The following is a 54753-nucleotide window of genomic DNA, read 5'->3' as shown; positions in this document are numbered from 1 at the left end:
CACGGCCATGGCCTCGATGTGCAGCCTGTCCGCCCACGCCACCGCCGGCTGGTCGACGGTCTTCGAGGGCTCGGTCATCGGCCGCGACCAGCTCGAACTGTGGGCACGCGGGCTGGAGGACTTCCGCGCCGAGCGGGCCGGGCACAGCCCGTCGCAGTTCTTCGACGTCGAGTACGCCGACTTCGTCCGCGACCCGCTGGGGACCGTCGAGGCCGCCTACGGGCACTTCGGCCTGACGCTCACCGACGACGCCCGCACCGCCATGGCCGGGCTGCACGAGGAGAGCAGATCCGGCGCCGGGCAGCCCGCCCACCGCTACGACCTGGCGGACTTCGGGCTGACCGCCGAGGAGCTCGACGAGCGGTTCCCCTCCGTCTGAGTCCGCCCGCAACCGAGGTGCTGTCGCCGGGACGTCAGCGTCTGGCCGGGCTTCTCGCGGACACGGAGGCGAACCAGCATGCGTGAGATCGACACCCTGTTCGGGGAGCTGCGCCGGGAGGTCGTCCCGAACGTCACCGGGCCCGCACCCGGAGAGATCATCGGGCGGGCCAGGGCCCGCCGCGCCCGGCGCCGGATCGCGGCGGGGACGGCGGCCGTGGTCGTCGCCGCGGGGCTGTTCGCCGTCCAGGCCGACCGCCGCGGCCACGACCCGGTCCTGACGCCCACCCCGGCGCCGACCCCGGCCCCGCACCTGCTGAAGGTCGCCGACCTGCTCTTCGCCGGGGCCGCGGCCGACGGCGACGAGCAGCGCTGGACCGCCCAGGACGACTCGCTCGACCCGCCGGCCATCGCGACCTGCCTGAACGGCCCGGTCGCCGGGGAGGACCCGTTCGGTGACGTGATCGAGGGTGCGGAGCAGCGGCTGTCGACCTCCTACAACGGCAACAAGGAGATCGGCAACGAGCTGACCCACACCTCGTTCAGCGAGCAGCTCATCGTCTTCACCGACCCGGCCGCCGCCCAGCGGATCATGCGACGGCTGGAGCAGGTCGTCGACGACTGCGAGGGCGCCGACGTCAAACGGTGGCCGATCGGCGACGAGGCGATCTCGTCCGTCTACGCCTTCCCCGGCACCCCGCCCCAGCGCACCCAGGGCGTCGCCTTCCGCCAGGGCCGCGTCATCGCGATCTACGGCGACCACCGCAACGACGGCCGCCGCCTCAAGACCCTCGGCGACCACCTCGACAACGCCCAGACCATGGCGGCCAGGCTCAGGGCCTGGGGTTTCTAGCTTCCGGCCGTGGCGGCGACGCTGGTGCTCGCCATCACGGCGATCATCACGGCGTTGACCTCCTGGACGGCCTTGCGGACGGCGGGGGCGGCCCAGTCCCCCTCGCCGATCTGCCTGCCGCGCCGCTTGACCGCGCCCTTGTCGGCGTCGGGGAAGAGCTTCGGCAGGGCGTCCACGGCGTTCAGCAGGGAGATGACGGCGGCGGTGCGGTCGCCGGGGTTCGCTCCTCCGACGACGGCCGCGGCGACCCGCTGGAGCAGTTCGGCCTCGACTCCCGGATCAGCGGGCTTCCAGGACGTCGTCGGGAACAACCCGAGGATCCTGCTCCGCTCCCGGGTGAGGAGCCCGGCCTCGGCCAGGTCCTCCAGCAGGGCCTCCTTCAGGTTCCCCGCCCGGTTCCGCCAGTCGCTCGCCCCGCCGATCCTGGAGACGGCGTCCTTGGGCCTGCGGCCCTCGGCGACGGCCAGCAGGTGGGACAGCCGCGGGTCGGAGGCGGGCGTCCCCGTCGCGACGAGGCGGCCGCGGGGGTGGGACGGGTCGTCCTCGCCGGTCAGCCGGAGCGCGCCGTCGAGGGTGAGCTCGACGATCGCCGCCCCGGCCAGGGCGGCGTTCAGGCGCGTCCCGTCGACCATCGGCTTACCGGTGTCGTCCCTGAGGATGAGCAGCAGGAGCTCTTCGGCGAGTGTCAGCTTCATGGTCCGACGCTACCCGCTCAAAGCGGACAGGAACCTGGCCGCGACCGGTGCGGCGGCCTCCGCGCCGGTGCCGCCGTCCTCGACGATCACCGAGAACGCCAGGTCACCGCGGTAGCCGATGAACCAGGCGTGGGTGGGCGGCTCCTCCCCCGAGCCGAACTCGGCGGTCCCGGTCTTGCCCGCCGTCCCGGCCGGGAAGGTGACCGCGTGGGCGGTGCCCTCGGTGACGACCGCGGGCATCAGGACGTGCAGCGCCCTGCGGACGGCGGGGTCGAGGGCGTGCGGCGGTTCGGGCTTCCTGCCGCCCGCGTCGAGCGCGAGAGCGGCGTCGGCGGCCGAGACCAGGCGTGGCGAGCGCCAGGTGCCGTCGGCGGCCGCCGCGGCGACGCTCGCCATGTTCAGCGGGCTGGTCAGCACCTCCCCCTGGCCGAAGGACGCCGCGGCGAGCGCGGTGTCGTCCTTGGTGTCGGGGAAGGCCGCCCGGACGGCCGGGAGCCCGGCGATGATCGGCGCGTTGAAGCCGAACTGGGTGGCGACCTGGCCGAGCCGCTTCTGCCCGAGGTCCCTCACGGCGAGATCGGCGAAGGTCGTGTTGCAGGAGTGGGCGAAGGCGTCGCGGAGCGGCACGGTGCCGAACGCCTCATGGCCGGCGTTCTTGAACGTCCGGCCGCCGATGGTCGTGGTGGCGGGGCAGCCGACCGGGCTCCTGGCGTCCCGGCCGCCCGCGACCAGCGCGGCCGCCGTGACGACCTTGAAGGTCGAGCCGGGCGGGTACCGGCCCATCAGCGCCCGGTTGTAGCCGCCCGGCTTGTTGACGACCGCGAGGATCTCGCCGGTCGACGGGCGCACCACGACCATCGAGGCGTTCTTGGTCACCGGGGTGACGGCCTCGCCCGCCGCCTTCTGGATCTTCGGATCGATCGTGGTCTTCAGCGGCCGGCCCGCGCCGCCGCCGAAGGTCTTGAGGGTCTTGACCCGGTTCCCCTCGGCGTCGACGATCCCGACGGCCACCGCGGGGGTGCCGGCCAGGCGCTTCTGGTACTGCCGCTGGAGACCGTCCAGGCCGACCGGGTCGCCCTTGCGGTAGGGGGCGCCGAGCTCGGCGGCGGCCTTGTCGGTGGCGGCGCCGACCGGGCCGACGAGCTGCTGCACCGAGCCGGACGGGCTGCCCGTGAGGCTGGAGCCGTCCGCGCCGGTGATCTTCGCGCGGTCCGGGAACGCACGCGAAGCGACGATCTTCTGCCCCTCGGCCAGGCCGGGGAACAGGACGGCGGGCGTCCAGCGGACGAGCCACTTCCCGTCGCGGCGCACGAAGCCGAACGTGCCGTCGTAGGACCAGGTCCTGTTCTCGCCGAGGGTGAGATCGGCGCGGTAGGCGGCGACCGCGTCCTCGTTCTTCCCGACGCCCTGGAGCCGGAAGCTCTGCGCCGTGACGCCCAGGCCGTCCCAGCCCGCCCTGATCTCCAGGTCGGCCGGGGCCCCGTCGGTCAGGGCCCGCATGGACGCGTAGTCCTTGCGCTGCCAGGCGTCCAGGAACCTCTCGGCGGCGGGCTTCGGGCCGTCGTCCCCGCTGGTCACCCAGAAGAGGCCGGCCCCCACGGCCGGGACGATCGTCAAGATGATTATCGAACGGCGCATCTGCGCCCCCTTCCCCGTATAGCGGCACATCACAGCAGATCAGCGGCATTATGTCCAAGATTCATATGGTTCTCGGAGTGATATGCGAACCGATATGATCGCTGGTCATGAACCTGGTGGGGCATCTGGAGTGCTTCGTCGCGGTGGCCGAGGAACTGCACTTCGGGCGGGCGGCGGAGCGGCTCGGCATGGCCCAGCCCCCGCTCAGCCAGCGCATCCAGCGGCTGGAACGTGAGCTCGGCACCCGGCTGTTCGACCGGTCGAGCCGCCGCGTGACCCTGACGGCGCCGGGGCTCCTGCTGCTCGACGAGGCCAGAGACCTGCTGGTGCGGGCGGAGCGGATCCAGACCGTCGCCGAGCGGGCCGGCGGGCTCGACGTCCTGCGGGCCGGGATCCCCGAGGACCTGGGCGGTCCCGTGGTCGCCGCGCTGATCGCGGCCGTCCGGGAGGCCAGGCCCGAGCTCACGCTGGAACTGCATCCCGCCTCGACCACCGACCAGCTGCGCGGGCTCGCCGACGGCACGCTCGCGGTCGGGGTGCTGCGGCATCCGTGCGAGACCCGGGGCCTGTCCCTCGGCCCGATGCTGGGGCAGCCGCTGGGGGTGCTGCTCCCCGGCGGGTCGCCGCTGGCCGACGCGCCGGAGGTCCATCTCGCCGATCTGGCCGGGCACGATCTCGTGCTGTTCCCGCGCGAGCAGTCGCCGGGAGCGCACGACGAGATCCTCGCCGCCTGCCGCCGGCACGGCTTCGACCCGCCGTCGGTCCACGAGTCGCCGCATCCGCAGTTCACGCTGGGTCTCGTTCTGGCCGGGACGGCCGTGGCGCTGCTGCCGCGGCCGGTCGAGCAGGAGGGGGCCCTCTGGCGTCCGCTGCTCGGCTCGCCGCTGACGCCCCGGACCTCGTGCGCCTGGCGCGGCGACCCCGGCCCCGCGGCCGAGGAGTTCGTGCGGATCGCGACCGGGGTCCTGCGCACCGAGGCGGCGATGGTCCCCGCCGTCCCGGCGCACCGGGTCGTCATGCGCCCGGCCTCGGGATTCCTGGCATGAGCGCGCGGCGGGAGACCTCGGCGATCGAGGCGGCGTTCCGGGCGGCCGGGGTCACCGGCCGGCTGCACGCCGTCGACCTGGACGGCGGCCGGGAGGTCGCGTTCGGGGCCGACGAGCCGGTCGTGCTGGCCTCCGTCTTCAAGGTGCCGCTGCTGGTGGCCTTCCACCGGGCGGCCGCGGCCGGGCGGATCGACCCGGCCGGGCGGGTCAGGCTGCGTCCCGGCGACCGGGTCCCGGGGCCGACGGGCACGTCCGTGCTCCTGGACGACGTCGAGATGTCACTGCGCGACCTGACCTGCCTGATGATCACCGTCAGCGACAACACGGCGGCCGACGCGGTCCTCGCCCGGGTCGGGGTCGACGCCGTGAACGCGGCCGCCGCCGAGCTCGGCCTGCCCGGGACCCGCATCGTCGGCACGGCCCGCGACCTGCACGACTCCCTGCTGGCCGACTCCGGCGCCGCCGACTACACCGAGCTCTGGACCAAGCTGGGCGAACCGGGCGTCCTGGACGGCCTGAGCGCCCTCGACCCGGCCCGGTCGGGCCGGAGCACCCCGCGCGAGATGACCCGCCTGCTCTCGATGATCTGGCGCGACGAGGCCGCCCCCGCCGCCGAGTGCGCCGCGATGCGCCGCCTGTTCTCCCTCCAGGTCTGGCCGCACCGCCTGGCCTCCGGCTTCCCCTACGACGACGTCCTCGTCAGCGGCAAGACCGGCACCCTCCCCACCCTCCGCAACGAGATCGGCGTCGTCGAGTACCCCGACGGCACCCGCTACGCCCTGGCCGTCTTCACCCGCTCCCCCCACCCCACCGCCGTCCACCCCAAGGCCGACGCCGCCATCGGCACCGCCGCCCGCCTCGCCGTCCACCACCTCCGCACTCAGAACCCTTCGTCGTCCGGCCCGTCCTCGTAGGGAAAGGCCAGCGTCAGACGGCCGGAGGCGTCCGAGCCGACCTCGAGCAGGCCCTTCGCGGCGGCGAAGTCCAGGGCCTCGTCGACCAGCCACGGCTCGGTCAGCAGCCGGTCCGCGAGATCCGCCGACGACGCCTCCAGGACGCCACCGGCACTCCACCGCGCGAGCGCCGTCAGGTCGGCGGCGAGCTTGGCGTACCGGGCGATGTCGGCGCGTAGGTCCATGAAGGCGAGCCGCTCCGGAAGGAGCCGGAGGACCTTCCGCGCGCTCGGCGGGACCTCCACGACCCGGAACCCCGCGGCGAGATCGCCCGCCAGCAGCCCGGCCGCCCGGTGGAAGGGCAGGAAACCGCGCAGAGTGGCCGGGTCCTGCACACCGAGCTGCGCGGCGAGGTCGGTGATCTCGGACCGCTGGGCGGCGGAGTACGGGTCGGGCTCGCCGGAGGCGGGCTCGGGCCAGAGCGGCCGGTCGAGCCAGTCCGCCCCGCGGCCGTGCTCCCTCCCCCACGCCTCCAGCAGCGCGACGGTCACCGCGCCGTGCTCGCGCTGGACGGCGTCCATGAACCACAGCAGGGCACGCGGCTCGTGGGGCAGCAGATCGTCCCAGTCCGACGGCGGCGCGGCGACGGCCGGAACCTTCCGGCGCAGGAAGCGCGGCGGCTCCGTGCCTCCGGGATCGGCCCAGAAACAGAGCGCCCATTCCGCGACGCCCTCAGCCCACCGCCGCGCGACCCTGACGCGGTACCGCCCTGCCCCCGGGAGCTCCAGCTCCGGCCCGAGACCTCCCCCGGTGAGCGCCTCCAGCGCGACCACCCCGCCCCGCACGAGGAGGGGTGTCTCCATGACGTCCTCCCAGGTGTCGAGCTCGAGCGGCGGCTCGGCGTCATGCAGCTCCAACCGGACGGCCGTGCCGTCGGACGTGGCATTGGCGTACAGCCAGCCCTCGCCCGCGACCGCGACGGTCCCGCCGGGATGGGCCTCGCTGTCGTACTCCTCCAGGATCCCCTCGCCGTCGTCGTCACCGTCGTAGCCGTCGTCGCGGAGCACGATCAGCCCGTATTCCGGAAAGTGGTCATCGTCCCGAACCGCACGCACCAGGGTCATGGCGCGATGGTAGTGACCGTGACCGTCAGTTTCGGGGTGGTGAGGGAGTGGGCGGCGGTCAGGGTGTGGGGGCCGGGGTGAGGGGTCCAGCCGGTGGGGGTCCAGGTCGCGAAGGAACGGCGGGGGATCTCGATGGTGACGGTGGTCGTGGTGCCGGGGGCGGCTTCGGCGACGGCGAAGCCGGCCAGCCAGCGGGCGGGGCGGGCGGGGTCGGGGGCGGTGGGTGAGAGGTAGGCCTGGACGACCTCGCGGCCGGGGCGGTCGCCGGTGTTGCGGAGTTCGACCGTGAGGGTGCCGTCGGCGTAGGCGGCGTGCTCGTAGGACCAGGTGGTGTAGCCGAGGCCCGAGCCGAAGGCGAAGGCGGGCTCGGCGGGGGCGCGGTCCCAGGCGCGGTAGCCGATGAGGACGCCCTCGTCGTAGCGCAGCTCGCCGTTCTCCGGGGTGCAGTTCACGACCGGGCAGTCCTCGAGCGTGGCGGGCCAGGTGGTGGGCAGGCGGCCGCCGGGCTCCTCGGCGCCGAGCAGGACGTCGGCGAGGGCGTGGCCGCCCTCCTGGCCGGGGAACCAGGTCAGCAGGATGCTCGCGACCCGGTCCCGCCACGGCATCTCGACCGGCGAACCGGCGTTGACCACGGCGATCGTGCGCGGATTGGCGGCGGCGACCCGTGCCATCAGCTCGTCCTGGCGGCCGGGGAGCCTCAGGGACGTCCGGTCGAAGCCCTCCGACTCGACCTCCTTGGACGTCCCGACCACGACCACCGCGACATCGGCGGCCGCGGCCACCGCGACGGCCTCGGCCATCAAAGCGTCGTCGTCCAGAACGGGCTCGCGGTGGGCGAGGGCGAAGGCGACGGCGGGCAGCGGCGTCCGCCTGCTCCTGAGGACGCGGTGGGTCAGGCTCACCTCGACCGGGCGTCCCGCGGCCAGCTCGATCGGGACGACCGTCTGCGGCGGGGTGAAGAACAGGCCGAACGGGTCGTCGCCGTCGGGCTCGACCGTGCCGTCGTAGAGGACCTCACCGCCGACCGTCAGCCGGTAGGCGCCGATCCCCTCCACCGCGAACCGGTGCGGCCCGCCGGTCTCGGGGACGTAGGTGCCCGCGACGGTGACGGCCGCCAGCCGCTCCCCGTCGATGCCGGCGGGCGGCCGCCCGATCCACAGGACCGCGCCGTCGGGCTGCTCGACCTCGCCGAGCACGGCGCCGTCGGCGTCGAAGGCGGTGGCGCGCAGGGCGAACCGGGCCGGAGGCAGCTTGGCACTGGGATCGGCGCCGCGCGCGTAGGTGACGTCGAGCCCGGCGGCGGTGAGGCCGTCGAGCGGGGAGACCACGTGCCCGGGGAAGACCTGGGCGCTGCCGCCGCCCATGACCCTGGCCTCCTTGGCGAGGCCGCCGATCAGGGCGATCCTCCTGTCCCGGCCGAGCGGGAGCAGGCCGCCGGAATTGGTGAGCAGCGTGAACGAGCGGGCGGCGACCTCGCGGGCCAGCGCCTCCCCGTCGATCTCCGCGACGGCGGGCGGCTCCGCCCCCTCGATCGCGCCGGTGCGCCGGGCCAGTTCCAGGACGCGCCCGACGTGCTCGTCCACGACGGCCTCCGGCAGCCGCCCGTCCTCGACGGCCCGGACGAGCGCCGGTCCGTAGACCGTCCGCGGCCCCGGCATCGCCACGTCGAGCCCGCCGAGGGCCGCCCGGACGGTGTCGCGCGCCCCGAACCAGTCGGAGACGGTGACGCCGTCGAAGCCCCACTCCCCGCGCAGGACGCCGTCGACGAGCTCCCCGTGCTCGCTCATGGTCGTCCCGTTGACGCCGTTGTAGGCCGTCATGATCCCGAATGGCCGCGCCTTCTCGACCACGATCTCGAACGGCCTCAGGTACAGCTCCCGCAGCGCCCGCTCGGCCACGACGACGTTCGCGGTCATCCGCTCGGTCTCGAAGTCGTTGGCCACGAAGTGCTTGACGGTCACGGCCACGCCGCCCGCCTGCACCCCGTTCACGTATCCGGCCGCGAGCTCGCCGGTCAGCAGCGGATCCTCGGAGAAGCACTCGAAGTGCCGTCCGCCGAGCGGCGACCGGTGCAGGTTGACGGTCGGCGCGAGCAGCACGTGGACGCCCTTGCGCCGCGCCTCCTGCGCCAGCAGCGCCCCGGCCCGGCGGGCGAGGCCGATGTCCCAGGTCGCGGCGAGCGCGGTGGGGCTCGGCAGCGCGATGGAGGGATCGGCGGCGCTCCAGGCGCCGCCCCTGACCCCGATCGGGCCGTCCGACATCACGATCGACCTGAGCCCCAGAGCCGGGACGGCCGGCAGCGTCCACATGTCCTGACCTGCGAGAAGAGCGGCCCTGGTCGCGAGATCGACGTTCGTCGGATGCACCATTCCCGAACTGTACGACGTCCGGCTCAGGACTCCGGGAGCAGGGCGTCCGCGGCGGTGAGGAAGAGGTCGAGGGCGCTCGGGTAGGCGCTGTCGTTCATGCGCGCGACCAGGTGACGGGCGGTCGCGGCGATGTGGGGATGGGTCGCGGCGGGCAGATGGGCGTAGGTGGCCCGCCACACCTCCTGGTCGGACTCGCGGGCGGCGGCGGGCAGGGCCAGCGAGGCGGCGTCGAGGACGGCGAAGGCCAGCGCCTGGTCGATGAACGTGTGGTAGAGCCGGACGGCCGCCGGGTCGGCGAAGCCCGCCCCCCGCAGGACGCCGAGCACGATCTCGTCCATCGCGACCTCGTGCGGGCGGCCCGAGACCCGGCTGGCCGTCAGGACGGCGGCCTGCGGATGGGCCACGTAGGCGGCGTGGATCCCCAGGCCCAGCTCGCGCAGGTCCTCGCGCCATCGCCCGGTGGCCTTCCAGCCCTGCAGGGCCCTGCCCCACAGCTCGTCGGCGATGGCCAGGGTGAGATCGTCCATGCCGCGGAAGTAGCGGTAGACCGCGCTCGGGTCCGCGCCGAGCGCCAGGCCGAGACGGCGCGCGGTGAGACCGGCCGCGCCGTGCTCGCGCAGCATCCGCAGGGCCGTCTCGACGATCAGTTCATGGGTGAGGACCCCGCCCTGCCGGGTCGGCCGGCGCCGTCTGCGGGCACCATCCGCGATCACTTCCTTGGCCATGCCGCACCCTCCTTATGCCAACGCGGTTGACGTTAAGGAGGGTAGCAGCGCACCATCGAGGCTACGACCTGGGCAAACCCCTCACGAGGAGACAGAGATGCGCATCCTGCTCGTCGGCGCCGGTGGCGTCGGAACGGCCATCACCAAGATCGCGGCACGCCGCGGCTTCTTCGACCATATGGTCGTGGCCGACTACGACGCGGCCAAAGCGGAGTCGGCCGTCGCGGCCGTCGCCGACCCCCGGTTCAGCGCTGTCGCCGTCGACGCCTCCGACCGGCTCGCCGTGACCGCCCTGCTGCTGGAGCAGCGCTGTGACGTGCTGATGAACGCCACCGACCCGCGGTTCGTGCTCCCCCTGTTCGACGCCGCCCTCGCCGCCGGCGCCCACTACCTCGACATGGCCATGTCGCTGTCGAAGCCGCACGCCTCGCGCCCCTATGAGGAGTGCGGCGTCAAGCTCGGCGACGACCAGTTCGCCCGGGGCGAGGCCTGGGCGGAGTCCGGCCGGATGGCCCTGGTCGGCATGGGCGTCGAGCCCGGCCTGGCCGACGTTTTCGCCCGCTACGCCGCCGACGAGCTCTTCGACGAGATCGAGGAGATCGGCATCCGCGACGGCTCCAACATCACCGTCGAGGGCTACGAGTTCGCGCCGTCCTTCTCGATCTGGACGACGATCGAGGAGTGCCTGAACCCGCCGGTCATCTATGAGAAGGACCGCGGCTGGTTCACCACGGAGCCGTTCTCCGAGCCCGAGGTCTTCGACTTCCCCGACGGCATCGGCCCGGTCGAGTGCGTCAACGTCGAGCACGAGGAGGTCCTGCTGGTGCCGCGCTGGGTCGACACCGGCCGTGTCACCTTCAAGTACGGCCTCGGCGCCGACTTCATCTCCAAGCTCAAGACCCTCCACGCCCTCGGCCTCGACCGCACCGAGCCCGTCTCGGTCGGGACGGCCACCGTGTCCCCCCGCGACGTCGTGGCGGCCTGCCTCCCCGACCCGGCCGGGCTCGGCGCCCTCATGCACGGCAAGACCTGCGCCGGGACCTGGGTGAAGGGCGTCAAGGACGGCGCCCCGCGCGAGGTGTACCTCTACCACGTGGTCGACAACCAGTGGTCGATGCGCGAGTACGGCTCGCAGGCCGTCGTGTGGCAGACGGCCGTCAACCCGGTCGTCGCGCTCGAGCTGCTGGCCGGCGGCGCCTGGACCGGCACCGGCATCCTCGGCCCCGAGGCCCTGGCGCCGAAGCCCTTCCTCGACCTCCTCGTCGAGTACGGCTCCCCGTGGGGCCTGCGCGAGGAAGAGGTCTAGGGCTTGCGCTCCATCACGTAGTGCAGGACCAGGAACGGGATGCCGAAGATCTTGAAGGCGTGCTCGGCCCTGAGCTCGCCGTCCCGCACGAAGACGTCGAGCCGCTCGGAGAAGCCCGCGACCGCGACGGTCGACAGGGCGCGGGTCTCCGCGTCGATGTAGCTCAGGTAGTGGCCGGGATGGCTCAGGTCGCTCTCGCTGCTCAGGGTGAGGCCGCCGTCGGCCCGCCCGGACGGCAGCAGCGTGGCGGTGAAGCTCGCGGACGGCAGCGGGAAGCCGACGCTCACGTAGCCGCGCCCGGAGTCCCGGTAGGTGGTGTAGATCCCGACGTAGATGGGCTCGTCGGTGTCGGTGAAGGAGCGGATCCAGCCGCGGATCAGGGCCCCCTCCTCGGTCTCGATCGTGTGGATCCTGCCCTGGACGCCCCGCTGGGCCTCGCGCTGGTTCATCGGCACGTTCGCCTGGCCGAGCGGCCTGGCCACGAACGTCCGGTAGAGCAGGTAGCCGGGGCGGACCCACAGCCGCCACTCCGGGACGATGTCGAGGGTGAAGCGGCTGGTGTGCTCGTAGAACTCGCGGACCAGCGGGTCGACGGCCGCCGGGTCGAAGCCGGGGCCGCCCAGGGCGTCGAGGTCGGCGACGATCCCGATGTCGGGGGCGTCGGGAAGGTAGGTCCCGCCGAGCCGTCCGGCCAGTTCCTCCACATAACCGGTGCCGACGTACCCGCCGGTCGCCTCGCGGGCCACCACGAACGGCAGATCCCCGGCCTCGGCCTTCTCGGCCAGCAGGGTGACCTGCGGATCGCGGAAGAGCAGCGCCGACAGGGTGCGGAAGCCGACGACGGCGGCGGTGGCCGCAGCGGCGGCGGAGAGCCCGGCCAGCCCGGCGGCGAGGCCGACGACCGGGCCGAGCACGACCTTCTGCGGCCGGAGGCCGAGCGCCCCGGCGGCGGCCCCCGCGACCGTCCCGACCAGCCAGGGGTCGGCTCCGGCCCGTCCGGCGAGCCAGCCGAGCGGTGCGGCCAGCGCCCCGCTCATCAGGATCCGCTGCGGCAGCGCCGGGATCTCGTTCGGCCGCTGCCGGGACCGGGCGATCGCCTCGCCCGCCCCCAGCACGAGGGCGCCCGCCGCGGCGGCCGGCCAGGCCCGGCCCGGCGCGAGGGCGGCTGCCGCCAGCGCCCCGGCCGCGGCCGTCACGACGACATCAGTGATCCGAACTTTCGCCACAGATCAGAATCTACAGGCCGGAACGGACGGCCCCGGATCAGCGCTCGTCGCGGACGAACAGGTTGAGTCCCCAGCTCACGATGCCGACGATCAGCGCGCCCCACACGGCCGGCCAGAAGCCGTCCACGTGGAAGGGCAGGTTCCACTGGTCGGCGACCCAGCTCGTCAGCCAGAGCAGGCAGCCGTTGACGACGAAGGCGAACAGGCCGAGCGTCACCACGTAGAACGCGCAGCCGAAGATCTTGATGATCGGTTTCAGGAACACGTTCAGGAAACCGAAGATCGCCGACACGATGAGCAGGGTCAGGACCTGGGTCGAGAACTTGTCCGACGTGATGTCGATGCCGTCGACGATCCAGGTCGCGACGGCGAGCGACGCCGCGCCCACCACAACGCGCAGCAGGAACTGCATGTCCACCCCCGAGGACTCGATTCCCGATCGGCATACCCCGCCTGGGGGATCATGGAACCCGGGCGCTCACCAGGTGTCGATGAAGCGGCGGCGCGGCTCGCGGGGCGGCGCGTCGCGGAGGGTCGTGGTGATCCAGTGCCGGGTGTCGGCCGGGTCGATGACGTCGTCGAGCTCGAACGCGGCGGCCGCGTTGACGGCCTTCCCGTGCTCGTAGGCCAGGTCGACCATCTCCCGGAACAGGGCGTCGGGGTCCTCCGCGGCCTCCAGCTCCTTGCGGAACCCCAGCCGGACGGCGCCCTCCAGGCCCATCCCGCCGATCTCCCCGGTCGGCCAGGCGACCGTCGCCAGCGGGGCCTTGAAGCTGCCGCCCGCCATCGCCTGCGCGCCCAGCCCGTAGGCCTTGCGCAGCACGATCGTGATCATCGGGACCGAGAGGTTGGCCCCGGTGACGAACAGGCGGCTGAAGTGCCGGACGGTGGCCGTCTCCTCCGCCTCGGGGCCGACCATGAAGCCCGGGGTGTCGCACAGCGAGACGATCGGCAGGCCGTGGGCGTCGCAGAGCTGGAGGAAGCGGGCGGCCTTGTCGGCTCCGTCGCGGTCGATCGCCCCGCCGAGGTGGGCCGGATCGTTGGCGATGACGCCGACCGGCAGGCCCTCGATCCGCGCCAGCGCCGTGACGATCCCCTTGCCGAATCCGGCGCGCAGCTCCAGCACGTCGCCGCCGTCGGCCAGGTTCGCGACGACCTCCCGCACGTCGTAGACGCGCATCCGGTTCTCCGGCACGAGTTGCCGCAGCACCCGCTGGTCGGCGGGGGCGACCGGCTCGGCCGGGCGGAGATGCGCGAGGTAGCGGCGGGCGGCCTCGACCGCGGCCGCCTCGTCCGGGACGGCCAGATCGATCACCCCGTTGGCCGCCTGGACCGGGACGGGGCCGATGTCCTCGGGCCGGAACGCCCCGAGCCCGCCGCCCTCGATCATGGCGGGGCCGCCCATGCCGATGTTGGCCTCGGGGGTGGCGATGACGACGTCGCAGCAGCCGAGCAGGGCGGCGTTGCCGGCGAAGCACCGGCCGGAGGCGATCCCGACCAGCGGCACCCGTCCCGACAGGCGGCCCATGGAGTGGAAGGTGGTGACGTCGAGGCCGGACACCGACGTGGTGTCGGTGTCGCCCGGACGGCCCCCGCCGCCCTCGGCGAACAGCACGACCGGCAGGCCGCGGCGCTCGGCCAGCTCCAGCATCCGGTCGGTCTTGCGGTGGTTCTGGTAGCCCTGGGTGCCCGCGAGCACGGTGTAGTCGTAGGACAGGACGACCGCCTGGGCGCCGTCGATCTCGCCGATTCCGCAGACGAGGCCGTCCGCGGGGGTCTTCTCGATCAGCTCCTCGACCGGCCTGCGCCGCCGCTGCGCCGCGATGGCCAGCGCCCCGTACTCGGTGAAGGACGCGCACAGGTCGGCGATGTTCTCGCGGGCGGTCCTGCGACCCTGGGCGTGCCGCCGGGCCACGGCCTCCCCGCGGGCGGCGTCCAGCCCGGTCTCGTGGCGGCGCCGGACGGCCGCGAGATCGTCCCGGATCAGGCCGAGGTCGAGCTCGGCGGCCTGCTCCCGGCGCTCCCCCGTGGCCTCCGCGGGCTCGACGACGATCAGCAGCGCGCCCTCGGCCACGGTCTCCCCCGGCGCGACCACGATCTTCCGGACGACGCCGTCGCATTCGGCCTCGACCAGGTGCTCCATCTTCATGGCCTCGAGCACGACGAGCGCGTCACCGGCCCGCACCTCGGCCCCCTCCTCGGCCTCGACGCTGACGACGGTCCCGGTCATGGGCGAGATCAACTGGTTCATTCCGCAAATATCCCAGCGTGTCCGGCGGAAGCGGTAGCGGTTCTGTGCGCCCGCTCAGAGCGCGGCGACGGCCTCAGCCACGGGGACGTCGCCCTCGCGCAGCTCAAGGGTCCGCCGGTGCGAGGCCGGGGCGTCGAGCAGGGCGACGAGGACGGCCGCCACGTCGTCGCGGGTGACCTCGGCGAGGCCGACCGGCGGATCGCTCAGCAGCACCCGGCCGGTCGCCGGGGCGTTGGTCAGGGCGCCCGGCCGGAGGATGGTCCAGTCCAGGTCGCGGGCGCGCAGGTCGTCCTCGGCGGCCGTCTTCGCCTCGATGTAGGCGGCCCAGACCTCGTCGGTGCCCGGACGCGGCGGCGCGCCGGCCCCCGGGCTCGACACCTGGACGAACCGCCGCACCCCGGCGGCCTCGGCCGCCTCCGCGCACAGCACGGCCGCCCCCCGGTCGACGGTGCCCTTGCGGGCCGTCCCGCTGCCCGGCCCCGCCCCCGCGGCGAAGACCAGGGCGTCCGCGCCCGCGAGGATCTTCGCGACGTCCCCGGCCGAGGCGGTCTCCAGATCTTGGACGACGCCGCCGCCCCCGGCCTCCTCGAGGTCGGCGAGGTGCCCGGGATTCCGGACGATCCCGATCCCCTCGTGCCCGGCCTCGGCCAGCCGCCGCAGCGTCAGAAGTGCGATCTGCCCGTGCCCGCCCGCAATCACGATTCGCATGGTCACGATGATGTCACGGGAGATAGGGGTCCAGAACGGTCAGGGTCAGCTCACTCGCGTGGGCGGCCAGCACACCGGGGTCTCCGGGGTCCGGCTCGGTCAGCCAGGTGATCACCAGCTCCGCGACGCCGCCCAGCGCGAACAGCGCCGCACGGGTGAAACCCGGCCCGTTGAAACCCGGCCCGTCCGCCGGGACGAGCGACGTGCGGGCCCGGGCGGCGAAGAGCCGGTAGGTCGCGCGGCGGCGCCGTTCGAGCGCGGGGCTCCCGGCCGGCTCGGCGAGGCCGATCCGGGCGCGGCGGGGATCGTCGGCCATCGCCCGGACGAACGCGGTCATGCCCGCGCGGATCTGCTCGCGGGGGTCGGCGGAGGAGGCCAGGGCGTTGTCGAGATGGGCGACGAGGGCGTCGAGGGCCTGGTCGTAGACCGCGAGCAGCAGGGACTCGACGTCGGCGAAGCTCTCGTAGAAGTACCGGTCGTTGAGCCCGGCGTGCGCGCAGACGCCGCGCATCGAGACGGCCGCCCAGCCGTGGTCGCCCCAGAGCTCCAGCCCGGCCGCGAGCAGCCGCCGGCGGCGCTCCTCGCGGCGCTCGTCGGCGGTCCTGCCCTTGTAGGGGCGGGCCGCTGAGGGTGATCCATCTTGCATCCCGCCCATCTTGACGGCTCCGGTGCCCGGATTCATAGTTGGTGGCACCTGCCACCACATAAGGAGCCATCCGTGACGCCGCTGGGACCCTCCTCCCTCACCTGGCGCTACTTCGGCGACAACCGGATGCTGCTCTCCGGCCCCCGCGCGGGCATCCTCCAGCTCATGCTGCCCGCCCTCGGCCAGGGCGTCCTCGACCACTCGGTCTTCTTCAACGAGACCTTCGCCCGGCTGAAGCGCTCGGCGGGCCCCATCCTCAACACCGTCTACGGCGGCGAGCGGGCGACCGCGACCGGCGCGAAGGTCCGCGACTACCACCGCGAGATCAAGGGCGAGCTCCCCGACGGCACCCGCTACCACGCGCTCGACCCCGACACCTACTTCTGGGCGCACGCCACCTTCCTCGACCAGATGCTGTACACGATCGAGACCTTCGTCCGGCCGCTGACCGCCGACGAGAAGGACCGCCTCTACGAGGAGTCCAAGACCTGGTACCGCAGCTACGGGGTCAGCGACCGGGCGATGCCGCAGGACTGGGCGGGTTTCCAGCTCTACTGGAAGAACAAGCTGGCCTCCGAGCTGGTCGCCCACAAGTCGGCCGCCTACAGCGTCGGTTACGTGAAGAAGGGGCTGCCCAGGCCGCCGAAGGTGCCCGCGGCCCTGTGGCGGGCGGTCTCCCCGCCGGTCAACGGCGTCGCCCGGTTCCTGACCACAGGCGGGCTGCCGCCGGAGTCCCGCGAGCTCCTGGACCTGCCCTGGTCCGCCCGCGACGAGGCCCGCTACCGGCGGTTCGCCGCGGCCGTCCGGCGGACCGCCCCGCTCATCGACGCCCTTCCGCACCTCCTGCGCTACCAGCCGCACGCCCGCGCCGCCTTCCGCAGGGCCCGGGCCAGATAGTCTCCGGCGACCTCCTGACGCGGCCCGCCAGGCGTGTTTTGATGGGCTCGAGGTGGAGCCATGGACACGACGTTGCGCAGCCGCCGGGAGCGGCTGCGGCAGGAGTGGGCCCACTGGGTCGACGGTGACGACGCCCCGCACGTCCGCGCGGAGATCCAGGACTCCTGGCGGCGGTCGGACGTCGACCCGGCGCGGGCCGTGGCCCCGCTGGACGACGAGACCGACGACCGGTGGGCGCGCTCCCCGCTGCGCCCGCCCGTCGAGGAGATCGCCGACGAGCTGAGAGCCATCGCCGACGACGCCGGCTTCATCGCGGCCGTCACCGACGAGTCCGGCACCATCCTGTGGACCTGCGGCGGACGGGTCATGAGCCGCCGCGCCGGTGCGGTCAACTTCGCCCGGGGCGGCCGCTGGGACGAGACCTCCATGGGCACCAACGCCCTCGCCCTCGCGCTGAAGACGGGCGTGCCGAGCACGGTGTTCTCGGCCGAGCACCTGGTCGAGGCGCTGCACGGCTGGGTCTGTTACTGCGCGCCCATCCACTCCGCCGACGGGTCCGTCCTCGGCGTCCTGGACATCTCCTCCACGTGGGACCGCTCGCATCCGCTGGGGCTGCCGACCGTCCGGGGGCTGGTGTCGGCGATCGAGGGCAGGCTGGCGTCCCGGCCGCTGATCGTGGGCCACGCGGGCTGGCGGCTGGACTGCCTCGGCACGCCCGGCCTCCTCCACGACGGGGCGCCGGTCCGGCTGCGCCCGCGCCAGCTCGAGATCCTCGCGCTGCTCGCACTGGAGGGGCGGGCCCTCTCCCCCGAGCAGCTCCGGGCCGCGCTCTACGGCGACCGCCCGGTCAGCGCCACCACGCTGAAGGCCGAGGTCTCGCACCTGCGGCGGGTGCTGAGCGGGGCCCTGTCGGTCCGCCGCTACGAGCTGACCGCCCCGATCGGCTGCGACGCCCTCGACGTCCTGAGCGCCCTGCGCCGGGGCCGCCTCGACGCCGCCCTGTCCGCCTACCGCGGCCCCCTCCTGCCCGACTCCGACGCCCCCGGCGTCACGGCCTGGCGCGACCACCTCGAGGTGGCCCTCCGCGACGCCGTCCTGCGCGCCCCCGCCCCCGAGCCCTCCCTGCGCTACGGCGAGTACCACCCCGACGACCTGGCCGTCCACGAACGCTCCCTCGCCCTCCTCCCGGCCTCCGACCCCCGCCGCGGCCTGGCCCTCTCCCGCACCAGATCCGCCCGCTGAACTGGCGATATGTCGCGTTTGTACGCTAAGGTCCGGGCGCGTGAAGAGCCTCCTCGCGGCGTTCCCGGCCGCCCTCCTGGCCGTCCCGGCGACGGCCGCCTCCGCCGCGGAGCCGATCTGGCAGACCTTCCCGTCCGGGAAGGTCCACTTCTCCGTCGTGGAGTCCGTGAGTCCCCGGGCCACCTGGTTCCTCGGGGCCGACGCGAAGGACCGGCCGGTGGCCCGCCGCTGGGACGGCCGCCGCTTCCACCGGGTCGCGCTGCCCAGAACGTTCGCCAAGGGGTATTTCTCCGACGCGGAGTTCAGCTCGCCGAAGAGCGGCTGGGCGGTCGCGATCGCGGACCGGAAGACGCTGGTGCTGCGGTGGAACGGGCGTTCCTGGAAGGTGTCGGCGACCCTGCCGGAGTCCTTCGGGGCGGAACTGGGCGTCGTCGGGCCGAAGAACGTCCTGGTCGCGGGGGTCACGACGTCCTCGCAGGACGACGGGAACTGGCGTTACGACGGCACGCGCTGGCGGAAGCTCACGACCGGCCCCTCCCTCCACTCCTTCTCCGGGCGGTACGCCCTGGATCTGGACCACGAGCGGACCCTGCTGCGCTGGACCGGGCGGGCCTGGAAGGGGCTGCGCGTGCCCGGCACCGCCGGGGTGTTCCTGACGACCATGGCCGCCCGTGGGAGCGAGGAGATCTGGGCCGTCGGGGAGAAGGGGGCCGAGAGCGGCACCTCGCATCTGTTCCACTGGAACGGCGGACGCTGGAGCCGGGAGCGGATTCCGCTGCCGACGCCGATCTCCGGGATCGAAAAGATCGTCCCCGACGGGCGGGGCGGGCTCTGGCTGTCCGGGACGCGCACCGTCCGCGACGAGTCGAGCGACGACTTCGGCCCGGTGTTCCTGCACCGGTCGGCCGTGGGGAAGTACGGCTCCGCCGGGGCGTCCAGGGACCTCTACGACTTCGACCGGGTGCCCGGCACCACGACCCTGTGGGGCGTCGGCTCCTACGGTTCCGAGTGGAAGAGCGCGATCTTCAGACGGCGCTGAGCGGACGCCAACCTTTCGCCAACCCGGGCCGCGCAGGGTGGGGGTGTCAGCGACGACATGGAGGACGGCATGGCATACGCGGCACCGGGCAGCGAGGGCGCGATCGTCGATTTCGCGGCCCAGTACGAGAACTTCATCGGCGGGGAGTGGGTGGCGCCCGTCGAGGGCCGCTACTTCGACAACCCGAGCCCGGTCAACGGGCAGGTCTTCACCCGGGTCGCGCGGTCGGGCGCGGCCGACGTCGAACTGGCCCTCGACGCCGCGCACCGCGCGGCGGACAAGTGGGGCGCGACCTCCGTCACCGAGCGCGCCAACATCCTCAACAAGATCGCCGACCGGCTGGAGGAGAACCTCGAGAAGCTGGCCGTCGCCGAGACCTGGGAGAACGGCAAGCCGGTCCGTGAGACCCTCGCCGCCGACCTGCCCCTCGCGATCGACCACTTCCGCTACTTCGCCGGGGTCATCCGGGCGCAGGAGGGGTCGATCAGCCAGATCGACGAGGACACCGTCGCCTACCACTTCCAGGAGCCGCTGGGCGTGGTCGGGCAGATCATCCCGTGGAACTTCCCCATCCTGATGGCGACCTGGAAGCTCGCCCCCGCCCTCGCGGCGGGCAACTGCGTCATCATCAAGCCCGCCGAGCAGACCCCCACGACGATCCTCCTGGTCATGGAGCTGATCGCCGATCTGCTCCCGCCGGGCGTCGTGAACGTCGTCAACGGGTTCGGGGTCGAGGCGGGCAAGCCACTGGCCTCCAGCTCCCGCATCGCGAAGATCGCCTTCACCGGCGAGACGACCACCGGCCGGCTGATCATGCAGTACGCGTCGAACAACATCATCCCGGTGACGCTCGAACTCGGCGGGAAGTCGCCCAACATCTTCCTGCCGGACGTCACGGCCGCCGACGACGACTTCCTCGACAAGGCCGTCGAGGGGTTCGTGATGTTCGCGCTCAACCAGGGCGAGGTCTGCACCTGCCCGTCGCGCGCGCTCATCGCCTCCTCGATCTACGACGAGTTCATGGCCAGGTGCGTGGAGCGCACCCGCGCCATCGTCACCGGCGACCCGCTCGACACCCTGACGATGATCGGCGCCCAGGCCAGCAACGACCAGTACGAGAAGATCCTCTCCTACCTCGACATCGGCCGCCAGGAGGGCGCCGAGGTCCTGACCGGCGGCGACAAGCGGACCGTCAAGGGGCTGGAGGGCGGCTTCTACATCGAGCCGACGATCTTCAAGGGCACCAACGACATGCGGATCTTCCAGGAGGAGATCTTCGGCCCCGTCGTCTCGGTGACCACGTTCGACTCCACCGACGAGGCCCTCAAGATCGCCAACGAGACCCTCTACGGCCTCGGCGCCGGCGTGTGGTCCCGCGACGGCAACACCGCCTACCGGCTCGGCCGCGCCATCAAGGCCGGACGCGTCTGGACCAACTGCTACCACGCCTACCCCGCGCACGCCGCGTTCGGCGGGTACAAGGCCTCCGGCATCGGCCGCGAGAACCACGCCCAGATGCTCGACCACTACCAGCAGACCAAGAACCTGCTGGTCAGCTACTCGCCGAAGCGCCTCGGCTTCTTCTGATGCTGGAGCGCGTCGCGCTGACCGCCGCGGCGGCCGACCTGCTGGTGAAGCTCGAGGCGATCCACGGACCGCTGATGTTCCACCAGTCGGGCGGCTGCTGCGACGGCAGCTCCCCCATGTGCTACCCGCGCGAGGAGTTCAGGACCGGACCGTCGGACGTCCTGCTCGGGACCATCGGCGACGGCGTCCCGTTCTGGATGAGCTCCGCGCAGTACGCCTACTGGAAGCACACCCATCTGACCGTCGACGTGGTGCCGGGCCGTGGCTCCGGCTTCTCCGTCGAGGCCCCCGAGGGGGTCCGGTTCCTGATCAGGTCGCGGCTGTTCACCGACCACGAGGCCGGGCTGCTCGAGTCCGAGCCCCCGCTGCGGACCGGGTGACCGCGCCCTACGCGTCGAGGAGAAGGGAGGCCAGCGCCTTCGGGGCGGTGAACATCGGCCAGTGGCTGGAGGGAAGCTCCTGGAAGGTCCATTCGTCCCCCGCGAGCGCCGAGAACGCGGGAAGCCCCGAGGCGATCATCTGCCGGACGGCCGGCAAGGGGATCGTCGTGCAGATCATCGTCTTGGGGACCGCGATGTCGGGGCGCGGCCTGGCCAGGGGCCGGCGGGCCGCGCCCCACGGCTGCGGCGTGGCCCGCAGCCGGTGGACCTCCTCGACGCCGTCGAACGCGTCCGGGACCGGGATCGCGAAGCCGCCGCCGACCGACTTCTCCTGCTCTGCCCGCTCCTCGGGCTCCAGGAAGTCCCGCTGGGCCCAGCCGTCGGGCAGCGGCGCGGTGTCGACGTAGACCACCCGGGCGAGCTGCCCGGGGATCCGGTCGGCGGCTCCCGTGACCGGCATGGTGGCACCGCTGTGCCCCACGAGGATGACGTCACGGCGGTCGCCGACCGCGGCCAGGACGTCGGCGATGTGGGTGTCCACGTCGACCTCGGCCGACAGCTCGGACGCCCGCTCCGCGAGGCCCGTGAGCGTCACCTGGAGCACGTCGTGGCCCGCTCCGCGCAGCTCGTCCGCCACGGCGTCCCACGCCCAGCCGCCGAGCCAGAAACCGGGGACCAGCACATAAGTCGACATCTTCAGCGCCCTTCTCTCGAGGTGATGGCTCCAGGCTAGATTCGATACCGGACAGAAACCGCCCGGATGAAGAGGGTGACCCGTGTCACATCCGACGACCCGTGTGCTGACGATGCTCGAGCTGCTCCAGGCGCGTCCGCGCCTGACCGGGGCCGAGCTGGCCGACCGGCTCGAGGTCGACGAGCGCACCGTCCGCCGCTACGCGCTGCGCCTGGCCGACCTCGGCATACCGGTGATCGCCGACCGTGGCCGTCACGGCGGCTACCGGCTGATGCCCGGCTACAAGCTGCCGCCGCTGATGCTCACCGACGACGAGGCCTCCTCCGTGGTCCTCGGGCTGCTGGCCGCCCGGCATCTCGGCCTGGCCGCCGAGGCCACCGAGTCGACCCTGGCGAAGATCGGCCGCGTCCTGCCCGCGAAGCTCCGCGACCGCATCACCGCGCTCCAGGACACCCTCGCCTTCACCGCCCCCTCCCGGGCCCCGGCCCGCGAGGGGTCCGCCCCGGACGCCGACACCGTGCTCACCCTCGCCGACGCGATCCGCGCCCGCCGCCGCGTCACCCTGGCCTACCGCTCGCACCAGGGCGCCGAGTCCGCCCGCGACCTCGACGCCCACGGCCTGGTCTTCCACTCGGGCCGCTGGTACGTCACCGGCCACGACCACAAGTCCGGTGAGCGCCGCACCTTCCGGGTCGACCGCATCGCCGAGGTAACCCTCACCGGCACCGGCTACACCATCCCCGACGACGCCGACCCGGCCGCCCATGTCGCCGCCTCGATGGCCGCCGTGCCCTGGGCGCACGAGGTGGAGGTGGTCCTGCACGTCCCCCCGGAGACGGCCGCCGGGCGCGTGCCGAAGACCGTCGCGACCCTCACCCCCGAGGGCGAGGACACCCTGCTGAGGATGCGGGCGCAATCCCTGTCCGGCACCGCGCTCTTCCTCGCGGGCGTGGGCTTCCCGTTCACCGTCCGCGCCCCGGCCGCGCTCCTCCCCGAGGTCCACGCCCTGGCCCGGCGCCTGCTCGCGACCGCCTGACCCGGCCGCCCGCGCGGGGTGCTCAGGGCAACCGGGTGGGACGCAGGACAGCGTCGTGGACCAGGCCGTAGGCGAGCGCCTCCTCGGTGGTGAAGGTGCGGGACGGACGGGAGTCGGCGCGGATCTCCTCGGCGGTGCGGCCCGTGACCTCGGCCAGCCGCCCGTAGAAGGCCTCGGTCAGCCGGGCGAGATTCCGCTCGTGCGCGGCGAGGTCGTGGGCGTTGCCCTCGAACCGTTCCCGGGGCTCCTCCAGGCGGAGCAGGGCGTGGCGGGTCATCTCGCGGCGGGTGCAGGCGGCCAGGACCGCCAGGGCGGGACCGCCGACCTCACCGGTCGCGACGGCGTGCACGTGGCAGGTGATGACGTCGAGGGTGTCGATGACCGCGAAGGCGGCGTCGAGGTCGGCGGTCGGCGTGCGCAGGTGCAGCTTCACCGGCTCGCCGCCGAGGGCGTCGAGGGTCATCAGACGGGAGCTCAGCTCGGTGGCGCGCGCGCCGTCGAGATGGCCGTGGACCATGAGGGTGCGCAGTTCCATCAGCCTGCCGGACTCGAACGGCTCGACCCTGATCGGCGCGTAGACCCGCTCGGGGCCGGTCTCGGGCCGCTGCGGGAGGCCCGGCCGGGGGAAGGGCAGCTCGGGCGGCCAGGAGCTCATCGACGCGGGACTGGTCGGCACGGGGAAGTCCTCCCCCGGCCGGACGCCGTTCAGGGTCACGGGATCGGTGCCGCCCGGGTTCCCGGGCACGGGATTCATGGCGCATGGCTCCTTGTCAGCCGCTGGACGTGTCGCTCACCTCGATCGGCGAACCACCCCAGAAGATGTCGAACCCGACGGCGGCCGCGTACCTCTCCAGGGTCGAGGCACGGACGTCGGAGACCCCCGCCTCCAGCCGTGCGACGGCCGACTGCGAGGTGCCCATCCGGGCGGCGACCTCGGTCTGCGACAACCCGGCCGTCCTGCGCCGGGCCGCCAGCTCACCGATCATCCGCTGCCGCCCCTCCTCCATCCGCCTGTGCCGCGACGCCATCTCCCGGAACCCGGGAAGCACCGGCAGATCCGCATCTTCCATACCCCCGACGATATCTCGGAAACGAGATACGGCACCCCTCGCCGGCGGAAAACCGTTCGCCTCCGCCCACCTCCCCGCCCTACCGTCGCCCGATGTACGCATGGGCCGAAGGCGTCCTGATCGTCAACCGCGACCCGACCCCCTACGACGGGATCGCCACCGAGGTGGTCCGCACCCCGATCGGCGACGCCCTGCCGGCCATCTGCGCCGCCCTCGGCGCCGTCGGCTAGGAACAGGGAACTCGACGGAAACGCAGGTTTAACACGGGTGTCGCCTGCTTCCGGTCCGCCGGGAGCAGGGTTGCCTGCGTGAAGTTCGACTTCTCCACGGTGGACGGCGGCGCCACGGCCTGGGTGCTGGCGAGCACCGCGCTCGTCCTGGTCATGACGCCCGGCGTCGCGTTCCTGTACGGCGGCATGGTCCGCGGCAAGAACGTGCTCAGCACGATGATGCAGAGCTACGTGACGATGGCGATCGTCAGCGTGGTGTGGGTGGCGGTCGCCTACTCGCTCGCGTTCGGCGACGGGGGCCCGATCATCGGCGACCTGCACTTCGCCGGGCTCATGAACATGGACGAGCAGGTGCCGGGCTTCACCGGCCCGGCGGCCCAGGTGATCCCGCCGATGGCCTACGCGGGCTTCCAGTGCATGTTCGCGATCATCACCCCCGCGCTGATCACGGGCAGTGCGGCGGAGCGCTGGCGGTTCGGCGCGTTCGTGCCGTTCATGGTGCTGTGGTCGATTCTGGTCTACGGGCCCGTCGCGCACTGGGTCTTCTCCCCCGGCGGCTGGCTGTACAAGGCCGGGGCGCTCGACTTCGCCGGCGGCACGGTCGTGCACTGCAACGCGGGCGCGGCCGGGCTCGCCATGGCGATCGTCCTGGGCCGCCGGATCGGCTGGCCGCGCGCCCACATCGCACCGCACAACGTGCCGTTCATCCTGCTGGGCGTCGCGCTGCTGTGGTTCGGCTGGTTCGGCTTCAACGCCGGTTCCGCGCTCAGGGCCGACGGGCTGGCGGCCTACGCCTTCGTCAACACCAACACCGCGACCGCCGCGGCGCTGCTCACCTGGGTGCTGGTCGAGCGGATCCGCTACGGCAGGCCCACGGCGCTCGGCGCGGCCTCGGGCGCCGTCGCCGGCCTCGTCGCCATCACCCCGTGCGCCGGTTACGTGAACCCGCTCGGCTCCCTCGCCATCGGATTCCTGGCCGGGCTCGGCTGCGCCCTGGTCGTCCCGCTCAAGAGCCGGTTGAAGATCGACGACTCGCTCGACGTCGGCGGCCTGCACCTCACCGGCGGCCTCATCGGCTCCCTGGCGCTCGGCCTGTTCGCCACCCGGGACGTCAACCCGGCGGGCGTCGACGGCCTGCTCTACGGCGGTGGAACGCACCAGATCGTGCTCCAGGCCGCGGCCGTCGGCGCGGTGACGTTCTACTCCTTCTTCGTCACCTACTTCCTGGCGCTGATCCTCGACTTCCTCCCCTCCCGCCGCAACCGGGTCAGCTCCCAGGACGAGACGGTCGGCCTGGACTTCTCCCTCCACGGCGAGACCGCCTACGAGCACGAACGCCCGATCGGATCGTGAGACGGCGCCCGTAGCCGGATCCGGTCTCCCGTTCCCGGTAGCGAACCGCGGAACATGATCTGACCTGCTGGTTCGTCGCGGTCTTCGGAGGAAGCGACAGAGAACGGTTCGGTAAATAACGGCTAATAGTCGATAACGCCTATTTCTTTGCGTCATACGTAGCACCATGCTCCAGAGTGGACCCCTCTCAACTAGGAGCACACTTCCTGTGGCAACCCCCAGCGTACGTCGGTTGATCACGGCGGCGAGCATGCCGCTGGCGATGGCCGCCACCATGGCCTTCCTGCCGGGCACGGCGGCCGCCCTCTCCTCCGACGTCGTCATCTCCGCGGTGTACGGCGGCGGCGGCAACTCGACCGCGACCATCAAGAACGACTTCATCGAGCTGGCGAACCTCACCGGCAGCCCCATCGACGTCTCCGGCTGGAGCGTCCAGTACGCCTCGGCCGCGGGCGCCGTCTTCCAGATGACCTCGCTGACCGGGAGCATCCCCGCGCACGGCCGCTACCTGGTCCAGCAGGCCGCGGGCGCGGGCGGGACCCTGTCCCTGCCGGCCCCCGACGCCACGGGCAGCGTCCCGATGTCGGCCACCTCCGGCGTGGTCGCGCTGGTCACCGCGCAGATCCCGCTGGTGGGCTGCGGCATCTCCTGCGCGATCGCGCCGAACGTCAAGGACCTGGTCGGCTACGGCGCCACGGCGAACGTCGAGACGCTCGCGGCGCCCGGCGGCACCAACAGCACGGCGCTGGCCCGCAGCGGCTCGCTCACCGACACCGACAACAACTCCGTCGACTTCACCTCGGGCGTGCCGAAGGCCACCAACACCGCGGGCGTCACGGTCACCGCGACCGACACGGGCGGGCCGACCGACCCGACGCCCGGCTCCACCCGGATCCACGACATCCAGGGCTCGGGCCGGATCTCCCCGATCGTCGGGCAGAGCGTCACGAACGTCCCCGGCATCGTGACGGCCGTCCGCACGACGGGCAGCTCGCGCGGCTTCTGGTTCCAGGACCCGACCGCCGACGCCGACCCGCTGACCAGCGAGGGCCTGTTCGTCTTCACCGGCAGCACCTCCCCGACGGTCGTCCCCGGCGACTCCGTCCTGGTCACCGGACGGGTCACCGAGTACCGCCCGGCGGCCGGCGCCCAGTCCCTCACCGAGATCGGCGGGCCGGTCAACACCGTCAAGCTCACCGGCGGCAACGCGCTGCCCGCCCCGGTGACGGTCGCCTTCCCCGACGCCTTCACCAAGAGCGGATCCCTCGAGGCCCAGCCGCTGGAGCCCGGCTCCTACGTGCTGGACTTCCTCGAGGTCAACGAGGGCATGCGCGTCACGGTCGCCCAGGACACCCGCCTGATCAGCCCGGTCAACACCGAGTTCGACGAGCTGTGGGTGACCCTCAAGCCGGGCCAGAACCCGACCCCCCGCGGCGGCACGATCTACAAGTCCTACGCCGACCAGAACAGCGGCCGGCTGTTCATCCAGGCGCTGGGCGGCGCGCCCGCCGCGAACGTCGGCTCGACCCTCGCCGCCGGGACGGTCGGCGTCGTCGACTACCAGTCGTTCGGCGGCTACGTCGTGCAGGCCACCGAGCTCGGCACCATCACCGAGGGCGGCCTCAAGCGCCAGAAGGTGCTCCCGCCGAAGAAGGCGGGCGACCTGTCCGTCGCGACCTACAACGTCGAGAACCTCGCGGCCACCAACCCCGACGCGAAGTTCCAGCGGCTGGCCCAGGCGGTCGTCACCAATCTCGGTTCGCCCGACATCCTGGCCCTCGAGGAGATCCAGGACAACAACGGCGCCACCAACGACGGCACCGTCGCCGCCAACGAGACCGTCGGCAAGTTCATCACGGCGATCCAGGCCGCGGGCGGCCCCGCCTACGCCTGGCGCTCCATCGACCCGGTCAACGGCGCCGACGGCGGCGAGCCCGGCGGCAACATCCGCCAGGTCTTCCTCTACAACCCGCTGCGCACGACGTTCGTCGACAAGGCCGGCGGCGACGCCACCACGGCCGTCACGGTCGTCCGTGAGCGTCCGACCAGCAACCAGATCAACCTGTCGGCCTCGCCGGGCCGGATCAACCCGGCGAGCGGGGCGTGGAGCTCCAGCCGCAAGCCGCTCGTCGGCGAGTTCCTCTACGACGGCAACAAGCAGCTCTTCGTGATCGCCAACCACTTCAACTCCAAGGGCGGCGACTACCCGCTGACCGCCGCCGTCCAGCCGCCGGTCCGCAGCTCGGAGGTCCAGCGCACCCAGCAGGCCACCGAGGTCCACGACTTCGTCAACGACCTCGAGACCAAGAGCGCCGGCCGCGCCCGCGTGGTGGTCCTCGGCGACCTGAACGACTACCAGTTCAGCCCCGTCCTCCAGACCCTCACCGGCAACGGCGCCATCCTCAAGACCCTGATCGACACCCTGCCCGAGGACCAGCGCTACAGCTACGTCTTCGACGGCAACTCCCAGGTCCTCGACCACATCCTGGTGAGCCCCGCCATCAAGGGCTACTCCTACGGCGTCGTCCACATCAACGCCGAGTTCTCCGACCAGGCGAGCGACCACGACCCGCAGATCGTCCGCATCCTGACGGGCTGCGACACCGACCCGCTGCCGGCCCGCTGCCTCCCCGGCAGCCCGGTCGTCGACGAGTAGGAGCACCACCGCGAAGCGCCCGTCCTCGGTGAGGGCGGGCGCTTCCGCGTGTCCGGGTGGGGCGGAGGCAAAGGTTGGGGCTGCACTCCCCCGGCGCACGTATGCCCAGGTGACACGGCCTTTCGAGGACGCGACGATCACCCGTGACGCCTTGGGGGAAGACGTGCACGGTAGGAAGACACTCGCGCTCATCGCGCTGCTCACGACCACCGCGGCCTGCGCCGGTGAGAGCGCCGGCAGCTCACCGGCACCGGCCCGGAAGGCAGGACCGCCCCAGGCCGCGAAAATCCGCCTCATCGGCGACGGCTCGACCTCCGACACCGGCCCGCAGCCGCGCCCGACCGGCTTCAAGGCCACCCGCCTGGCCCCCGGCGAGAAGCCGCCGCAGTTCGTGGTCTTCTCCTGGGACGGCGCCGGCGCCACCGACGGCCAGATGGCCCGCTTCCGCGCCCTGTCGAAGAGGTACGGCGCGTCGATGACGTTCTTCCTGTCCGGCCTCTACACCGTCCCGATGGAGGAGCGCCACGTCTACAAGGGCCCCGGCCACGCGCGGGGCGCCTCCGACATCCCCTTCTTCTCCGCCGAGGGCGTCCACGAGACGATCCGCAACATCGGCCTCGCCTGGCGTGAGGGCCACGAGATCGGCACCCACTTCAACGGGCACTTCTGCGGCCCGTCCGGGGTCCGCTCCTGGACGCCCGCCGACTGGGCCGACGAGATCCGCCAGGCGAAGAGGTTCGTCTCCACCTGGAAGACCACCACGGGCTTCAAGGACCTGCCGCCGCTTCCCTTCGACTACGACAAGGAGCTCATCGGCTCCCGCGCGCCCTGCCTCGAAGGCCGTCCGGGGCTGCTCCCGGCGGCCCGCAGGCTCGGCTGGCGCTACGACTCCAGCGGCACCGGCCTGCAGATCTGGCCGAAGAAGCGCAAGGGCCTGTGGGACGTCCCGCTCCAGTCGATCCCGATGCCAGGGCACGCCTTCGAGGTCCTGTCGATGGACTACAACTTCCTCGCCAACCAGTCGGGCGCCCGCCTCAACGGACCTTCGTACAAGCACGGCTCCTGGCGCCGCCAGACCGACCGGGCCCTGTCGCTCGGCTTCCAGCGCGCCTACAACGGCAACCGCGCCCCCATGATCATCGGAAACCACTTCGAACAGTGGAACGGCGGCATCTACATGGACGCCGTCGCCGGCTTCATGGAGAAGATCGCCGACATCCCGGGCGTCCAGATGGTGTCGTTCCGGCAGCTCTGCGACTGGCTCGACAAGCAGGATCCGAAGATCCTCGCCCGGCTGCGCACCCTGGGCGTCGCCCAGCCCCCGCAGACCGGCTGGACGAGGTTCCTCGGCTAAATCCATTCGACACCCGTCCGCCCGCGGCGGAAAAATCGGTTCATGAAGCACTGGCCGCTGTACGACCTGCGCCTGCGCACACCCCGCCTGGAGCTGCGCCTGCCGACCCTGGCCGAGCTCGACGACCTCGCCGACGTGGCGGTCGCCGGAATCCACGATCCCGCGCTGATGCCGTTCGGCTTCGCATGGACCAACGCGGAGCCGGCCGAGCTGGCCCGGTCGGTCGCCCAGTTTCAGTGGCGGGCGATCTCCCAGTGGAGCCCGGAGTGCTGGAGCCTGCCGCTGACGGTCTTCCTGGACGGTGCGCCGATCGGCGTCCAGGGGCTCGACGCGTCCGACTTCGCGATCAAGCGGGAGATCTCCTCGGGTTCCTGGCTCGGCCGCTCCTTCCAGGGCAGGGGGTTCGGCACCGAGATGCGGGCCGCGCTGCTGCATCTGGCCTTCGAGGGGCTCGGCGCGCTCACCGCGCTCAGCGGCGCGCATACGGACAATCCCGCCTCGATCGGCGTCAGCCGCAGGCTCGGCTACCTGCCCGACGGCGTCACCCACAAGGTCGTGCGCGGCGCCCGGGTCGAGGAACTCCGCTTCACCATCGACCGTCCGGGCTGGGACGGGCACCGCACCGTCGACGTCTCCGTCGAGGGACTCGGGCCGTGCCTGGAGCTGTTCGGGCTCGGGGAGGGGAGATGAGGCACTGGCCGCTGTACGGCCTCCGGCTGCGCACCCCCCGGCTGGAGCTGCGCCTGCCCACGATGGACGAACTGGACGAGCTCGCCGACGTCGCCGACGCCGGGCTCCACGACCCCGGCCTCATGCCGTTCGCCCGGCCCTGGTCCCTGTCCCCCACCCTCGGCCGCGACATCCTGCAACGGCACCTGGGCAACCAGGGGACCTGGCGGCCCGACGACTGGAAGTTCAACCTCGTCGCGTTCCTGGACGGCCGCCCCGTCGGCACCCAGGGCATCTGGGCCGAGCACTTCGCGGTCGTCCGCGAGGTCGCCTCCGGCTCCTGGCTCGGCCGGGAGTTCCAGGGCAGGGGCCTCGGCACCGAGATGCGGGCCGCGCTGCTGCATCTGGCCTTCGAGGGGCTCGGCGCGGACTCGGCGGTGACCGGCTCCCACCCCGACAACCCGTCGTCGATCGGCGTCACCCTCAAACTCGGCTACCGGCCCAACGGCGTCACCTACGCCGAGCTCCAGGGCCGGAAGGTCGAGGAGCTGCGCTACCGCCTCGACCGCGACGCCTGGGCCGCGCACCGGAGCGTCCCCGTCGAGCTGGAGGGCCTCACCCCGGAGGCCCTCCGACTGTTCGGTGCCTGACCTGTCCGGTGTCCGACCTGTTCGGCGGCTAACCCTGGTAAAGCTTCACCTCGTAGTTCTCCGGGCGGTAGTAGGTCTCCAGTTCCTCGAGCGTCTCGGTGACGTCCGCCTGGACCTCCTTGACCAGGTGGGCGTGGGGCGGGAGGGCGTCGGGGGCCCAGGTCTCGGGCCTCCACAGGCCGCTGCGCAGGTAGGCCTTGCCGCAGTGGAAGAAGATCTGGTCGATCTCGACCTCGAGGGCGAGGATCGGCCGGTGCCCCTTGACGATCATGTCGTCGAAGTAGGGGGCGTCGCGGACCAGCCGGGCCCTGCCGTTGATCCGGAGCGTCTCGGTGCGTCCGGGGATCATGAAGATGAGGCCGACGTGGGGGTTGGCGAGGACGTTGAAGTAGCCGTCGGCGCGGCGGTTGCCCGGCCGCTCGGGGACGGCGATGGTCCGGTCGTCGATGACCTTGACGAATCCGGCGGGGTCGCCCTTGGGCGAGGCGTCGCAGTGGCCGTCGGCGTCGCTGGTGCCGATGACGACGAACGGGGAGGCGGCGATCCACTCGCGGTCGCGGGGGTGCAGGGAGAGACGTTCCTTGGTCACGGCACGGGGCATGGGGGCGCCCAGCAGCTCGCGAAGTTCCTCAGGGTTCACGATCTCGCTCATGGAACCATCCAAGCAGATCAGACAATTCCACTAGAGTTGGGCATTCTTGTCTGTGACGGCAGCAATCGGTGGCTGAAGGAGTGTCATGACGGACGTTCGACCCCCTCGTCCGGGTGATCCCGCGACGATCGGGAAGTACGAGATCGTCGGTGTCCTCGGCGAGGGCGGCCAAGGCACGGTCTACCTGGGACGCCTCGACGGCGAGGACTTCGCGGTCAAGCTCCTGCACTCCCGGTTCACCAACGACGACGAGGCCCGCACCCGGTTCGTCCGCGAGCTCGACGTGGCCAAGAAGGTCGCCCGGTTCTGCACCGCGCAGGTCCTGGACGCCGACCTCGAGGGCGACCGGCCCTACATCGTCAGCGAGTACGTCGACGGGGTCTCCCTCCAGGAGCTCGTCGAGCGGGAGGGCCCGCGCAGCGAGGCCGCCCTGGAGCGCCTCGCGATCTCGACGCTGACCGCCCTCGCCGCGATCCACCAGGCCGGGATCATCCACCGCGACTTCAAGCCGCACAACGTGCTGCTCGCCGACGACGGCCCCCGTGTGATCGACTTCGGCATCGCCCGGGCGCTCAACGTGACCTCCCACAGCCACAACGTGGGCACCCCCGCCTACATGTCGCCCGAGCAGCTCAACGGGCTGCAGCTCACGGCGGCCAGCGACCTGTTCTCCTGGGCCGCCTCGATGGTCTTCGCCGCCACCGGCACCCCGCCGTTCGGCAACGAGGAGATCGGCGCGGTCCTTTACCGGATCGCCCACATGGAGCCGCTGATCGGCGAGCTCCCGTCGCCGCTGAACGAGGTCGTCGAGGCCTGCCTGGCCAAGAACCCCGACGACCGGCCGTCCGCGGCCGAGGCCCAGCAGATGCTGATCGGCGGCACCCGCCCGGACGTCCCCCGCTCGGGGTACACCCTGGGCGACTCCGCCGCCGCTCCCGCGGCCGTCGCGGCCGAGGAGTGGATCGTCGCCAGCTACCAGGACGTCACCGCGCCCCCGGTCGCGAACCTGGGCCTGTCGGTGCCGCAGTCCGTCCCTCCGGGCCCGGTCTACGGCTACGCGCCCCATCCGGCCGCCACCCAGACCGCCGCCCGCAGGCCCGCGCTGCTGGCCGTCGGGGCCCTTGCGGTCGCCGTGGTCCTCGGCACCACGGCCTGGGCCGTCCTCGGCGGGGGCGGCGACGGCTCCGGCAAGGACGTCCCGTCGCTGTCCCTCGACGGCGGCTCCGATCAGGACAAGGGCGCCAAGCCCGGCCAGAACGGCACCCAGGACGACAACGGCTCCCTGCCCGGCGGAGCGACCCCGACGGCGTCCAAGAGCGGCGCGAACCCCTCGGAGAAGCCCACCGGCAAGCCGACCCCCGGCGGCGTCACCCCGACCGCGACCGACCCGGCCGTCCCGCCGCCGACCGACGGGGCCACGCCGACCGTGACGCCGACGCTCACCCCGACCCTCACTCCGACCCCGACGCCCACCCCCACGCCGACCCCGACGCCCAAGCCGAAGAACCCGTTCACGGCGGCCCAGGTCTGCAACTCGGGCGGGCACGGCAAGGCGTTCATCGCCGTGCGCTCGACGAGTTTCCCCGGCGGCCGGATCGTCCAGCTCCACAACGCGTCCGGCTACTCCTGCGTGGTCACCCTCAAGAGCGCGACGCTCGACCGCAAGACCAACGTCTGGGCGAAGCTGATCCGCAAGTCGGATGGCAAGGCCGTCACCGACCGCGGCATGTACCAGTACTACGCGGGCCCGGTCTACCTCCGCAACAAGAGCGTCTGCGTCCGCTTCGCCGGCGGCGGCCCCCGCGGCAGCGGCTCGGTCGGCTGGGGCAACTGCGTCTAACCCCTCCCGCCACACCACGCTCCGTGAGACAGTCGTCACATGAGCGACCCCCGGGAGTGGACCGCCCGCCAGCGCGACGCCGTCCTGGCGTCGCTTCTGAGCGACTTCCTCGAAACGGTCCCCACCGAGCGCACCGCGTGGACCGCCGACGCCGCCGAGCTGGCCCGCCGCACCGACGAGGCCCGCTCCCTGTCCCGCCAGATGGACGCCCTCAGCGGCAAGGGCGGCGACCGCGACCTCGACCGATGACGAGGACATGGGAGACCGGACGCTGCTGGAGACCAAGACGCGGAAGCCCCCCGCGGTGACCGCGGGGGGCTTCCGTGCGCTGTGGATCCGTGCGCTGTGGATCAGACCTGGCCGGCCTTCTCCAGGGCGGTGCAGCAGGTGTTGGTGATCATGCGGGTGACGATGTAGGGGTCCATGTCGGCGTTCGGGCGACGGTCCTCGAGGTAGCCCTTGCGCTCGATCTCGACCTGCCAGGGCAGGCGGACGGAGGCGCCGCGGTTGGAGACGCCGTAGGAGAACTCGCTCCACTTGGCGGTCTCGTGGGCGCCGGTGAGGCGCTCCTCGGTGCCGGTGCCGTAGGCCTTGACGTGCTCGAGGAACTTCTCGCCCAGCGCCTCGCAGGCGGTGATGATGGGGTCGTAGCCCTCGCGCATGGCCTTGGTGGAGAAGTTGGTGTGCGCGCCGGTGCCGTTCCAGTCGCCCTTGACCGGCTTGGCCTCGAGGGAGAACTGGACGCCCTGCTTCTCGGCGATGCGCAGGGCCAGGTAGCGGGCGACCCAGATGTGGTCGGAGACCTCTTCGGGGCCGGCCGGGCCGATCTGGAACTCCCACTGGCCGGGCATGACCTCGGCGTTGATGCCGGAGATCTTCAGGCCGGCGGCGATGCAGGCGTCGAGGTGCTCCTCGACGATGTCGCGGCCGAAGACGTAGTTGCCGCCGGCGGCGCAGTAGTACGGGCCCTGCGGAGCCGGGTAGCCGCCCTCGGGGAAGCCGAGCGGGCGGCCGTCCTTCATGAGGGTGTACTCCTGCTCGATGCCGAACCAGGACTCCTGGTCGGCGAACTGCTCGGCGATCGGGGTGAGCAGGGCGCGGTGGTTGCTCGAGTGGGGGGTGCCGTCGACGTTCAGGACCTCGCAGAGGACCAGGACGCTGTCGCCGCCGCGCAGCGGGTCCGGGCAGGAGAAGACGGGCTTGAGCTGGCAGTCGGAGGAGGAACCCTCGGCCTGGTTGGTGGAGGAACCGTCGAAGCCCCAGATCGGCAGCTCGGCGCCGTCCGCAAGGACGCGAGTCTTCGACCGCAGCTGGGCGGTGGGCTCGGTGCCGTCGATCCAGATGTACTCAGCCTTGAAGCTCATTGAAGTCCTTGCGTGGTCTGCGAGGGATGTGAAGCAGCAGTGTGTTGCTTGCAAGGAGAGTCTGCTGAGCCGCGATTTCGCGTCGGTTGCCCTTATGTAAACCCAATGTTAACTAAGCACCGTTCCAACGGCTTTGAGCTGGGAACATACCTTCCAGAAAGTGGTCCAGACCACAACCGTGCCCTCTTCCGAGGGCACGATCATGGCCTAGTGATCACGCTTCCACAAGTTCACCGGGGGTCGCGTACCTGCTGGCGGGCCTTTCCAGGCCGTAGTTCTCGCGCAGGGTGGCGCCCTCGTACTCGGTCCGGAACAGGCCCCTGGACTGCAGGATCGGCACCACGTGGTCGACGAAGTCCTCGATGCCGCCCGGGTAGTGCGGGGGCATGACGTTGAATCCGTCGGCGGCGCCGTTCTCGAACCACTCCTGGATCTGGTCGGCGATCTGCTCGGGCGAACCGGCGATGACCCGGTGGCCGCGGCCGCCCGCCAGCCGTCCGATGAGCTGCCGGACCGTCAGGCCGTCCCTGCGGGCCAGATCGGTCACCAGATCGAAGCGCGACTTGCCGCCCTCGGTGGTCTCGGGCAGCTCCGGCAGGGAGCCGTCGAGGTCGGATTCGGTCACCTCGACGCCCAGCATCGACGAGAGCTGGGCCAGCCCGTAGACCGGGTTGATGAGCTCCTGGAACTCCTGCTCCAGCCGCTTGGCCTCCGCCTCGGTCGAGCCGATGAACGGGGAGATGCCCGGCAGGACCAGCAGATCCTCCTCGCGGCGCCCGTACCGCGCGAGACGGCCCTTGAGGTCGGCGTAGAAGGCCTTGCCCTCGGCGAGCGTCTGCTGGGCCGTGAAGACCGCCTCGGCCCAGCGGGCGGCGAACTCCTTGCCGACCTCCGAGGAACCGGCCTGGACGAGCAGCGGCCGTCCCTGCGGGGTCCTGGGCAGGTTGAGGGGGCCGCGGACCTTGAAGTGGGCGCCCTCGTGCACGATCTCGTGGATCTTGCCGATGTCGGCGTACTCGCCCGTCGCCTGGTCGCGCAGGACCGCGTCGTCCTCCCAGGAGTCCCAGAGTTTCAGGGCCACCTCGAGGAACTCGTCGGCGCGGGCGTACCGGTCGCCGTGGTCGGGACGTTCGATGCCGAAGTTGTGCGCCTCGGGCTCGCTCGCCGACGTGACGATGTTCCAGCCCGCCCGGCCGCCGCTGATGTGGTCGAGCGAGGCGAACTTGCGGGCCAGCGTGTAGGGCTCGTTGTAGGTCGTCGAGGCGGTGGCGATGAGCCCGATGTGCTCGGTGACGGTCGCCAGCGCCGCCAGCAGGGTGATCGGCTCCAGGGTGCCGATCGCGTTCAGCCGGACGTTCCCGAACAGGGCGACGCCGTCGGCGAAGAACACCGAGTCGAGCTTGCCGCGCTCGGCCGTCCGGGCGATGTGCTGGTAGTGCCTGACGTCCGTGACGTTGTTCGGGTCGGTCCTCGGGTGACGCCAGGCCGCCTCGTGGTGCCCGACGCCCATGATGAAGGCGTTGAGGTGCAGCTTGCGAGTCACTGGGTGGTCCTCCAGGTCGAGAAGCGGCGCTCCAGGCGGAGCAGCAGGGCGTTGAAGGCCAGGCCGATGACCGAGATCGCCACGATGCCGGCGTACATGTCGGGGATCCGGAAGTTGAACTGGCTGTCGTTGATCAGGAAACCGAGCCCCGCCTTGGCGCCGACCATCTCGGCGGCGACGAGGATGAGGATCGAGTAGGCGCCGGCCAGCCGGATGCCCGTGAAGATCGTCGGGACGGCGGCGGGCAGGATGACCTTCTGGAACAGCCGGTGGGCGGGCAGGCCGAGCGAGCGCGCCGACTTGATCAGCAGCGGGTCGACCCCCTTCACCCCGGCGATGGTGTTGAGCAGGATCGGCCAGGCGCAGGCGTAGACGACGATCGAGATCTTCGAGGTCTCGCCGAGCCCGAGGATCAGGACGAACACCGGCAGCAGCGCCAGCGCGGCGGTGTTGCGGAAGACCTCCAGCAGCGGGTTGAGGAACTCGGCGACCGGCTTGTACCAGCCGAGGACGAGCCCGAGCGGGATCGCCAGGGCCAGCGAGATCCCGAATCCCGCGAGCGACCGGACCAGGCTGGCCTGGGTGTTCTCCCAGAGCTGGCCGCTCACGGCGAGGTCCTTCAGCGCCGTCAGCACCTCGCTGAACGGCGGCAGGAAGACCCGGTCGACGACGCCGGTCCTCGGCAGCGTCTCCCAGACCGCCAGGAAGATCGCGATGGCCAGCAGGCTGCGGACCCCGCGCCAGACGGTCAGCCCCGCCACCAGGGCGAGCGGCGGGCCGCTGACGGCCGCGAGCGCGGGCGCCACCGGGTCCGGAGTCCCCGCGACCTCGGCCCTGGTCGCCTCGGCGACCGACCGCTCCTTCTCCAGGGTCGTGCTGTTCTTGGCCAGGGTGACATCAGCCAACGGAGCCCACCGCCTCGCGCTCGATCGCCTGTGCCGCGGCGACCTCGTCGCGCAGCCGGGTCCAGATGTGGTGCCGGTACTCGCCGAACTTCGGGTGGGCGCGCAGGTCGCCGTCGCGCGAGTCGAACTCGACGTCGACGATCTCCTTGATGCGCCCCGGCCGCGACGTCATGATCGCGACACGCTGCCCCAGGTAGACGGCCTCGTCGATGCCGTGGGTGATGAAGATGACGGTCTTGCCCGTCGTCTCCCAGATCTTCAGCAGCTCCTCCTGGAGCGACTCGCGGGTCTGGGCGTCGAGGGCGGCGAACGGCTCGTCCATGAGGAGGACCTCGGGGTCGAACGCCAGCGACCGGGCGATCGCCACGCGCTGCCGCATGCCGCCGGACAGCTCGTGGGGGTAGCGGTCCTCGAAGCCGGTCAGCCCGACCAGGTCGAGGAACTCGCGGGCGCGCTCCTTGCGCTCCCTCTTGGGGATCTTCTTGGCCTCGAGGCCGAACTCGATGTTGCCCTGCGCGGTGCGCCAGGGGAACAGCGCGTACTGCTGGAAGACGATCCCCCGGTCCAGGCCGGGGCCGGTGATCGGCTTCCCGTCGAGGAGGATCTCGCCCGCCGCGGGTGCGGTGAGCCCGGCCACCAGGTCGAGGAGGGTGGACTTGCCGCAGCCGGACGGACCGACCAGGGTCAGGAACTCCCCGGCCCTCACCTCGAGGTCGATCTCGCTGACGGCGGTGAACTCGCTCCTGCGGCCCAGGTTGGCGTCCCTGACCCCGAAGGTCTTCGTGACGCCCCTGATACTGATCTTCGACTCGGTCTTCGGTCCGTCGCTCACTTGGCCACCGCCCCGGCGTTGAACTCGTTGGTGTAGATGTCCGACGGCTTGAGGCCGGACTTGATCTCGCCCTCGCGGGTCAGCCAGTCGATCCAGGTCTGGAGCTCCTTGTCGGCGATGGCCCCGCCGGGCGAGGAGACGCCGTAGCCCTTGAAGAAGGCGATCGTCGCCAGGTCCTCGTTGCGGCCGCGCTTGGTGATGATGTCCTTGAACTTGGCGATCACCTGGTCGCGCGGGGTGGTCCTGGCCCAGTCGAGGGCCTTGCCGATGCCGGTGGTGAAGGTCTTGGCCTCGGCCGGGTGCTTGGAGATGAAGTCCTTGCGCAGGACGATCGTGCCGGCGTTGAACTCACCGAGCAGGTCGATGTCCTTGAACAGGGGACGCACCCCGCCGCGCTCCTCGGCCTTGTCGCGCAGGATGCCGCCGAGCTGGGCGACGTCGATCTGGTTCTGCCGCAGCGACTGCTCGGTGTTGACCGGCGGGACGACGATCAGCTCGACCTTCTTGATCTCGTCGGGGGTGAGGCCTCCCCGCTTGAGGTACTCCTTGATGACGGCCTCGGCGTGCGCCCCGAGCGTGTTGACGCCGATCTTCTTGCCGATCAGGTCCTTGGCGCTCTTGATCGGGCTCTTGTCGAGGACGTAGAAGCCCAGGTAGGTGTCCTTGTCGCTGCCGTAGTAGCTGACCACGGCCTCGATCGGCGACTTGGCGGCGACGAGCTTGATCACCGCGCCGTTGAAGGCTCCGCCGAAGTCGGTCTGGCCGGTGGCAGCCGCCTGGATGTCCTGGGGACCGGAGATGGTGTTGCCGACCCACTTGAGCTTGAGGCCGGGCAGATAGCCGAGGTTCTCCGCGAGCTCGGCCGGATGGACGGTGCCGACGTTGCCCTGGTAACGCAGCTCGGTCGAGCCGTCCGCGGTCTTCTTGGTGTCGGAGCCGCCGCAGGCGCTGAGCGCCGCGGTGGCCAGGAGGGTGAGGGCGATGAGTCCGTGCTTGATGCTGGGCATGCTGCTTTCCTTGCTGGGGGGCCTGCGTGAAGGAGGGGGTCTTCTCAGCGCGTCATCGCCGACACCGCGCGCTGCTCACGTGGCCGAAGTCCACGTGAAGGCGCCGGGTCAGGAACGTTCCCTGGCTCATGAACCCGACTACACCAGCTATTTCCTACTAAGTCAATATTTCCTACTGGATTAACATGAAATATGACCGTGGCGTGGTTCACCTCCGCGCCATCTCGGGGTCGGCCGCCGATCATCCGGGCCTGGAAGGGTTCACCGGCCCGGTCCCCGAACCACGGAGCACTGATGAAGAACGTCCTGGTCGCCGTCCTCGCGGGCGGAGCGCTGCTCGCGCCCGCCGTCCCCGCCGCGGCGGCCCCGCTGCCGGAGGTGAAGCCGAAGGCCGAGACGCCCGGCCTGTTCGACGACGCGGCCGGTGGCAACGCCAACGCCGACGACCCGGCGATCTGGGTGAACCGCCGCGACCCGGGCAGGAGCCTCGTGCTCGGCACCGCCAAGGAGGGCGGCCTGGAGGTCTACGGGCTGAACGGCAAGCGCGTCCAGCACCTCGCCGCTCCCGCAGCGCCCGGTGCGGGACACGAGAACGGGCGGTACAACAACGTCGACCTCGTCGGGGATCTCGCGATCGTCACCGACCGCGGGCGGGGCACGCTGCGGTTCTTCTCCGTCGACGCGAAGCGCCGCAAGCCGCTGAAGGACGTCACGGTGAAGCGGCCTCCGCTGCTGTTCGACAAGACGCAGGCGGAGGTCGACGAGCAGCGCACCCCCTACGGCCTCGCCGCGTGGAAGACCCGCGGCGGGACCTACGCCCTGGTGAGCCGACGGCACTCCACGACCGTCGCGCTCGTCCGGGTCGTCAGGACCCGCAAGGGCGTCACCTCCCGGCTCGTCCGCACCCTCGCGCTGCCGAAGACCTTCGCGCTCGGCGGCGGCAGGACCTGGTCCCCGTGCCTCGAGCCCGGCGAGGACCCGCAGGTCGAGGGGATGGTCGTCGACACCAGGAAGGGCGTCCTGTACGCCGCCCAGGAGGACGTCGGCATCTGGAGGATCCCGGCGACCCTCAAGGGCAGGCCGAAGCTGGTCGAGCGGGTCAGGGAGTTCGGCACCCCGGCCGTCTACGACCCGAAGACCGAGGAGTGCGCCCCGTCCGGCCCCAACCCCGGCACCGGGGGCACCCGGCTGTCCGCCGACGCGGAGGGCCTGACGATCTACTACGGGCCGCGCGGCCGCGGCTACCTGCTCGCCTCCAGCCAGGGCGACAGCACCTTCGCCGTCTTCGACCTGAAGTCGGGCCGGTACCTGAACGGATTCCGGGTCGGCGGGAAGGACGGCGCCCAGCACAGTGACGGCGCCGCCGTCACCGCCGCTCCGCTCGGCCGGTCCTACCCGCACGGACTGCTGGTCGTCCACGACGGCGAGAATGCCCCCGCCGTGCGGGACCGGGAGGGCACCAACTTCAAGTTCGTCCCGTGGGAGCGCGTCGCCAAGCCCCTGCGTCTCGTCTGGAAGCGCTGAGTTCCGGGCGCAGGATCACCCTCCGCCGGAGACCTTCGCGGGGACGGTCGCTACCGTGGACGGCGACCGTCCCTTCACACCCGGGAGCCCGTGATGACGGACCGCACTCCGATCGAGACCGTCCGAGCCTTCCTCGCCGCCCTGGAGTCCCTCGACGTCGACGCCGCCGTGGAACTCCTCGCCGACGGCGCCGTCTACCAGAACGTCCCGCTGCCGCCGGCCCGCGGCAGGAAGGCCGTGGAACGCCAGCTCCGCTTCATGGTCAAGTACGCGACCGGTTTCGAGGCGCGCCTGCACCACATCGCCGCCGACGGGACGACGGTGCTCACCGAGCGCACCGACGTCCTCGTCAACGGGTCCTGGCGCTCGGAGTTCTGGGTCTGCGGCACCTTCGAGACCAGGGACGGCAAGATCACGCTGTGGCGTGACTACTTCGACTGGCCGACCTTCCTGTTCGCGAGCCTCAGGGGCCTGGGCGGCGTCCTGCGCTCCCGCCTCTCCACGCCCCCGAAGCCGTCCAAGGCCTGAGACCTAGGGGTTCCGGGCGAAGTCCTCGATGACCGGGGCCAGGACGGTGAAGTCGACGTCGTGGTGCTGGCCGTCGAGGGCGGTGGAACGGGCGGCGGGGGCCGCCGCGGTGAGGGCGTCGGCGGCGTTCCTCGCCCAGTCGCCCGAGGCGGTGCCGTAGGCGACCAGGACCGGCGTCGCCAGCCCGGCGGCCCCCGCGGGGACCGAGCAGTCGCCCATCGCGGCGGCGTCGTAGGGCAGGGTGTGGGCGATCTCCTCCAGCTCCTTCCACATCGGCGACCGGCGCGCTCCCGCGATCATCTGCTCCGGCAGGCCGACCCGGCGCATGAACGCCTCCTGCGCGGCCCCGCGGTCCCCGCGGTCCAGGGCCGCCGTCAGCTCGGCGACATAGGCGGCCTGCCGGGCGGGGGCGTCGGCGGCGGGTTCGAAGGGCGGCTCCCACAGGACCAGGCGGGTGACCGGCAGGCCCGCGATCGCCGCGCGGAGGGCCAGGACCGCCCCCGAGGAGCTGCCGAACACCGCGGCGCTCCCGCCCGCGGCGTCGATCATCGCGGCCAGGTCCTCGATCTCCCGCTCGACGGCGAACGGCGCGGTGTCGGTGCTGTCACCGCGCCCGCGCCGGTCGTAGTTGAGGACCCGGAGGCCCGAGGACAGCAGCCCGGCGGCGTGCGCGTGCACTCCCCTGGCACAGGACGCCCCGCTGACCAGGACGATCGGCTCCCCCGAGCCGAGATCGTCGTAGGCGAGCGTCGTCCCGTCGGCGGAAACAGCGGTGTTCATGGCATATCCCTTTCCCCTGGTGGTCCGTTCACCCCACCGACGAACGGCGGTCCCGGTAAAGGACACCCCTCAGGAGATCTCCGCCAGCCGCCCGGCCAGATGCCGCCGCTCCGTCTCGGCCGCCGCCAGGCCGAGGGCCTCGCGGTAGGCGGTGCGGGCCTCCTCCACCCGGCCCAGCCGGTGCAGCAGATCCGCCCGGACGGCCCAGAGCAGGTGGTAGCCGCCCAGCTCACCGGCCAGCCGGTCGGCCAGCGCGAGCCCGGCGGCGGGGCCCTCGGCCCGGCCCACCGCGACGGCGCGGTTCAGCCGGACCACCGGCGAGGGAAGGTGGCCTTCCAGGACGCCGTACAGCGCCGCGATCTGGCGCCAGTCGGTGTCCTCCGCCCGCACGGCCTCCGCATGGCAGGCGGCCACGGCGGCCTGGATCTGGTACGGCCCGGGACGCCCCGCCGCGAGGGCCCGCTCCAGCAGGCCGAGCCCCTCCGCGATCTCCGCCCGGTCCCAGCGCGACCTGTCCTGGTCGTCGAGGACCACCAGGTCGCCGCGGGCGTCCAGGCGGGCGTCCCGCCGGGAGTCCTGGAGCAGGAGCAGCGCCAGCAGGCCCGCGGCCTCCGGATCACCGGGCAGCAGCCGTACCAGGACCCGGGCGAGCCTGATCGCCTCCGCGCTGAGGCTCACCCGCAGCAGATCGGCGCCCGCGCTGGCCGAGTAGCCCTCGTTGAACAGCAGATAGAGCACGCCGAGGACGTCCGCCGTCCGGTCGGGCAGCGCCTCCGCCGGCGGCACCCGGTAGGGGATCCCGGCGTCGCGGATCTTCCGCTTGGCCCGGGTCAGCCGCTTGGCCATGGTCTCCTCCGGGACCAGGAACGCCCGGGCGATCTCGGCGGTGCTCAGCCCCGCCAGGATGCGCAGGGTCAGCGCGACCCGCGCCTCGAACGACAGCGCGGGATGGCAGCAGGTGAACATCAGCCGCAGCCGATCGTCGGAGACGGCCCCGTCGTGGCCGGGATCATCGTGGCCGGGATCGTCGTGGCCGGGATCGTCCGGGACCGCGGCGAGCAGCCGCAGCTTGGCGTCGCCGGTCCTGGCCCGCCGCAGCCGGTCGACGGCCCTGTTCCGCGCGGTCGCCGTCAGCCAGCCGCCGGGATTGCGGGGCACGCCGTCCCGCTCCCAGGTCCTGACGGCCTCCGCGAACGCCTCCTGGGCGCAGTCCTCGGCGAGGTCCCAGTCGCCCGTCATCGCGATCAGGGTCGCGACGACTTGCCCCCACTCCTCGCGGAAGGCCCGCTCGACCTCGCCGCTCACCCGGTGAAGGGCCTGATCTCCAGCGTCCCGTAGGGGGCCACCGGATGCCGGGACGCGACCTCGATCGCCTCGTCGAGATCGGCGCAGTCGACGATCGAGAACCCGGCGATCACCTCCTTGGTCTCGGCGAACGGCCCGTCGGACAGCAGCACCCGCCCGTCCCTGACCCGCAGGGTGGTGGCCGCCTCGGGTCCCTGGAGACCGCCGGTCTCCCCGAGGATCCCGCGCTCGCCCATCTCCTCGGCCCACCGATGACAGTTCCCCTGGAACGCCTCGTCCGCGAGCATGGCCGCGTACGACTCCTCGTCCCCGCAGATCATCAGCATGTACTTCATGCGTCCCAGTCCACCACAGCCCGGTCAGACCCTGACGGCCGTCCCGTGCACGCGCGGCGCCACCACCGACACCCCGGCCCAGTCAGACCCTGACGGCCGTCCCGTGCACGCGCGGCGCCACCACCGACACCCCGGCCCAGTGCGGATAGACCAGGCCGCGGACCCGCCCGACCTCGAAGCCCGCCGACCGGATCGCGCCGAGGGTGTCCCGGTCGGGACGGCAGCCGCCCATCATCCGCGCCCAGCCGGGCGCCGCCAGCGCCTGCCAGCGGGCGAAGGAGACCGACCGGCTCCTGACGTGCTCGTAGAACCGCAGCTCCCCGCCGGGCCGGAGCACCCGGTGGATCTCCGCGAGGGCCCGGGCCTGGTCGGGCACCGAGCAGAGCACCCCGGCCACGACCACGGCGTCGAAGACCCCGTCCTCCTGGGGCAGATCCCCGGCCTCGGCCTCGACCAGCTCGACCGGCACGGCCGCCTCCCGCGCCGCGGCCCCCGCCCGCTCCCGCAGGTAGGGCTCCGGCTCGGCCCCGGTGAGCAGCGTCACCTCCGCCGGGTAGTGCGGGAAGTTCAGCCCGGTCCCCGGCCCGATCTCCAGCACCCGTCCCCGGAGCCCCGCCACCAGCTCGGCGCGCAGCGGCCCGTTGCCCCACCGCTCCGTCCGTCGCCCGTACCGATCCAGAAACCTCGCGAACAGTGGATTGTCCATGCCCCACTGTCCCCCGCGCAGGAGCTCAGGGGAACACCTGTGCGAAGGAACGCGGAAGCCCGCCTGTCCCCGAAGGGACGGCGGGCTTCGCGGCGAGCGACCTGCGGGAGGCTAGGCGTTCGGGTAGTGACGCTCCGGGGCGCCGACGTAGACCTGGCGCGGGCGCCCGATCTTGGTGGCGGGGTCGGTGATCATCTCGCGCCACTGGGCGATCCAGCCGGGGAGGCGGCCGAGGGCGAACAGCACGGTGAAGGCGTTCACCGGGAAGCCGAGCGCCTTGTAGATCACGCCGGTGTAGAAGTCGACGTTCGGGTAGAGCTTGCGCTCCACGAAGTAGTCGTCCGCGAGGGCGACCTCTTCGAGCTGCATGGCGAGGTCGAGCAGCGGGTCCTGGACGCCCAGGGTGTCCAGCACCTTGCGGGTCGCCTTCTTGACGACCGCGGCGCGCGGGTCGTAGTTGCGGTAGACGCGGTGCCCGAAGCCCATGAGCTTCACGCCGTCTTCCTTGTTCTTGACCTTGTTGACGAACGAGCGCACGTCGTCGCCGCTGCTGTGGATGCCCTCGAGCATCTCCAGGACGGCCTGGTTGGCGCCGCCGTGCAGCGGGCCCCACAGGGCGTTGACGCCCGCGGAGACCGAGGAGAACAGGTTGGCGTTGGAGGAGCCGACCAGCCGCACCGTCGAGGTGGAGCAGTTCTGCTCGTGGTCGGCGTGCAGGATGAACAGCATGTCGAGGATCTTGGCGATCTCCGGGTCGACCTCGTAGTTCTGGGCCGGGAAACCGAAGGTCATGCGCAGGAAGTTCTCGACGTAGCCGAGCGAGTTGTCCGGGTACAGCAGCGGCTGCCCGACCGACGACTTGTAGGCGTACGCGGCGATGGTGGGGAGCTTGGCCATCAGCCGGACGGAGGAGATGTCGACCTGCTCCTGGTCGAACGGGTCGAGGCTGTCCGGGTAGTACGTGGCCAGCGCGGAGACCGCGGAGGACACGACCGCCATCGGGTGCGCGGAGCTGGGGAAACCGGAGAAGAACGACTTGAACCGCTCGTGCAGCAGCGTGCGGTGCTTGATCTGCTCCTCGAACTCCGACAGCTGGGCCGGGGTCGGCAGCTCGCCGTGGATGAGGAGGTAGGACGTCTCGAGGAAGGTCGACTTCTCGGCCAGCTCCTCGATCGGGTACCCGCGGTAGCGCAGGATCCCGGCGTCACCGTCGATATAGGTGATCGCGGACGCGCAGGATGCCGTGTTGACGAATCCGGGGTCGAGAGTGACGTACCCCGTCTCCGTCAGAAGTTTTCCGATGCCCAGGCCTCCGGGGCCCTCGGTCGCCTCGGTTACTTCCAGGGGCAGACGGCCGCCCTTGTGCTCTAGGCCGAAGTCCGACATTGCTCTCCCGCTCTCCCGGTGTGACGTTCGGTGTCCGTCTGGTCGGACCCGTCCTGCTTTGGGGTTTCCAGTCTGCCTTGCGGTCGTTCATGACCCGGCCGTGGGGATACCCCTACGGGAGCGTAGACGTCCACGCGTATGGCTTAGTACGGGGGGCCGCGTGAGCTAGTTCACACAAATGTAACCAAGTACTTACGGCCTGCGGCGCGGACGGGCCGCCAGAAAGGCCAGAAGCAGGTCGCGGGTGAGGTCGAACCCGGCCTCACGCTGCTCGGCGGAGATCCATTCCGGCATCCGGCTGTGCTCGGCGGCGCGGGCGAGCAGAAGCCTCAGGTCGTCCTCCTCGATCGCGGCCGAGCAGGCGGCGCAGACCGACCAGGGGGTCGAGTAGTCGAAGACGCGGTCACCGGAGCGCAGCCGGACCGGACGGTCCTCGGCGACCAGCCAGGTGTTCGCGAAGCCCTCGGGGCGCGGCGCGGCGATGCCGCAGCAGTCGCAGCCGGTCTGGGCGGGGTCGAGCGGGTCCGCCAGCGCGGGCAGGGGGTTGTGGTCCCACTCGCCGCCGGCGCGCATCGGGTGCTCGTAGTTCATGGTCGCGAGTTCGCCGTCGACGTAGGTCTCGGTGAAGTTCAGCGGGGTGTCGCACTCGAGACACACCATCTGGATGGCGGTTTCCATGAATTTCCTCCCGACACTTTGGCACTGGGGTAACAGAACCTTCAACAGAAGCGATCATTTGACTATTCCCCACCCAGGGTAAGGGGGATCGCAGAGCATGGGGAACGACCCACTTTGCCGGGAGGTACGACTGGACGCGACCGCCGCCACCGAGCGCCTCATCCGCCTGACCAGGTACGTCATCCATCTCCTGGACACATCGGGCGTGCCTCCGCCCCCGGGACAAGGGCCCCCGAGACGGCTCAGGCACCTCGATAGAGAGCTTTCCTGGCGAGAGCAGCACGTCCTTGGAAATCTCATCATCGGTAGGTACAATCGCGCCCTCGCCGCTTCCTTCCGGGTGACGGAGGTAAAGTTCTCCGGCTATTTGGAGGAAACGCTCGAGTCATTCTTCGAAGCGGAGCGGAGCAGCCGGAGCAGGCGCGGGGCGGCCCTCACGGTGCTGGTCGCCTGCGGCGCCTCGGGAGTCTTCCTCTTCGTCTGGACGCGAGCTCCGCAGAGCCCTCCGCTGACGCTCGTGGCGCTGCCCGACGCCGCCCCGCCGAGGGCCGTCGCGCCCCGGGCGAACCTGCCGCTGACGATGTTCGGCGTGCCCGAGCAGGCGCCGGGATCGCGGCAGTCGGCCTACTGGTCGCGGTTCGACGGCAGGCCGCTGCCGTCGGGGATCGCCACGGCGACGTCGTTCTGGGACCCGCTGGTCACCCAGAACGGCCGGATGACGGGGAAGACCGTGGCCAGCCCGTACTGGCCGCTGGGCACCAGGGTCCGCATCACCTACCGGCGCCGCACCGTCGTCGGGATCGTCCGCGACTTCGGCCCCGCCCCGTGGGCCGTCGCCCAGCACCCGATTCCCGCGATCATCGACACGGCCGAGCCGATGATGGCCCGCCTCACCGGCCACCGCGTCGACGCCGTGCCCGTCCGCTTCCAGGTCCTGTCCTGGGGCACGGGCAGGTCCTGGCTGACCTCAGGCCCCGGCTACCGCCTCGCCATGGGCTCCCGCCGCCGGTGAGGCGCCCATGGCCGTGTGGACGGCGAGGGCCGTCGCGGCGTCGGGTGCGCAGACGAAGGGCAGCGTGTTGCCCCCCGACAGCCGGAACGGGGAGCCGTCGGCGGTGAGGGTGACGCCGCCCGCCTCGGCGTGCAGGAGCAGGCCCGCGGCGTGGTCCCACGGGTACTCCCAGCCGCACACCATCGCGGTGCGGCGGCCGGCGGCGAGCTCGATGTACTGCAGGCCGCTGGTGTCGAAGAACGACAGGGAGACGCCGTGCGCGGCGAGGGCGTTGTAGGTGGCCCGCTGGGCGTCGGTCAGCCAGCGCGGCGGCGAGATCGCGACGTCGAGGAAGCGCAGGCCGCCACCGGGACCGGTGGTGACCCGCTCCCCGTCCACGAACGCCCCGCCGCCCTTCGTGGCGGTGGCGAGCAGGTCGTAGACGGGGGCGTAGGTCCAGGACGCCAGCAGCTCGCCGTGGTGGGCGAGCGCGACGAGCGTCGCGAAACGGGGGCTGCCGGAGACGAAGTTGTGGGTGCCGTCGATCGGATCGATGATCCAGACGGGGGCGTCGCCGTCGATCAGGCCGAGGATCGCGGGATCGGCCGCCACCGCCTCCTCCCCCACGACGACGGAGCCGGGGAGGAGGGCGGTCAGGCGCCCGGTGAGCGCGGTCTCGGCGGCGCGGTCGGCGACCGTCACCAGATCTCCTGGCGCCTTCTCGACGATGTCCCCCTCGACGAGCGCGCCGAACCTCGGGATGACCTCGGTCGCGGCCACCGAACGGATGATCTCTGATATCCGGGGAGAGTCGATCACTCTCCCAATTTACTCATGCCGCGGCGGGAATCTTCTGGACGTCCCGGTCCATAGCGGGCACGGGCTTCAGCGTGAGCGACAGCAGCGCGCCGAGCACGGCGAAGCCGATCCCGGTCAGCAGCGCGGTGTGGAACCCGTCGGCGAAGACCGCCAGCGGGTGGCCTGCCGAGGATCCGGCGCCGACCTCGGCGGCGACGCTCACCAGGATGGCGAGGCCGAGCGTCCCGCCGATCTGCTGGGTGGTGTTGAGCAGGCCCGAGGCGAGCCCGGCCTCCTGCGGGGCCGCCCCCATCGTCGCCGCGACGCTCGTCGACACCCAGGTCATGCCGCCGCCGATCCCGAGGACGATCGAGGGCCCGAAGACGTCCTCGAGGTAGCTCCCGGACGGGGCGCCGAGCTGGGCGAACCAGAGCATCCCCAGCCCGACGACCGTGAAGCCGGCCGCGGCGAGCACCCGCGGCCCGAACCGGGTGACGAGGTTCGAGGTGAGCCCCGCCGAGACCGCGATGGCCAGGGCGACGGGCGTCTGGGCGAGCCCCGCCTTGAGCGGCTCGTAGCCGAGGACGACCTGCACGTACATGGTCATCGTGAAGAACATCGGGATCATCGTGGCGGCGATCAGGAAGCTGACCACGTTCGGGCGGCCCAGCCTGCGCAGCACCGGCAGCGGCGCGAGCGGGCTCGCGCTCCTGGCCTGGACCAGGGCGAACAGCCCGACGAGGACAGCCGCTCCGGCCAGTTCACCGAGCGTGCGGGCCGATCCCCAGCCCTCCTGCTGGGCGTTGACGATCGCGTAGACGGCCAGGCCGATGCCGGAGGTGATGAACAGCGCGCCGAGCAGGTCGAAGCCGCGCTGCGAGCGGTCGCGGGCCTCCGGCAGCAGCGCCGGGGCGAGGGCGATCGCGGCGATGCCGATCGGCACGTTCACGAACAGGACCGCCTCCCATCCGAACGCCTCGGTGAGCACCCCGCCGAGGATCGCCCCGGCCGCGCCGCCCGATCCGGCGACCGCGCCGAAGACGCCCAGCGCCTTGTTGCGCTCGGCTCCCTCGTCGAAGAGCGTCATGACGAGCGAGAGCGCCGCCGGCGCGACGACCGCCGCGCCGAGCCCCTGAACGGCGCGGGCGGTGATGAGCAGCTCGGCGCTGGTGGCGAAGCCGCCGGCCAGCGAGCCGAGGGTGAACAGCCCCATGCCCGCCATGAACATCAACCTGCGTCCGGCGAGGTCGGCGAGACGGCCGCCGAGCAGCAGGAATCCGCCGAACGCGAGCGTGTAGGCGTTGACGATCCAGGACAGATCGGACTGCTCCATCTTCAGTTCCGCGCCGATGGACGGCAGTGCCACGTTGACGATCGAGGCGTCGAGGATGAGGACGAACTGGGTCGCCGCCAGCAGTGCCAGCGCCAGGCCCTTCCTGGGGGGTTTCATGAAGTCTCCGCAACTAAATGGAAGATGAATTCCGCTTCCGCTTACCCGCCGGACGATACGGAACCCGTATTCCGCTTGTCAACGCGAGGAGTAGAGTGTGGGCACCATGGAGACGGGACGGCAGCTGAGAGCGGACGCGCGGCGCAACCGCGAGCGCATCCTCGCCGCGGCGCGCGCGGTCTTCCTCGAAGAGGGCGCGGACGTCCAGATGGAGCCCATCGCCCGGCGCGCGGGCGTGGGCATCGGCACCGTCTACCGGAACTTCCCCACCAAGCAGGTCCTCATCGACGAGGTCGGCCGCCAGTGGGTCGAGGAGCGCTGCACCGCCACGGCCTCCGCCCTCCAGATCGAGGACCCGGCCGAAGCCCTGCGGGTGTTCGTCACGGGGGCCTCGGCGGCCATGGCCCGCGACGTCGGCATCCGCAAGGTCCTCAGCCACTACGAGGAGGTCGACACCGCCGAGGCCGACGCCCTCCACCTGCTCCAGCTCAAGACCCTGCTCGACCGGGTCAGGGCGGCCGGGCTCGTCCGGCCCGACCTGACCCCGCCCGACCTGTTCGGCCTCATGTGCGGCATGGCGTTCGCCATCTTCCGGGGCACCGAGCCGGCCCTCTGCGCCGAGGTGCTCCTGCGCGGCCTGCGCCCCACGTAGCCGGTCAGTCCGGCAGGAGCGACAGCCGGTGGCGCGCGAACGTGAGGTTGGCGTGGAACGGGGCCGTCAGCTCGGGCCTGGGCACCTCGGCCAGCAGCTCGAAGGCCGGACGGAGGGTGTCGCCCGCCAGCGGCAGCGGCAGGGTCGCCACGACCACCTCCCCCTCCTCGAGGGTGCGGCGCAGCTCGGTCCGCATGCCCATCATGTCGCCGACGGCCACGAGCTGGACGGGCAGCCCGCCCGACAGCGACACCGACAGGGCGTGGTGGCCGGAGCCGTCGGGGTAGCGGAACTCCACCAGGAGCTGGGTCCGGTCGAGGGTGCCGTCCTGGATGGTGCAGGCGTCGACGGGCCTGGCCGTGCCCACCTCGTCGATCCACGCAGGGATCTCGGTGAGCAGCGGGTTGCGCAGGTCGACCGCCGACTTCGCGGCCGTGGCGCGCAGGTCCTCGGGGCCGATGGCCGCGACGACGGCGAGGAAGGCGTGCGCGCCCGGGGTCCCGGCGCGGCGCTGCACCTTGATCAGGTCCCCGAGGGCCTTGGCGTAGGAGGCGTCGTCGGGTGCGGCGGCGTGCAGCTCGCCGAGCTGGGCGGACAGCCACAGCTCGGCGCTCAGCGCGTCGGGCAGCCCGAGGAGTTCGGCGCCGGAGCGGACGTACAGCTCATAGACCGGGAGGAGGCCCGGCAGGGCCAGTTTGGGCGGGCCGGGCACGACGCGGAAGAGGTTCTCGCTCACCCGGTCAGGTTACTCCTCGGTAATCACCGCGTAGGCGCGGACTGGGAAGGTTCCCACCCCGACGATCATCGGCGGCGCGGCGTGGAACCGGAACCCGTGCGGAGGAAGCTGCTCCAGGCCCGTCATGTGCTCGACGATCGGAATCCCCGCGGCCAGCAGCGCGGTGTGCGCGGGACGCTCCCCGCCGGACGTCCCGTCGATGTTGAGCGAGTCGATCCCGACCAGCGCGGCCCCCTCGGCGACCAGCCACTCCGCGGCCTCCGCCGACACGTAGGGGTGGTTCACGGCGTAGGCGTCGGTGCCCCAGTGCGCGGCGTGCCCGGTGTGGATCAGCACGGCCCGGCCGAGGACGTCGTGCGGCAGCAGCAGCTCACGGGTGATCACCTGGACGTCGCCCGCGCGGATCACGAGGGCGTCCAGGTCGGCCAGGGCGCCCAGCGGCACTCCGCTCAGGTCGTCGCCGTCCTGGTAGCGGTGGAGCGGGGCGTCCAGGTAGGTGCCGGTGTTGCCGACCATCTCGATCCGGGCGAAGTGGAACTCCGTGCCGGGCGCGTAGTTCGCCCGCGAGTCCTCGTGCGAGAGATGGACGCCGAACGCGGGCGCGGGCAGCCCCGGATAGGTGATCATCCCGTCGGAGAGGGCGTGGCTCAGCTCGACCAGCCGCCGCTTCCCCGCCGCGGTCTCCGCCCCGCGCGATCCCTTGTGGAGCTCGTTGATGAGACTCTTCGCCGAGATCCGGACGGAGCCGACCATCAGCAGCCCGAGATGCCGCACGAACAGCGCGCCCAGGTCCTCGTCGGAGATGTCGGCGCCGGGGATGTCGAGCCGGAACTCCCTCGCCTGGAGCGAACCCCCGTTGGCGAACTCCACGTCCGCGTCGAACTGGACACGCCACTGATCAGTCGTCATACCGGGCATTGTGGCGGCGCCGAGACCGTCCGGCCAAATGCTTATGGTGGTGGGGTGACCTTGACCACCACACGCGCCCAGGTGCTGGCCCACCGGCTGGCGGCCCACCGCTTCGACCGTTCCACGCCGGACCCGGACGTGCTGTCGCTCGGCGTCCAGGACACCCCCTACGGGTCGGCCCGGCTCGCCCTCGCCGCCCGCGGCGCCTCCACCGACGGTCTCGCCCTGGTCTGGGCCGTGCGCGGAGCCCCCCACCTGCACCGCAGGGCCGACCTCCCCGCCCTGGCCGGGGCGCTGTGGCCGCTGAGCGACGCCGACGCCGCCAAGCGGATCGGTTCCAGCGCGATCAAGGAGGGGGCGAAGCTCGGGCTCGCCGCCTTCGAGGCCACCGCGGCGGCCTTCCGCGCGGCCGTCCGGGCGCCGATGCCGAAGGGCGCGGTCAGCGCGGCGGTCAGCGCCGCGATCCCCGCCGAGCTGACCTTCTGGTGCGCGACCTGCGGCTCCCAGCACGTCTCCGGCCTGCTCTTCCAGACGGCCGGGCTGTTCGGGGCCGTCGAGCTGGTCCCCGAGGGCGGCGGCACCACGATCGCGCCCCTCCCCGAGCCCTTTCCCGTTCCCGCGAAGGCGGCGGGCACCGCGGGCTACCTGGAGACCTTCCTGCGCCTGCTCGGCCCCGGCACCCCCGCGGAGGCGGCAAAGTTCCTCGGCACCTCCCCCACCGCCGCCAGACCCGCCTGGACGGACGCCGACCTCACCGAGATCATCGTGGACGGCGTCAGAGGCTGGTTCCCGACCGAGCATGTCGACGCCCTCCTCAAGGCGCCTGAGCCGTCCCCCATGCTCCGTCTCCTCCCCCCAGGGGATCCCTACCTCCAGACCAGGAACCGGCCCTTCCTCGTGCCCGACAAGGCCGTCGAGAAGGAGCTGTGGCGTCCGCTGGGCAACCCGGGAGCGATCCTGCTCAACGGAGAGATCGCCGGCACCTGGCGGCCCAAGCTGGCGGGGAGGCGTCTCGACCTGACCGTCACGGCCTTCACCGAGCTGCCGCGGACGGAACTGGAATCCGAAGCCGCACTGGTCGGGGAGGTTCGCGGAGCCACCACCGTCCGCCTGCTCTGAGCACTAATCTGACGCTCTGAGGCATCGGGGACAGAGGAGGATCGTGGCCGGTCTGGGAGTTCACTTCGCGCTGACCCCGGAGCAGGAGGACGCCCTGCACGCGACCTCCTCCGACGCCGAGGTCATGGCCCTCATCGACAGGATCGAGGAGTCCGAGGCGACCGACCAGGTCGAGACGGACAAGGCCTGGGACGCGATCCACCGCTGCCTCACCGACGGCACCCTCGAAGGCGACGACTACCCCCTCAGCCTGGCCGTCCTCGGCGGCGAGCAGTTCCACGACGGCGACGACTACATCGTCGCCTACATCGCCCCCCACGAGGTCAAGGAGCTCACCGAAGCCCTGGCCGACTGGACCGAGGACCGGCTCGCCACCCGCTTCCGCGCCCTCGACCCCACCGACTACGACGGCCCCCACGACGCCGCCGACCTCGTCTACACCTGGACGAGTTTCGTCGACCTCCGCGCCTTCTTCGCCCGCTGCGCCGCCACCGGCAAAGCCGCCGTCTTCACCGTCGACGGCTGAACGCCGGCCACCCCGCCACCGCATAGAGGAACACGCACGCCCCCGCCCCGACCATGACCCCCACCACGGCGTGGGCGACCTGGCCCGAGGCGCCCCGTGACAGCACCCCGTGCGTGGCCCCGGCCAGGGCGCCCGCCGAGCAACCCACGGCGACCAGGATCCTGGTCGCCGCCGACGCCGGGCCCACCGGATCCGCCACCGTCCCGGCCCGCCGGAGCCAGAACGCGAACCACACGCCCAGGACCACCAGGCCGAAGACCCCCGAGCCGTACTGGGCGTACCGGTAGAACGGCATGCCGTCGCCGACCTGCGTGGCCAGCACGGGAAGCCGCTCGACCGCCGGTCCCGTCCGGTGGGTGAAGGCGTCCCAGAGGACATGGGTCGCCTCGCCGACCAGGAACGCGAGCAGCAGCCACGGCACGTCCGCGACCCGGAAACGGAACGCACCGGCCGGACCGGTCAGCCGCTCCCGCAGATACCGCGGCGCCAGCGCGAGCACCGGCCACTTGAACAAGCCGTGGAAGAGCGCGAAGAGCACCACCGCGAAGACCAGGGTCTCCGTGAGCAGCCCCACCGGACCATGAGTGTGGTCACGGGTGCTGAGCGGCGCGAACAACGGGACGTCCGGGGCCATCGCACCGACCGCCAGCGCGGACGGGATCAGCCTGCCCCCGCGCAGCGGGAGGATCGCGGCGACATGGCTCACCGTGAACGGCATCAGAAGCCGTCCGAGACGAGGCCGGCCGGAAGATGGGTCGTCGTGCCCGCGCGGACACTCCGCCGGGCGCCGAAGCCCAGCTCGACGATGCAGGCGTTCGGGGTCGTGTAGGTCTGGACGAAACGGCGGAACAGCAAGATCTCGTCATGTGTCGGGCCGGTGACACCCGTCAGCATGACCCAGGCGACGGCGCGCATGAACAGACCATGGGTGAACATCGCCACGAAACCGTCCGTGACGGCCAGGCCCTCCACGCAGGCATGCGCCCTGGCGAAGAGATCCCCGAAGGACTCGCCCCCCGGATAGCGGAAATCGGGATCGGCGCGTTCCCAGAAGGCCATCGCCAAAGGCCGCCGCTCCTCGGGAGTCGTCATGCCCCGCAGCTCACCGAGATAGGTGAACTCCTCGACCTGCCACTCCTGATACGGCACATCAGGAAACCTCGAACGGGTCGGAACCGCCGTCTCCCGCGCGCGGACGAAAGTCGAAGCCACGATCAGATCAGGACGCGCCCTGAAGGCTCCCACCACCGCATCAGCCTGACGGAGCCCCACCTCCGTCAAAGGAGAAGCACCCGGAGTCGCGCTCGGCCGACCCACATTCGATTCACTCTCACCATGCCTGATCAACCACACCACCGTCACGACACCCAAAATAGCGAAAGGCCCCGGACATTTGTCCGGGGCCTTTCAGCATGTTGATTGCGGCGGTGTCCTACTCTCCCACACAGTCTCCCGTGCAGTACCATCGGCGC

Annotated in this window: 56 protein-coding genes (1 of these 56 only partly in view); 25 read left to right on the top strand and 31 right to left on the bottom strand. The window is 71.8% G+C overall.

The window, feature by feature from the left end; all coding sequences use genetic code 11:
- Together ABD785_RS25560 and ABD785_RS25555 are read left to right on the top strand one after the other, a co-directional pair.
- Positions 1-379, top strand: partial view of a sulfotransferase family protein gene (locus ABD785_RS25560; RefSeq protein ID WP_344832912.1) — the end only. 758 nt of this gene lie to the left of the window's left edge; the window shows 379 of its 1137 coding nt (coding positions 759-1137); its start codon lies off the left edge, out of view; the stop codon is at positions 377-379.
- 78 nt (positions 380-457) lie between these two features.
- Positions 458-1231, top strand: a complete 774-nt coding sequence (locus ABD785_RS25555) for a hypothetical protein (RefSeq protein WP_344832911.1) — start codon at positions 458-460, stop codon at positions 1229-1231.
- Here the strand turns inward: ABD785_RS25555 and ABD785_RS25550 are convergent.
- Positions 1228-1926 (bottom strand): GOLPH3/VPS74 family protein, encoded by a 699-nt coding sequence (locus tag ABD785_RS25550; RefSeq protein ID WP_344832909.1) that lies wholly within the window; start codon positions 1924-1926, stop codon positions 1228-1230. The genes ABD785_RS25555 and ABD785_RS25550 overlap by 4 nt on opposite strands.
- Before the next feature lie 9 nt (positions 1927-1935).
- Positions 1936-3564, bottom strand: coding sequence for a penicillin-binding transpeptidase domain-containing protein (locus tag ABD785_RS25545; RefSeq protein WP_344832907.1), 1629 nt, complete (start codon positions 3562-3564; stop codon positions 1936-1938).
- 107 nt (positions 3565-3671) lie between these two features.
- On the opposite strand from ABD785_RS25545, the gene ABD785_RS25540 reads away from it, so the two are divergent.
- Both ABD785_RS25540 and ABD785_RS25535 read left to right on the top strand, forming a co-directional pair.
- Positions 3672-4610, top strand: a complete 939-nt coding sequence (locus ABD785_RS25540) for a LysR family transcriptional regulator (RefSeq protein WP_344832904.1) — start codon at positions 3672-3674, stop codon at positions 4608-4610.
- Complete coding sequence (locus tag ABD785_RS25535) at positions 4607-5524, top strand: serine hydrolase (protein WP_344832901.1); 918 nt, start codon at positions 4607-4609, stop codon at positions 5522-5524. The genes ABD785_RS25540 and ABD785_RS25535 overlap by 4 nt, the downstream gene beginning before the upstream one ends.
- Here ABD785_RS25535 and ABD785_RS25530 read toward each other — a convergent pair.
- The 3 genes from ABD785_RS25530 to ABD785_RS25520 are packed head-to-tail and all read right to left on the bottom strand — an operon-like array spanning position 5491 to position 9721.
- On the bottom strand, positions 5491-6627 hold the full coding sequence (locus ABD785_RS25530; protein ID WP_344832899.1) for a hypothetical protein: 1137 nt from the start codon (positions 6625-6627) through the stop codon (positions 5491-5493). The genes ABD785_RS25535 and ABD785_RS25530 overlap by 34 nt on opposite strands.
- Entirely contained in the window at positions 6624-8996 is a 2373-nt protein-coding gene (locus ABD785_RS25525) for a beta-glucosidase family protein (protein WP_344832897.1), read from the bottom strand. The genes ABD785_RS25530 and ABD785_RS25525 overlap by 4 nt, the downstream gene beginning before the upstream one ends.
- Before the next feature lie 23 nt (positions 8997-9019).
- Entirely contained in the window at positions 9020-9721 is a 702-nt protein-coding gene (locus ABD785_RS25520) for a TetR/AcrR family transcriptional regulator (protein WP_344832896.1), read from the bottom strand.
- A gap of 97 nt (positions 9722-9818) precedes the next feature.
- On the opposite strand from ABD785_RS25520, the gene ABD785_RS25515 reads away from it, so the two are divergent.
- The gene (locus tag ABD785_RS25515) at positions 9819-11027 is read left to right on the top strand and encodes a saccharopine dehydrogenase family protein (RefSeq protein WP_344832894.1); all 1209 of its coding nucleotides are present in this window, start codon (positions 9819-9821) and stop codon (positions 11025-11027) included.
- Here ABD785_RS25515 and ABD785_RS25510 read toward each other — a convergent pair.
- The 5 genes from ABD785_RS25510 to ABD785_RS25490 form a co-directional block, all read right to left on the bottom strand.
- The gene (locus ABD785_RS25510) at positions 11024-12253 is read right to left on the bottom strand and encodes a hypothetical protein (RefSeq protein ID WP_344832892.1); all 1230 of its coding nucleotides are present in this window, start codon (positions 12251-12253) and stop codon (positions 11024-11026) included. The genes ABD785_RS25515 and ABD785_RS25510 overlap by 4 nt on opposite strands.
- A gap of 37 nt (positions 12254-12290) precedes the next feature.
- Entirely contained in the window at positions 12291-12665 is a 375-nt protein-coding gene (locus ABD785_RS25505; RefSeq protein WP_344833254.1) for a phage holin family protein, read from the bottom strand.
- Between the two features lie 66 nt (positions 12666-12731).
- A complete protein-coding gene (locus tag ABD785_RS25500; protein WP_344832890.1) occupies positions 12732-14504 on the bottom strand; it encodes a carboxyl transferase domain-containing protein in 1773 nt (590 codons plus the stop codon).
- A 54-nt stretch (positions 14505-14558) separates the two neighbouring features.
- Complete coding sequence (locus ABD785_RS25495) at positions 14559-15212, bottom strand: SDR family oxidoreductase (protein ID WP_344832887.1); 654 nt, start codon at positions 15210-15212, stop codon at positions 14559-14561.
- 13 nt (positions 15213-15225) lie between these two features.
- A complete protein-coding gene (locus tag ABD785_RS25490) occupies positions 15226-15858 on the bottom strand; it encodes a TetR/AcrR family transcriptional regulator (RefSeq protein ID WP_344832885.1) in 633 nt (210 codons plus the stop codon).
- Positions 15859-15930: 72 nt separating this feature from the next.
- Here ABD785_RS25490 and ABD785_RS25485 point away from each other — a divergent pair, with 72 nt between their 5' ends.
- From ABD785_RS25485 to ABD785_RS25465, 5 genes are all read left to right on the top strand, one after another.
- The gene (locus tag ABD785_RS25485) at positions 15931-16755 is read left to right on the top strand and encodes an oxygenase MpaB family protein (RefSeq protein WP_344832882.1); all 825 of its coding nucleotides are present in this window, start codon (positions 15931-15933) and stop codon (positions 16753-16755) included.
- 60 nt (positions 16756-16815) lie between these two features.
- Positions 16816-17997: a transcriptional regulator gene (locus tag ABD785_RS25480; protein WP_344832879.1), complete on the top strand. Its 1182-nt coding sequence runs from the start codon at positions 16816-16818 to the stop codon at positions 17995-17997.
- A 40-nt stretch (positions 17998-18037) separates the two neighbouring features.
- On the top strand, positions 18038-19036 hold the full coding sequence (locus ABD785_RS25475) for a hypothetical protein (protein ID WP_344832876.1): 999 nt from the start codon (positions 18038-18040) through the stop codon (positions 19034-19036).
- Positions 19037-19105: 69 nt separating this feature from the next.
- Positions 19106-20623 carry an aldehyde dehydrogenase gene (adh, locus tag ABD785_RS25470; protein ID WP_344832874.1) on the top strand — a complete coding sequence of 506 codons (1518 nt, stop codon included), beginning with the start codon at positions 19106-19108 and terminating at the stop codon, positions 20621-20623.
- On the top strand, positions 20623-21003 hold the full coding sequence (locus tag ABD785_RS25465; RefSeq protein ID WP_344832871.1) for a DUF779 domain-containing protein: 381 nt from the start codon (positions 20623-20625) through the stop codon (positions 21001-21003). The genes adh and ABD785_RS25465 overlap by 1 nt, the downstream gene beginning before the upstream one ends.
- Before the next feature lie 7 nt (positions 21004-21010).
- Here ABD785_RS25465 and ABD785_RS25460 read toward each other — a convergent pair whose 3' ends face one another.
- Complete coding sequence (locus ABD785_RS25460; RefSeq protein ID WP_344832868.1) at positions 21011-21697, bottom strand: alpha/beta fold hydrolase; 687 nt, start codon at positions 21695-21697, stop codon at positions 21011-21013.
- 82 nt (positions 21698-21779) lie between these two features.
- Here ABD785_RS25460 and ABD785_RS25455 point away from each other — a divergent pair, with 82 nt between their 5' ends.
- Positions 21780-22733 (top strand): helix-turn-helix transcriptional regulator, encoded by a 954-nt coding sequence (locus tag ABD785_RS25455; protein WP_344832865.1) that lies wholly within the window; start codon positions 21780-21782, stop codon positions 22731-22733.
- A gap of 22 nt (positions 22734-22755) precedes the next feature.
- On the opposite strand, the gene ABD785_RS25450 is transcribed toward ABD785_RS25455, so the two are convergent.
- A complete protein-coding gene (locus ABD785_RS25450; protein WP_344832862.1) occupies positions 22756-23487 on the bottom strand; it encodes a ClpP family protease in 732 nt (243 codons plus the stop codon).
- Between the two features lie 16 nt (positions 23488-23503).
- Positions 23504-23803, bottom strand: a complete 300-nt coding sequence (locus ABD785_RS25445) for a helix-turn-helix domain-containing protein (protein ID WP_344832859.1) — start codon at positions 23801-23803, stop codon at positions 23504-23506.
- A gap of 92 nt (positions 23804-23895) precedes the next feature.
- On the opposite strand from ABD785_RS25445, the gene ABD785_RS25440 reads away from it, so the two are divergent.
- The 6 genes from ABD785_RS25440 (at position 23896) to ABD785_RS25415 (ending at position 30715) form a co-directional block, all read left to right on the top strand.
- Positions 23896-24033 (top strand): hypothetical protein, encoded by a 138-nt coding sequence (locus tag ABD785_RS25440; protein ID WP_344832856.1) that lies wholly within the window; start codon positions 23896-23898, stop codon positions 24031-24033.
- Positions 24034-24111: 78 nt separating this feature from the next.
- Positions 24112-25386, top strand: a complete 1275-nt coding sequence (locus tag ABD785_RS25435) for an ammonium transporter (protein WP_344832854.1) — start codon at positions 24112-24114, stop codon at positions 25384-25386.
- A gap of 232 nt (positions 25387-25618) precedes the next feature.
- Positions 25619-28042, top strand: coding sequence for an endonuclease/exonuclease/phosphatase family protein (locus tag ABD785_RS25430; protein WP_344832853.1), 2424 nt, complete (start codon positions 25619-25621; stop codon positions 28040-28042).
- A gap of 163 nt (positions 28043-28205) precedes the next feature.
- Positions 28206-29396 (top strand): polysaccharide deacetylase family protein, encoded by a 1191-nt coding sequence (locus ABD785_RS25425; protein WP_344832850.1) that lies wholly within the window; start codon positions 28206-28208, stop codon positions 29394-29396.
- Positions 29397-29438: 42 nt separating this feature from the next.
- Positions 29439-30086: a GNAT family N-acetyltransferase gene (locus ABD785_RS25420; protein ID WP_344832846.1), complete on the top strand. Its 648-nt coding sequence runs from the start codon at positions 29439-29441 to the stop codon at positions 30084-30086.
- Entirely contained in the window at positions 30083-30715 is a 633-nt protein-coding gene (locus ABD785_RS25415; protein ID WP_344832843.1) for a GNAT family N-acetyltransferase, read from the top strand. The genes ABD785_RS25420 and ABD785_RS25415 overlap by 4 nt, the downstream gene beginning before the upstream one ends.
- 28 nt (positions 30716-30743) lie before the next feature.
- Here ABD785_RS25415 and ABD785_RS25410 read toward each other — a convergent pair whose 3' ends face one another.
- The gene (locus ABD785_RS25410) at positions 30744-31367 is read right to left on the bottom strand and encodes a pyridoxamine 5'-phosphate oxidase family protein (RefSeq protein WP_344832840.1); all 624 of its coding nucleotides are present in this window, start codon (positions 31365-31367) and stop codon (positions 30744-30746) included.
- Between the two features lie 85 nt (positions 31368-31452).
- Here ABD785_RS25410 and ABD785_RS25405 point away from each other — a divergent pair, with 85 nt between their 5' ends.
- Complete coding sequence (locus ABD785_RS25405) at positions 31453-33207, top strand: serine/threonine protein kinase (RefSeq protein WP_344832837.1); 1755 nt, start codon at positions 31453-31455, stop codon at positions 33205-33207.
- 39 nt (positions 33208-33246) lie between these two features.
- Positions 33247-33456, top strand: coding sequence for a hypothetical protein (locus ABD785_RS25400; RefSeq protein WP_344832834.1), 210 nt, complete (start codon positions 33247-33249; stop codon positions 33454-33456).
- A gap of 101 nt (positions 33457-33557) precedes the next feature.
- On the opposite strand, the gene glnII is transcribed toward ABD785_RS25400, so the two are convergent.
- The 5 genes from glnII to ABD785_RS25375 form a co-directional block, all read right to left on the bottom strand.
- Positions 33558-34571 carry a glutamine synthetase GlnII gene (gene glnII, locus ABD785_RS25395; protein WP_344832831.1) on the bottom strand — a complete coding sequence of 338 codons (1014 nt, stop codon included), beginning with the start codon at positions 34569-34571 and terminating at the stop codon, positions 33558-33560.
- A gap of 214 nt (positions 34572-34785) precedes the next feature.
- Positions 34786-36114 (bottom strand): LLM class flavin-dependent oxidoreductase, encoded by a 1329-nt coding sequence (locus tag ABD785_RS25390; protein WP_344832828.1) that lies wholly within the window; start codon positions 36112-36114, stop codon positions 34786-34788.
- The gene (locus ABD785_RS25385; protein WP_344832825.1) at positions 36111-37019 is read right to left on the bottom strand and encodes an ABC transporter permease; all 909 of its coding nucleotides are present in this window, start codon (positions 37017-37019) and stop codon (positions 36111-36113) included. Before ABD785_RS25385 ends, ABD785_RS25390 begins: the two co-directional genes overlap by 4 nt.
- Positions 37012-37851 carry an ABC transporter ATP-binding protein gene (locus tag ABD785_RS25380; RefSeq protein ID WP_344832824.1) on the bottom strand — a complete coding sequence of 280 codons (840 nt, stop codon included), beginning with the start codon at positions 37849-37851 and terminating at the stop codon, positions 37012-37014. Before ABD785_RS25380 ends, ABD785_RS25385 begins: the two co-directional genes overlap by 8 nt.
- A complete protein-coding gene (locus ABD785_RS25375; RefSeq protein WP_344832822.1) occupies positions 37848-38858 on the bottom strand; it encodes an ABC transporter substrate-binding protein in 1011 nt (336 codons plus the stop codon). The genes ABD785_RS25380 and ABD785_RS25375 overlap by 4 nt, the downstream gene beginning before the upstream one ends.
- 294 nt (positions 38859-39152) lie before the next feature.
- Between ABD785_RS25375 and ABD785_RS25370 the strand changes: the two genes are divergently transcribed.
- A complete protein-coding gene (locus ABD785_RS25370; RefSeq protein WP_344832820.1) occupies positions 39153-40382 on the top strand; it encodes a phytase in 1230 nt (409 codons plus the stop codon).
- A 93-nt stretch (positions 40383-40475) separates the two neighbouring features.
- Positions 40476-40910: a limonene-1,2-epoxide hydrolase family protein gene (locus ABD785_RS25365; RefSeq protein ID WP_344832817.1), complete on the top strand. Its 435-nt coding sequence runs from the start codon at positions 40476-40478 to the stop codon at positions 40908-40910.
- A 3-nt stretch (positions 40911-40913) separates the two neighbouring features.
- Here ABD785_RS25365 and ABD785_RS25360 read toward each other — a convergent pair whose 3' ends face one another.
- From ABD785_RS25360 to ABD785_RS25335, 6 genes are all read right to left on the bottom strand, one after another.
- Positions 40914-41690: an alpha/beta fold hydrolase gene (locus ABD785_RS25360; RefSeq protein WP_344832815.1), complete on the bottom strand. Its 777-nt coding sequence runs from the start codon at positions 41688-41690 to the stop codon at positions 40914-40916.
- 69 nt (positions 41691-41759) lie between these two features.
- Positions 41760-42995: an RNA polymerase sigma factor gene (locus ABD785_RS25355; RefSeq protein WP_344832813.1), complete on the bottom strand. Its 1236-nt coding sequence runs from the start codon at positions 42993-42995 to the stop codon at positions 41760-41762.
- Positions 42992-43330: a YciI family protein gene (locus tag ABD785_RS25350; protein ID WP_344832811.1), complete on the bottom strand. Its 339-nt coding sequence runs from the start codon at positions 43328-43330 to the stop codon at positions 42992-42994. Before ABD785_RS25350 ends, ABD785_RS25355 begins: the two co-directional genes overlap by 4 nt.
- Before the next feature lie 82 nt (positions 43331-43412).
- Positions 43413-44036: a class I SAM-dependent methyltransferase gene (locus ABD785_RS25345; protein ID WP_344832810.1), complete on the bottom strand. Its 624-nt coding sequence runs from the start codon at positions 44034-44036 to the stop codon at positions 43413-43415.
- A 111-nt stretch (positions 44037-44147) separates the two neighbouring features.
- Positions 44148-45422, bottom strand: coding sequence for a citrate synthase (locus ABD785_RS25340; RefSeq protein ID WP_344832809.1), 1275 nt, complete (start codon positions 45420-45422; stop codon positions 44148-44150).
- Positions 45423-45614: 192 nt separating this feature from the next.
- Positions 45615-46100, bottom strand: a complete 486-nt coding sequence (locus tag ABD785_RS25335) for a hypothetical protein (protein WP_344832808.1) — start codon at positions 46098-46100, stop codon at positions 45615-45617.
- A 367-nt stretch (positions 46101-46467) separates the two neighbouring features.
- Here ABD785_RS25335 and ABD785_RS25330 point away from each other — a divergent pair, with 367 nt between their 5' ends.
- Positions 46468-47112: a hypothetical protein gene (locus ABD785_RS25330; protein ID WP_344832806.1), complete on the top strand. Its 645-nt coding sequence runs from the start codon at positions 46468-46470 to the stop codon at positions 47110-47112.
- Here the strand turns inward: ABD785_RS25330 and ABD785_RS25325 are convergent.
- Positions 47068-47910 (bottom strand): inositol monophosphatase family protein, encoded by an 843-nt coding sequence (locus tag ABD785_RS25325; RefSeq protein WP_344832804.1) that lies wholly within the window; start codon positions 47908-47910, stop codon positions 47068-47070. The genes ABD785_RS25330 and ABD785_RS25325 overlap by 45 nt on opposite strands.
- A gap of 13 nt (positions 47911-47923) precedes the next feature.
- Positions 47924-49339: an MFS transporter gene (locus ABD785_RS25320; RefSeq protein WP_344832802.1), complete on the bottom strand. Its 1416-nt coding sequence runs from the start codon at positions 49337-49339 to the stop codon at positions 47924-47926.
- 106 nt (positions 49340-49445) lie between these two features.
- Here ABD785_RS25320 and ABD785_RS25315 point away from each other — a divergent pair, with 106 nt between their 5' ends.
- Positions 49446-49991 (top strand): TetR/AcrR family transcriptional regulator, encoded by a 546-nt coding sequence (locus ABD785_RS25315; protein ID WP_344833251.1) that lies wholly within the window; start codon positions 49446-49448, stop codon positions 49989-49991.
- A 4-nt stretch (positions 49992-49995) separates the two neighbouring features.
- Here ABD785_RS25315 and ABD785_RS25310 read toward each other — a convergent pair whose 3' ends face one another.
- Positions 49996-50727, bottom strand: a complete 732-nt coding sequence (locus ABD785_RS25310; RefSeq protein WP_344832799.1) for a hypothetical protein — start codon at positions 50725-50727, stop codon at positions 49996-49998.
- A gap of 9 nt (positions 50728-50736) precedes the next feature.
- Complete coding sequence (locus ABD785_RS25305; protein ID WP_344832797.1) at positions 50737-51636, bottom strand: cyclase family protein; 900 nt, start codon at positions 51634-51636, stop codon at positions 50737-50739.
- A 54-nt stretch (positions 51637-51690) separates the two neighbouring features.
- On the opposite strand from ABD785_RS25305, the gene ABD785_RS25300 reads away from it, so the two are divergent.
- Positions 51691-52755 (top strand): DNA glycosylase AlkZ-like family protein, encoded by a 1065-nt coding sequence (locus tag ABD785_RS25300; protein WP_344832794.1) that lies wholly within the window; start codon positions 51691-51693, stop codon positions 52753-52755.
- A 43-nt stretch (positions 52756-52798) separates the two neighbouring features.
- Positions 52799-53281 (top strand): YfbM family protein, encoded by a 483-nt coding sequence (locus ABD785_RS25295; protein WP_344832792.1) that lies wholly within the window; start codon positions 52799-52801, stop codon positions 53279-53281.
- Here the strand turns inward: ABD785_RS25295 and ABD785_RS25290 are convergent.
- Positions 53265-53999, bottom strand: a complete 735-nt coding sequence (locus ABD785_RS25290; RefSeq protein ID WP_344832789.1) for a DUF4184 family protein — start codon at positions 53997-53999, stop codon at positions 53265-53267. The two genes, ABD785_RS25295 and ABD785_RS25290, sit on opposite strands and share 17 nt — an antisense overlap.
- Positions 53999-54634, bottom strand: coding sequence for a histidine phosphatase family protein (locus ABD785_RS25285; protein ID WP_344833248.1), 636 nt, complete (start codon positions 54632-54634; stop codon positions 53999-54001). The genes ABD785_RS25290 and ABD785_RS25285 overlap by 1 nt, the downstream gene beginning before the upstream one ends.
- Positions 54635-54753 lie beyond the last annotated feature (119 nt).

It is taken from the genome of Actinocorallia longicatena (genome assembly GCF_039534125.1).
Taxonomy (GTDB): domain Bacteria; phylum Actinomycetota; class Actinomycetes; order Streptosporangiales; family Streptosporangiaceae; genus Actinocorallia; species Actinocorallia longicatena.
The sequence above is the reverse complement of the archived record's forward strand: the minus strand, read 5'-3'. Positions and strand labels throughout refer to the sequence as shown.

What these genes read in the sequence shown, in the direction of transcription:
- ABD785_RS25505 (WP_344833254.1), bottom strand. Translation starts at nt 12,665, where the DNA reads ATGCAGTTCCTGCTGCGCGTTGTGGTGGGCGCGGCGTCGCTCGCCGTC.
- ABD785_RS25530 (WP_344832899.1), bottom strand. Translation starts at nt 6,627, where the DNA reads ATGACCCTGGTGCGTGCGGTTCGGGACGATGACCACTTTCCGGAATAC.
- ABD785_RS25540 (WP_344832904.1), top strand. Translation starts at nt 3,672, where the DNA reads ATGAACCTGGTGGGGCATCTGGAGTGCTTCGTCGCGGTGGCCGAGGAA.
- ABD785_RS25465 (WP_344832871.1), top strand. Translation starts at nt 20,623, where the DNA reads ATGCTGGAGCGCGTCGCGCTGACCGCCGCGGCGGCCGACCTGCTGGTG.
- ABD785_RS25400 (WP_344832834.1), top strand. Translation starts at nt 33,247, where the DNA reads ATGAGCGACCCCCGGGAGTGGACCGCCCGCCAGCGCGACGCCGTCCTG.
- ABD785_RS25350 (WP_344832811.1), bottom strand. Translation starts at nt 43,330, where the DNA reads ATGAAGTACATGCTGATGATCTGCGGGGACGAGGAGTCGTACGCGGCC.
- ABD785_RS25375 (WP_344832822.1), bottom strand. Translation starts at nt 38,858, where the DNA reads ATGCCCAGCATCAAGCACGGACTCATCGCCCTCACCCTCCTGGCCACC.
- ABD785_RS25415 (WP_344832843.1), top strand. Translation starts at nt 30,083, where the DNA reads ATGAGGCACTGGCCGCTGTACGGCCTCCGGCTGCGCACCCCCCGGCTG.
- ABD785_RS25535 (WP_344832901.1), top strand. Translation starts at nt 4,607, where the DNA reads ATGAGCGCGCGGCGGGAGACCTCGGCGATCGAGGCGGCGTTCCGGGCG.
- ABD785_RS25500 (WP_344832890.1), bottom strand. Translation starts at nt 14,504, where the DNA reads ATGAACCAGTTGATCTCGCCCATGACCGGGACCGTCGTCAGCGTCGAG.
- ABD785_RS25440 (WP_344832856.1), top strand. Translation starts at nt 23,896, where the DNA reads ATGTACGCATGGGCCGAAGGCGTCCTGATCGTCAACCGCGACCCGACC.
- ABD785_RS25520 (WP_344832896.1), bottom strand. Translation starts at nt 9,721, where the DNA reads ATGGCCAAGGAAGTGATCGCGGATGGTGCCCGCAGACGGCGCCGGCCG.
- ABD785_RS25495 (WP_344832887.1), bottom strand. Translation starts at nt 15,212, where the DNA reads ATGCGAATCGTGATTGCGGGCGGGCACGGGCAGATCGCACTTCTGACG.
- ABD785_RS25410 (WP_344832840.1), bottom strand. Translation starts at nt 31,367, where the DNA reads ATGAGCGAGATCGTGAACCCTGAGGAACTTCGCGAGCTGCTGGGCGCC.
- ABD785_RS25335 (WP_344832808.1), bottom strand. Translation starts at nt 46,100, where the DNA reads ATGGAAACCGCCATCCAGATGGTGTGTCTCGAGTGCGACACCCCGCTG.
- ABD785_RS25515 (WP_344832894.1), top strand. Translation starts at nt 9,819, where the DNA reads ATGCGCATCCTGCTCGTCGGCGCCGGTGGCGTCGGAACGGCCATCACC.
- ABD785_RS25445 (WP_344832859.1), bottom strand. Translation starts at nt 23,803, where the DNA reads ATGGAAGATGCGGATCTGCCGGTGCTTCCCGGGTTCCGGGAGATGGCG.
- ABD785_RS25480 (WP_344832879.1), top strand. Translation starts at nt 16,816, where the DNA reads ATGGACACGACGTTGCGCAGCCGCCGGGAGCGGCTGCGGCAGGAGTGG.
- adh (WP_344832874.1), top strand. Translation starts at nt 19,106, where the DNA reads ATGGCATACGCGGCACCGGGCAGCGAGGGCGCGATCGTCGATTTCGCG.
- ABD785_RS25360 (WP_344832815.1), bottom strand. Translation starts at nt 41,690, where the DNA reads ATGAACACCGCTGTTTCCGCCGACGGGACGACGCTCGCCTACGACGAT.
- ABD785_RS25405 (WP_344832837.1), top strand. Translation starts at nt 31,453, where the DNA reads ATGACGGACGTTCGACCCCCTCGTCCGGGTGATCCCGCGACGATCGGG.
- ABD785_RS25340 (WP_344832809.1), bottom strand. Translation starts at nt 45,422, where the DNA reads ATGTCGGACTTCGGCCTAGAGCACAAGGGCGGCCGTCTGCCCCTGGAA.
- ABD785_RS25490 (WP_344832885.1), bottom strand. Translation starts at nt 15,858, where the DNA reads ATGCAAGATGGATCACCCTCAGCGGCCCGCCCCTACAAGGGCAGGACC.
- ABD785_RS25305 (WP_344832797.1), bottom strand. Translation starts at nt 51,636, where the DNA reads ATGACGACTGATCAGTGGCGTGTCCAGTTCGACGCGGACGTGGAGTTC.
- ABD785_RS25315 (WP_344833251.1), top strand. Translation starts at nt 49,446, where the DNA reads ATGGAGACGGGACGGCAGCTGAGAGCGGACGCGCGGCGCAACCGCGAG.
- ABD785_RS25365 (WP_344832817.1), top strand. Translation starts at nt 40,476, where the DNA reads ATGACGGACCGCACTCCGATCGAGACCGTCCGAGCCTTCCTCGCCGCC.
- ABD785_RS25320 (WP_344832802.1), bottom strand. Translation starts at nt 49,339, where the DNA reads ATGAAACCCCCCAGGAAGGGCCTGGCGCTGGCACTGCTGGCGGCGACC.
- ABD785_RS25550 (WP_344832909.1), bottom strand. Translation starts at nt 1,926, where the DNA reads ATGAAGCTGACACTCGCCGAAGAGCTCCTGCTGCTCATCCTCAGGGAC.
- ABD785_RS25450 (WP_344832862.1), bottom strand. Translation starts at nt 23,487, where the DNA reads ATGAATCCCGTGCCCGGGAACCCGGGCGGCACCGATCCCGTGACCCTG.
- glnII (WP_344832831.1), bottom strand. Translation starts at nt 34,571, where the DNA reads ATGAGCTTCAAGGCTGAGTACATCTGGATCGACGGCACCGAGCCCACC.
- ABD785_RS25420 (WP_344832846.1), top strand. Translation starts at nt 29,439, where the DNA reads ATGAAGCACTGGCCGCTGTACGACCTGCGCCTGCGCACACCCCGCCTG.
- ABD785_RS25555 (WP_344832911.1), top strand. Translation starts at nt 458, where the DNA reads ATGCGTGAGATCGACACCCTGTTCGGGGAGCTGCGCCGGGAGGTCGTC.
- ABD785_RS25370 (WP_344832820.1), top strand. Translation starts at nt 39,153, where the DNA reads ATGAAGAACGTCCTGGTCGCCGTCCTCGCGGGCGGAGCGCTGCTCGCG.
- ABD785_RS25290 (WP_344832789.1), bottom strand. Translation starts at nt 53,999, where the DNA reads ATGCCGTTCACGGTGAGCCATGTCGCCGCGATCCTCCCGCTGCGCGGG.
- ABD785_RS25460 (WP_344832868.1), bottom strand. Translation starts at nt 21,697, where the DNA reads ATGTCGACTTATGTGCTGGTCCCCGGTTTCTGGCTCGGCGGCTGGGCG.
- ABD785_RS25525 (WP_344832897.1), bottom strand. Translation starts at nt 8,996, where the DNA reads ATGGTGCATCCGACGAACGTCGATCTCGCGACCAGGGCCGCTCTTCTC.
- ABD785_RS25545 (WP_344832907.1), bottom strand. Translation starts at nt 3,564, where the DNA reads ATGCGCCGTTCGATAATCATCTTGACGATCGTCCCGGCCGTGGGGGCC.
- ABD785_RS25345 (WP_344832810.1), bottom strand. Translation starts at nt 44,036, where the DNA reads ATGGACAATCCACTGTTCGCGAGGTTTCTGGATCGGTACGGGCGACGG.